Here is a 56,104-nt window from a genome sequence, read left to right as displayed (position 1 = left end):
ATTTAGAAGAGCTTTTAGAAGCTTAAAAAGTAGAAAAAAATAGAATTTGCAGTTGCTAACCATTCATGCGTTTGTCGTGTAAAAGTTTCCCGCAAAGGTTGACGGGTTGTGATAATGATGTTAAAATCAGAACAAGAGGTTTTGAACTGAATACTTTTTGTTGCTGTTCACCGGTAATGAAGTGAACAGTAACTGCTTTTTTGGAAATCCTTATAGGAGACAGGCGGAATTCCTGTACAGGTAGATGCACTTTCGTATAGTCGAAACGCGGGGGATTTTTGCAGAAGGTAGATTTTGTTTTTGCATATCGGACGTCTATCAGGTAACAGCATATTTACTGTTCGGACATGAATTGTTTTTAAGACAGCAATTTATGGCCAGAGGGGAGATTTGCTGTTGCCTTTTTTGTGTACTTTTTTAGAAAAAAAGGACCGTGAAGACCATTTTTTCAGTGATTCAGGGCAATGAAAAAAGGTCATTCAGTCGGACCTCGAAAAAGGAAAAGGAGGAAAGATATGAAAGCAAACAAGAATCTACAGAGACTTCTCAGTATTCTTCTCAGTGGTGCGATGATCGCTTCTGCTCCGATGTCAGCATGGGCAGACGATTTCACAGACGCTGCCGCACAGGTTGAGTCTGTACAGACAGAAGAGAATACGCAGGATGAAGTACAGCAGGATGCAGCAGATGCAGACGCAGCAGATGCGGTTGCTGATACTGCAGAAGATGCCGCATTGCAGGAAGACACGCAGGACGATTTACAGGAGGAGACTCCGGAAGAACTGGAGACTCCGGAGGATCAGAGCCAGGCAGAGGAACCTGGAGATGATTCCGCAGCTGGATTTACAGATGGAGACCAGGCAGCCCTGAGTGCCGGTGATACCACAGAAGGAACAACAGATAGCAGTGAGAAACCGGCGTTTAAGACTATAAAATTCGCATGGAAGAATGATGATGGTGAGTATGTTCCAATCGAGCCGGTTGTAGACGGTGACAAAGAATATACGATCATTGTGCCGGATACAGAATATAGCTATTATGTTTATGTAGAGCTTGCAAATTCAAATGATGTAGCCAAATATAACACCAAGTATTGGGGCAATATGACAGCACGGCCACTGACTAATGGTGACTGGACAGGTATCAGTGCACCGGGTGGTGGTGTTTCAACCGGTGAAGATAAGGTATTCGTTGCCGGAAAAAACATGGATTATCTGGATGAGAATGATGTCAACTATACAGTACATATCCGTCGTTCTACATCCCTTGATACTATCAGTGCTGTGGTAGATGGAGAAGCGAACGATACTTTACGTCCGGTGTTTACACCTACAACACATGATTACAGAATGTCCATTCCATACGATGCCAAGACAATCGCTGTTACAACTGGCCCAAGTTCTATCCATAAGACTTATGAGGTAGAGATAAACGGGACAAAGGTAGAGACAAAGTATGAGAATCGTAAGTACCGCGCAACAACAGAACTTCCGATCGAATGGGATTCTAATGATCAGATGAAGATCACATTAAAATCCATTGAGCCGGATGAATCTAAAAATGCGGTAAGTGAAGAGTATACTTTGACATTGCTTTGTCAGACTAAGGGTGATACTCCACGAATCGGACTGCAGCCGGATAATGTTACTGCTTACGATACAGAGACAAGAACATTATCTGTCCGCGCAACAGCAAGCGGAACCCTCAGCTATCAGTGGTATAAGAATACAGAGAATAAGAATGAAGGCGGAACTCCGGTAGAGAACGGTACAGGAGCTACACTGGAGATGAACGGCCTGGTAGATAAGACGGATGTATCTTATTACTACTGTGTTGTTACCAATACTACAGCAGATGGACAGACATATTCCACAACAAGTGATACTGCGAAAGTAACTATAAATTTAGATCCAACACCGACAACTGTAAAGGTATCGGTTGCAGATGGATCCGCAGTTCCGGAAGGTGGTTACAAATACGATTCTGATTCAACAGATATCGTTACATTTAAAGCAGAAGCTGTCAGCAGAGCAGAAGATGCTGAGATCACTTACAGATGGAAGTACGCAGAGTCGGATGATCCTGAGGATACAAAATACTATACTATGCCAGGCACAAATACAGGAGAAACATTTACTCCGGTCTTAAGAGATGGTGTATATTATGTTACCTGTGAAGCATCCTGCAAGACACCGGCAGATAAATATAAAGAATTTAAAAAAGTAGCATCAGAGCGATTTCTGGTAACTGTTACAGCAACAAAAGCTGTACCGATCAAAATTGTCACACAGCCTGTAAACAGGGAATACAGTCTGGGATCTACCGTTTATTATGGAGATTTAAGTGTAACGCCGGATTATAGCGACCCGCTGCTTGGAAAAATGACCGGACAGTGGTATGTGAGTGATCAGAAAGACGGCCCATTTACCGCTATTGAAGGCGCAACAGATTATACAAACTATTCCAGATATAAGACAGATGAAGTCGGCGTTAAGTGGTATTATTGTGAACTTACGAACACAATAACAACCAGAGCCGGAGAGACTTTAACAGCTACTACAAAGAGTGATGTTGTTTCCGTAACTGTTTACGAAGGCAAAAAGATGGATGGTCTGGAAGGAATGGGAACCGAGAGTGATCCATACCTTCTTGGAACAACAGAGGATATTTCCACATTAGCGGATTATGTAAACAATCAGAAAGTAGATTTCACAGACAGATTCTTTAAAATCACAGCAGACATTACACTTCCGGAAAACTGGACACCAATCGGTACCTCAACAACCGGATTTAACGGAACCATTGACGGAGATGGACATCTCCTTACTGTTCCGAAAGGTGAGAAGTGCCTCTTTGGTATTACTCACGGAGCAACTCTGAAGAACCTGGATATTTATGGAGAGCAGATCGCATCTGCAGGTGTTGTAGAGCATTATAACATCGGAACAACCATCAACTGTGACCGTGTAACACTGAAGAGCGGAACACAGACACTGGAATCCGGATTCCTTGGCGGATATGCATCCGGAAGCAATGCAGTCAACCTGACCAACTGTACCGTAGAGGCTGGAGTTATCATCGGATATGATAAGAAACAGTCACACATTGGTTCCTTTGGCGGTGAGTACAACGGATATATGCTGAACTGCGTAAGCCATGCAACCGTTTACGGTGTGGATTATGTAGGTGGTATCTGCGGTAATAAGGGCCAGACTATGGGATCTTACAGCCTTCAGTACTGTATCTTCGACGGAACTGTTGAGGCAAGCGGAAACTATGCAGGCGGTATTTCCGGCGGTGGTTATGGTGGAACCAGATTTGGTCTGGATAGTGCACCGAATACACCGGCAGTAACTATTAAGAACTGTTATGCATCCGGAACAGTTACCGGTAAGAATTATGTAGGCGGTATCCTTGGAGCAGAGCCTGGTATCGTACAGTGCTGGTCAAACGGTATCGGATACATCCAGTATAACAAGTTTACAGGAACTGTAACAGCAACAGATGGTACTTATGTAGGCGGCATCGTAGGTTATATCCACGGCCTGGACAAGTACATGTACATTAACGATAACCTTTATGACTGCAACGCTGCAAAGGGAATCGGATTTATCAAGTATATCGACACAAGCTGCGAGAACCCGACAGAGATCGAAGGAATCGGATACTACAGCACAAAGGGTGGCATTCCGGAAAAACTGCCGCAGGGCATTGCAGGTGTTGAGCGTGCAGACCACAACCGTACAGATGACCCGATGGGTGCAGATGCAGACAAGCTTGCGAAATCTGCAACAAAAGATGAGATCGGTGAGGCTCCGATCGGCCAGAGAGTGATCATGGATCTGGAGCTTTCCGGCGATTACAAGACAACCTTCTATCTTGGACATGACCTGGATCTTACAGGAATGAAGATCACTGCGAAATACAATGACGGTACAACAGAAGATGTTCCACTTGATAAAGTAGAGATCACAGGATATGACAAGAACGTTCGTGGAACACAGGAGCTGAAGCTCGAGTACAACAAATTTGTCAAGACTCTTAATGTAAAAGTTCTTAAGAGAACAGATGGAAAGATCAGCGTTACTTTCTCATTACTTGGAGACAGTATCCATGACAGTGATGAGGATAACACCTATCATACACTTCATGCAGGAAACCTGGATACCTGGATCGAAGCAAAAACTTATGAAGTAGATGCAAACGCAACAGTTTATGATGTATTCCGCCAGGTTCTGACAGAGAATGAATACACCTGGAGAAACACAGCTGGAAACTATGTTGAGGGAATCACTCCTAAGGGATCTGATAAAGAGCTTGCAGAGTTTACAAACGGTAAGTTCAGTGGCTGGATGTACACTCTGAATGGCGTTCATCCGGATCTCAGTGTAATTCAGCAGTATCTGGAAGATAACGATGTGATCGTATTCCACTATACAGATTATTATCCGGCAGAGCATGAGCATAAACCGGCAGCTGCCTGGTCCAGCGATGCGACTGGCCACTGGCATGAGTGCCTGGACAACTGGTGCCCGGCAGTAGACAACACAGAGAAAGACAGCTATGCAGAGCATACTTTCGATGAAGGAAAGATCACCAAGAAAGCTACTTACAAAGCAGATGGTGTTAAGACTTACACATGTACAGTATGCGGTTATGAGAAGACAGAGTCTGTTCCGAAACTGAAATGCACAAAACATACTTACACATGGAAGACAACAACCAAAGCGACAGTATTTAAGCCGGCAGTACAGACAGGAACCTGCTCCAAGTGCGGTGCCAAGACAACAAGAAGCTACGGCAAGAAACTGACACCAACCCTGAAGCTGAACACAACTAAATTTACTCTCAAAGTAAAACAGTCCACTTCAAAGGTGAAAGTAACCGGCCTTGCAAATGGTGATTCCGTAAAATCCTGGACATCCAGCAACAAGAGCGTAGCAGCAGTCAACAGTAAGGGCGTGATCACAGCTGGTTCCAGGACAGGAAAAGCAAAGATCACTGTAACTCTGAAGAGCGGAAAGAAAGGCTACATCACAGTAACCGTTCAGAAATCTGTCGTAAAGACTGTTAAGATCACAGGAGTAAAATCCGCACTTACCCTTACAAAAGGTAAGAGCACAACCCTGAAACCTGTACTCAGCCCGTTCACAGCAGGAGAGAAGATCACTTACGCTTCTTCCAACAAGAACGTAGCAGCAGTCAACAGCAAAGGTGTGATCACAGCAAAGAAAAAAGGAACCGCAGTCATCACAGTTAAGAGCGGAACCAAGAAAGTAACCTGCAAAGTTACTGTAAAATAAAACTTACAAAAAACTTTACAGAAAAACTTACACAAAAAAACAGGGTCTGTCAGGAATGACAGCCCTGTTTTTTTGTGCCATGAAAATTACTTCGTAATGTTTCAATGACATAAAAGTGTGATCAGAGGATACGGAAGGTATACTCTGAGACGTCCGCATAAAGCGGAGATCATGCCGGATTGATGACAATCCGGTTTCGTCTGGCCAGTGCAATGGCGATATGGAAGCCCTCCGCTATGGCGCAGGCTTTATCGGCAATGCTGATGATCCAGGCTTCTTTGTTACGTGGAAGAGGCCCCAGAGGGAACATATGTGAGAGGATTGCATCCAGTTCTCTGTCCGTCATGTCAAAGTGAGTGGCACTGTTTTCTGCGGCAGCCTTCGGGTGATAAAACGCCTGATGCTCACCGGTTGGTGTCTCTGCCTTGAAATCATAAGGGCAGAAATCATGAAGAAGTCCTGCCCTTGCGGCAGCCTTCTCATCACACCCCAGTTTCCTGGCAATAAACCAGGAAAGATAGGAAACATTAATACTGTGCATGAGCCGTGTGGTCCACTGGTGGTGGGTGTACAGGCTCAGCTTCAGGAACTCTCTGTTGCAGAGGATGTTCTTCACAAGCTCATGATATTCCCGTGAGACCTCATCCGACACTGTGATATCCATCGGCAATCACCTTCTTTCTTCTGTTTATAATTTCATTATGACGCTTATGGCGAAAAATGCAATAAAATTTATAGTTTTTTTAGAAATTAGTTGGAACAAATTTTTTTAGACTTTGCTGTGGGGTGTCGATCAGAATGTGAATGCCAGTCGCATTGGAGGTTTTGTCCGGAAGGGATGTATGGTATAGTTTAATCAAATCAAGTAAGTCCCCTGCTTAAATTGCGAAAAGTAATAAGCAGTGGGTGGGGACTTGCTTGTATCAGGAGGAGTGAAAGCTCCTCCTGATAAACTGCGGAGCAGTTATTTGGTGTAGAGCTACGTAGCGAAGCGGATTGCGAATATCCGCTTGACTCAGCGAAAAAAATATTGTCGAGAGACATTCTTAAAAGACTGAGGAGAGTGAATGGATATGAAACCTGAAAAACTGATCGAAGTACTTTCCGTTGCAGAGAGATTAAAAGATGCGGTGCGTCATTGCTACACATCCGGTGGAAGGCGGGAGAGTGTTGCGGAGCATTCCTGGAGAATTACACTGATGGCTTATTTTGTCAGCGATGAGTTTCCGGATGCGGATCTTCTGAAAATTATGAAAATGTGTCTGATCCATGACCTGGGGGAAGCTTTTACCGGGGATATCCCAGCTTTTGAAAAAACGGATAAAGATTCGGAAAAAGAAGCGGATGTACTGGGCGAGTGGGTAAAAACCCTTCCGGAGCCATTTGATAAAGAGATGGCAGAACTATATCAGGAAATGGAAGCACAGCAGACTCTGGAATCCAGGATTTACAAAGCTCTGGACAAGCTGGAAGCTCTGATCCAGCACAATGAATCCGATATTAAAACCTGGATCCCGCTGGAATATGATCTGCAGATGACTTACGGAGATGAGCAGGTGAAATTCTCAGATTATCTGACAGAGCTTCGTGATCAGGTACGCGAGGACAGTGTGCGGAAGATTGAATGCAACAGAAAAGAGGGAACCATATAATCTGGCTCCCTCTTTTAAAAATCTTTATTTTATGATTTTATGCGGATTTCTTATTTACCGAAGTATCTCTTAAGCAGACCGGCGAATGCTTTTCCGTGTCTAGCTTCGTCTTTAGCCATTTCATAAGTCACTTCGCTTCGCTCGTGACTTCAAAACCTCTGTATTATAAAGGATTTCTTATCTTTTATAAGAAACACAGGTGTCTCCAAAAGTAAAAGAAAAATCCTAAAAAATGTGTCCCCAGAACACAGGAAAGGGCGACAAAAATGACAAAAACACAGGATTTAGGAATATCTCAATTACCAAACGGAAACTGGTGCTATCGTTTCACAAAAACAGTAGATGGGAAAAGAGTAAACCGCAAAGGCTCAAAAGATGAAGCGGGAAACCCTTTGAAAACAAAGCGGGCAGCAGCACAGGCAAAAGCGATTGCAGAAATGCGTTTTGAAGCAAGTCTGAACCAGAAGCCAGAACACCGCATGACTTTTGGAGAGGTTTACATGGAATATTGCGAACAGGGGCGCAGCGGAAAAGCATATTCCACGATAAAGAAACAAAACAGCTTATGGAAAAATCATCTTGAAGAAAAATTTGGTTCGCGCTATGTTGACAGCATTTCTGTTGCGGAAGTAAATGACTATCTTTCTTTTCTGTATTACAACGAGGGACGCGCTTATAAGTATGTAGAGGGTTTTTTGAAAATGTTCTATCTGATATTCGGACAGGCGTATTCTCGCAATTATTTAGATGTAGATGTATATAACAAATTATGCGTAAACAAAGATGTTCGGATTCGTATGCCGAAAATGAAGATTGATGAAGATACCGAAATTGTAGCATTCAGCAAAGAAGAAACAGAACGCCTTGACACTTATTTTCAAGGCACAAATGCAGAAACCGCTTATCTGTTGGGAAAGTGCTGCGGCTTGCGTATCAATGAGTGTTACGGCTTAAAATGGGAAAATGTTGATATTGAGAACGGCAGAATAACTATAGACCGACAAATGCAGTATCAAGATGGCTTGATTAAACTTGTACCGCTGAAAACGCGCAACGCGCGGCGTGTAATCTATATGAGCCAGAAGCTAAAAGACTATTTTGTAAGACTTGCGGCAGAAACAAAAGCGCATGAGGTTGATTTAAAGGCGCAGCGGGCGCAAAATTGCACTTATATTTATGATGTTGACGGTAACAAAATTTCATCTTTAGAATTAGTAAACAGTTTATCGAACGGAAAAATACAGACTGTAAATTCTATGAAATATCACAGCCGAACAATCAAAACAGCATTAAAAATAGACTTTAAATATCACTATCTGCGCCATACATACGGCACGCGTCTTGCAGAGTTAAATACACCTACACACATTCTTTGTAATCAGATGGGACACGCAAGCGGAAAAGTCACAGAGCGTTATTATCTTGCAGTTTCAAAGTCTGGAATTGATATTCTTGTAAGAAATTTAAACGCTATATAAAATAAGCGTGTGACGCATGAAACGGCTATTTACGGCACGCGGCAGCAGCAGACGGATATTTTATCTATACAAAAGAAAAGCGGGACGCGCAAGGCTTCCCGCTTATTTTAAAGCTATTAGAAATCAAATACTCCACCCTCATTTATCTCATATTTACGCACAGGATAAGGACACTGTAAATCATCATGCAAAAGATGATACATATTATCCAGAAGTACAAGCATTTCCCCGCATACTTCTCTATCTTGCATTTGTAAGCCCATATTATCCCAAACAAGTTGTAAAGTTCCTAACATTTCTTTTTCTGTCATAGTGAGTTCTCCCCTTTAAAAATTGAATTGCATCGGCGTAGGAGAAACTTGTTTCTCCACGCCGCTAATATTTATAGTATCTGTTTTATTTATATTTATTTCTATATCCTTTCCCGCTTCGTTATTTACGGTTTGCGGCGTTCCATAAGCGTCAGCCGTAAAGTCTAAGCCGTCAATCGTTTCTATTGGCTCTGTATGCGTGACGCGTTGTGGTATTTCATAGAAATCATAGATATTGCTTTCCTTGCGCTGCACAAGATACCCTTTATCTACCAGTTTTACAAATTGGTCGCGATAGGTGGACACAGGCATTCCTATTGCCTGCCTTATGGCAGCAGGTGAGAGCGCAAGCTCAAAATTATTAGCATTAGACGCAAGGTATAAATAAAGCATGAGCGCGTGTGCGCCTAAGTCGCGCGCCGCAGCTTGCCAGTTCGCGTTTTGTATTCCTAAGAAATCATTTAAAAGCAGGTTTCTATGAATGAATACGGTACGCTGATTAGGTACTGTATAAGGCATATATAAACCTCTTTTCTATTGGAATGGCAGGGCGGTAGAACCGCCCGCCAGTGTGTTCTTATTTACGTTCTAAACTGTCTATTTTGTCGTTTAGTCCATCTATTTTGTTAAATATCTCTTGCGTGTCAACTGTTGTATTTAAACGTGATAAAACTTTTTCGGTTACTTCGTGGACAATTTGTTCATGCTCTAATTGTTTATAAAGTTGCTGATTCATCATTTCCTTTTGGAATGTATATGATAAATTTACATCTCCTGCTTTTCTCAGAAATTCAGCAAATTGATAAGTAAATCCATTGTCATCAAACATACGGTATCCCCCTTTCTTTTAGATTTAAGAAATTTCTTTTTCTTATGAACATATTATAACAAAATTTTTTATTTGAATAAAATAAAGGGCGTTTTAACTTGGCAGGAGAATACAATAAACCTGCTGCCACCCCCGCCCCTATTTCGGGAAAAATATTATTTTTACGCGTGGCGCGGTTTATGCGTGGACAATTTCGACACGAAATCACTTTTTTATTTACCGTTATCGTTGAAATAAGGATTATTATAGCTTAATTAGCTGAAATAGAGCAGAATATGTTGTTTTAAGTATTATTTCATTAAAATAAGACTATATTTCAATAAAATAAGATAAAACAAAGTGCATTAAGCTAAAATAGGATAATTTCAACACAGAAAAAATAATAATCAAACAGACTATTGACAGAATGTATATATATATATAATTAAAAGTACAAATTTTGTGAAAATTAAACAAAATCTTACATCTTTTAATTCTAAGGAGGAAATAAAAATGCGTGTGACTATTGACCTTGACAGAGACATTATCATCATTCCAGACAATTTTTTCAAAAGAATTGCTGAGGAAAATGAAAAGTTGCAGAAATACGGCGCAGAGCCTGTAAAACCTATTGACCGTATCAAACAGTCCTATGAAAAAGCTATGGAAGATACCGACAATCGTTTATTAACACAGAGCAATGCAAAGACTTCTACACGTAGCAAAAAAGCTATGACCCCAGAAGAAGCGAGGAAAGTGTTAGAAGCAGAAGCGGCAAAAGAAACAAAGGAAACTAAATAATGGCGACACGGGTAACTCAGGTCGAAAAAGATTTAATGTGGAAGCTTTACCAAAAAAGTGGCAGTTTCAAAGAGGTTGCAAGAATTATGGGGCGTAGTTGCGGAACAGTTTCACGCTATGTTCACGAACGGGAAGCCGCTGTAAACGCAGTGCGCGTTGTAATCGACGCACAGAATACATAAAATAAGTTAACCACTGTAAAAATACTAAAAAAGGAAAGTACTTTTAATATTATTACATATCTTTAAAGAAATTGTGTGAAAGGGAAAAAGTAGAAATTTATGAAAAAGATATTTACGTTTTTAACAATATTTACATTAGCCATCAGTATGCTTACTGCATGTGGTTCTAATGAAAAAGAAATTAAAGAAGCATTACGCGGAACATGGGGTTACGACGTATATGCTACTGCGCTTGGTGAAAAATGTCATCAAATTTATAAATTTAGTAATGATGACACTGTTGAAGCTGCCTGGATTAATGATGATGCTTCCTCAAAAAACTCATTCCATATGGGTACATATAAAATTGAAAAAGATAAAATTGTGATTACATATCCTGATAGGGAAGATACCACTATTGAATATTCTTATAATAATGGTAATCTTAAATTATTCGATAAGGGTGATGGCAGTCTTGATAACGAACTGCATAAAGATTAATAAAGAGCGGGGCGCGTGCCCTGCTCTTTATTATATCTGTTCGTAAGAGTACACCTTTACAAACACGCAAAATAGCGTGTATTTTTATGTTCGAGAAAGTTATTTTTATATTTACAAACATATTCGCAAAATATATTGACATTTACGAACACTTTTGATATAATACGAACATAAGGAAATGGGAGGGCGCAAACATGAACAGCCGCACATACTATTATGCAAGAGTATCAAGTAAAGAGCAGAACCTTGACCGTCAGATAGCAGCTTTCAAGGCTCTTGGAGCAGATGAAAGAGATATTATCACAGATAAGGAAAGCGGAAAGGATTTAGACAGAAAAGGTTATCAAGCATTAAAAAATGCCATGCTGCGCCGCGGCGATACACTTGTTGTAAAATCCCTTGACAGATTGAGCAGAAACAAAAGCGACATTCACAACGAATTGCAGTATTTCAAAGACAACGGCATTCGTTTGAAAGTGATTGACTTGCCAACTACTATGATGGACTTACCAGAGGGGCAAGAGTGGGTTTTTGAGATGGTAAACAATATTCTGATTGAAGTATTAGGAACAATCGCAGAACAAGAACGCACAACAATCAAACAGCGTCAAGCAGAGGGGATTGCAGCAGCCAAACAGAACGGAAAACGTCTTGGACGTCCCGCACTCACATTTCCCGAAAACTGGAATGAAGTCTATTCCTCTTGGAAAGCGGGAGAGATTACTGCAAAGACCGCAATGGAACAGACAAATACCAAAAGAACAAGCTTTTATAAACTTGTAAACATGACTGAAAACAATTAAATTTCGTGACACATTTTTAAAGGACACATTTTCTTACTTTTGGACTTTTCAAAAGGCAGTGGGACACGCAAGGGACACTTTTACAGCCTGTAAATATGACAGAGAATAACTAAAATGCGGGACACATTTTTTAAAGACACATTTTCTTGCATTTAGGATTTTCAAAAAGGCAGCAGGACACGCAAAGGACACAGGAAATATAAAAAATCAGCAGAAGCAGCAAAAAAAGAGGAAACCACTTTCGTGATTCCCTCTTGTAAAAAGACTTATTTTATGCGAGGTTGTGTTAGAAATTATTCTCCGAAGTATCTCTTAAGAAGACCTGCGAATGCTTTTCCGTGTCTAGCTTCGTCCTTAGCCATCTCATGTACTGTGTCATGGATTGCGTCAAGGTTAGCAGCTTTCGCACGTTTAGCAAGGTCAAATTTACCAGCTGTAGCGCCGTTCTCAGCCTCTACACGCATCTGAAGGTTCTTCTCTGTGCTGTCTGTTACAACTTCACCAAGGAGCTCTGCGAATTTAGCTGCATGCTCTGCTTCCTCGTAAGCTGCTTTCTCATAGTAGAGACCTACTTCCGGATATCCTTCTCTGTGAGCAACTCTTGCCATTGCAAGATACATACCAACCTCAGAGCACTCACCCTCGAAGTTTGCTCTTAAGTCTGCAAGAATGTCTTCGCTGACACCCTTAGCTACGCCTACAACATGCTCAGCTGCCCATGTGAGCTCGCCTTCCTGTTTCTGGAATTTGGAAGCTGGTGCTTTACATACTGGACAGGCTTCCGGTGCCTGCTCGCCTTCATAAACATAACCGCATACTGTACATACCCATTTAGCCATAGTGATAATCTCCTTTTCTTATTGAAATTTATTGTTTAGTTGTGTTTCTTCTTAATTAATAATAGTAATTATTACTGTTTTATAGTAACATGTGATCTTTATTTTGTCAAGACTGTTTTTCTTCTTTTTTAAGGCATTCCTTGCAGATTCCATAGAAGCTTGCATCTACGTCAAAAACCTTGCCATGGACAAATTCTGCGGCTGCCTGCTCCAAAATTCCATTGAGACTGTCTGACTGCATATCGATCACCCGGTTGCACTTCGTACACATGAAATGTGAGTGCGGTGCGACGCGTCCATCATAGCGGTCCGCGCTTCCGAAATTGGTCAGCTTCCGGATCTCGCCGATGTCACTGAGAAGAGAAAGATTACGGTAGACAGTTCCGAGACTGATATTCGGATAAATCTGCCGAAGATTCTCGTATACTGTATCTGCCGTTGGATGATCTGTTCTGGATCTCAGAAATTCCTTGATCGATTCTCTCTGACGGCTGTATTTAAGTGCTGCCATAATATTTCCTCCATATCAGTAATAGTAATTATTACTGATATTATAATATACGACAGGACTTATTTTGTCAAGAGTTTTTGCGATAAAATTCTATACTAATTTTCTATTATATATTTGTGTATATTTGCTTTACATGGTCAGATGAAGTAAGGATATTTTTATTTGTCTGCTCTGATCGGAAATAAAAAAAGTATCTGTCAGACTGTTTTATCAGGTATATTTTGCCCATAATGATGGGATTTTATCAGTAAAAAATTCTTATTGAAAATTTTTAAAAAATAAGTTGACAGAGACTAACTTTAGTAGTATATTTACAATAGTTAGAGAAATCTAACTAAAGCGTAAAGGAGAATGCAAATGACTTGTGAAAAATTTGAATCTGTCATAGGTTATCATTGTTCCCCTGTTTTAATGGGAATGAAACCGGCGAATCTTGTTTCTTTTTCCAAAGAGAGGATGCCGGAGCTGCCGGAGATCATTTCGGATTATAAGGAGGGTCTTGAACGGGAGGGTATCCGTATGGAGATCATCTGTGGATGCAGGAAGCATTATCTACTTCTGGTGTACCGGCCGGATATGCTGCAGGAATATCTGGCGCAGGATGAGGCCAGGAATCTTTTGCTTCAGGATGGCTATAATATAGATGGTTCTCTGGATGAGATGATTGTCCGTTTGAAGGAGAGATTTTTTCATAAGACGGAGTTTCCTCATGAGATCGGGCTTTTTCTGGGGTATCCTATTGAGGATGTGAAGGGCTTTCGGAAGTTCGGGGGCAGTGGCTGCAAGATGTGTGGTTACTGGAAGGTTTATGATAACGTGGAGCAGGCTCGCAGGGTTTTTGACAGTTATGATAAGTGCCGGGAGTTTACTGCGGCACAGATCCGTGCGGGGTATTCGATTTTGCAGGTTGTTGGTATGAAGCATCTCTGTACATCTCAGATGTGCGTATAATATAAAGTTTAAAACAGGAGGTTTTTGAGATGAGCAAGGTAGGAATTATTTACTGGTCTTCTACAGGTAACACAGAGGCTATGGCGCAGGCTGTTGAGGAAGGTGCCAAGGCTGCTGGTGCAGATGTTGAGATTATGGAAGTGGCTGATGCTGATGTGGATAAAGCGCTTTCTTTTGATGTTCTGGCTCTTGGTTGTCCGGCTATGGGGGATGAGGAGCTTGAGGATGGTGAGTTTGAGCCGTTTTTCTCTGATCTTGAGGGTAAACTGTCTGGTAAGAAGGTTGCGCTGTTTGGTTCCTATGACTGGGGCGATGGTGAATGGATGAGAACCTGGTGCGACAGAGCTAAGGATGCTGGGGCTGAGCTTGTTGAGGATGAGGGGCTTATCTGCAATAATACTCCTGATGATGAGGGATTGGCTGCCTGCCGTGAGCTTGGTGGCAAGCTGGCTTAAGATGTGATTAATTGAATATAGAGCTGAGCATTGGATTTTGGGAGTCGCCTGGATTGTTTGTCTGGGCGGCTTTTTTCTTTGATAATAAGGTACGGACGCCTTGCCAGCTGGTGTTTCAAGACGGAGAGTATGAGGCGGCTGCTCGGGAGGTTGGATTAGGGTGTGAGGTTGAGTGGTTTCCCGGAGGTTGGATGAGCCGTCAGCGCTTCGCTGGACGGCTGGGAGGAAAGGCTGAGTTTCCTTGTGGTCTGACGGGAGGTGGTGGGGGCCGAGGCGCTTCGCTGTCGGCTTAGAGGTATTGGGTGTTTTGCTGTTGGCTTAGAGGTATTGGGTGTTTCGTTGTCGGCTTGATGGGCGTTGGGAGTTTGTTGCTTTGAGGAAATATAGAAGAAATGAATATTTAAACGTGGGGAACTTGGTTGCTTTTGATATTTAGCTGTCCTAAAATAGATGGGGATGAAATAGTTGTACAGGGAGGTGTGCCGGATGACGAGGGATGAGGCGGAGCAGTATTTGTATTATGCGATGACGATTGGGGAGCAGCTTCTTTGCTGTGGTGCTGAAGTTGGGCGTGTTGAGGATACGATCCGTCGTATCTGCCTGGCTTATGGTGCTTCCCGGGCGGATGTTTTTTCCATTACTTCCAGTATTGTGACGACGATTTATGGTGAGGATTTCGGGATTTGTACGCAGACGCGGCGGGTGCCGGGGATGGCGAATGATCTGGGGAGGCTGGATGATCTGAATCAGCTTTCCAGATTTATCTGTGAGTTTCGACCGAAGCCGGAGGAGATTCAGAGGCGGCTGGATGTGATCCGGAATAAAAAGGGATATTCTTTTCGGACGCAGATTTTGATCTATGCGGTGATCTCCGGGTCGTTTTCTGTTTTTTTTGGCGGGGATCTTAATGATATGATCGCTTCGGCGTTGATCGGTATTGCGTTGAAGTTGTTTGAGGCTTTTGTGAAAAGGGGGGCGCTGAATTCGCTGCTTACGGTGCTTTTGTGTTGTGGAGCGGGTGGTGTCCTTTCCAATCTTACTGTGCTGATCGGGCTGGGGCATCATGCGGATCTGATCAGTATTGGTAATATTATGTTGCTGATTCCGGGTATTGCGTTTACTAATTCGCTGCGTGATATGTTTTCCGGGGATACGATCACGGGTTTGATCCGGTGTATGGAGTCGATTTTGCTGGCGCTGGTTGTGGGGCTTGGTTTTACAGCGGCGAATCTGTTGTTCTGAGGGGGTTCAGGCAGAAATGTGATCATGGCGAAGAACGGTAACAGAGACAACGGTGTGTCCATGAATATGGAGGAAAAATATGAGAGAGATCATACAGCTGATTGTATCCTTTACAGGGTCGCTTGGTTTTGCGGCGTTGTTTAATATACATGGTAAAAAATTGTGGTTTGCGGCTCTGGGGGGCTGTTTGTCCTGGGCGGTTTATCTGGCGGTGGAGTTTGTGACTCCCAGTCCATATGTCTGTGGTTTCTGGTCAACGGTGGCGATTACTTTGTATGCGGAGTGTATGGCGAGGGTTCACAAGACGCCGGTTACGGTTTTTCTGGTTTCTGCTACGATTCCGTTGATTCCGGGGGCGGCATTGTATCGTACTATGAACTGGATGATGATGAAGGACTGGGCGAATTTTCAGAAGGACGGGATTTATACGATCCTTTTTGCGGCGAGCATGGCTGCAGGTATGACGTTGACGACCATTGCTTTTCGGATGGTTTGGCGGTGGATGTACAGGCAGAGACGGATGTGAGTGTATGAAACGCATGATAAGGTGGAATTTGGATGGCGATATCTATCTGATCTGGATGTAGATGTGGAATGATAGTTAATGACACATGGCAGGAATGAAAACTGCTGTGTGTTTTTTTTATGCCGAATGTGTAGTATGAATATTTGATTAACTTATAAGAGATTATTTGGGAATGTTCCAGGGATATGGAACTGGCTTCCGGACAGGATCAACTTACGTCGGAAGGGATTTACACTGTTGAAAAAAATAGACAAATTCTTGCAGAAACAATCAGCAGTAGTGCCAAATCTGCCGGAAATGCCTGGTTTGGCTTTGCTTTATTTGGGGATGTAGGGTAGAATTGTGATATAGAGTGTGAACGTAAGTTATGAAGTGTTTGCGTTCATATACATGTAGCAGAGCGGAATGTGAATGTCCGCTTTATTGGACAAAAGACAGGAGGATGGGGAATGAAATTGAAACAGGTTCTGGCAGTTATGCTGTCATCTGTGATGGTCTTGTCTGCGGCTCCGACAGAGGTTTTTGCTTTTGATGATCCGGGATTTCTGACGGACAGTTCCGGAGGGACAGCAGATGAAGGATCAGAACAACTGGAGGCTGGAAATGCCAGTGCGGCATCTGCAGAAGCAGATGGGAATTTTGACGAAGGTGCGGCGCAAGAGGATATTGCAGAGAGGACATCTGATGTAAGTATGGCGCAGGGTGATACTGCGGATGCAGCGTCTGGTGGGAATGCAGTGCAGGGAGATATCTCAGAGGCGGCATCTGATGGAAATGCAGAACAGAATAATATTGCGGATGTAGCTCCTGATGGAAGCTCAGGACAGAATGATATCTCAGATGAGATATCCAATGAAGAAGAACTTCAGCAGGATATGCAGGGAGGTGACTCTCTGGAAAAAGAGGAAACGGATGCAGCTGCGATTGATGTGTTTTCGGATGGGGAGAGTGCAGATTCTGTAGATACGCAGACTGCGAAGAGTGTTACGGCCAGTGGAGCTGTAAATGATAATGTTACATGGACTTTATATGAGGACGGAGAGCTGGTAATTTCAGGAAATGGTCTGGTACCTCCATATTATAGTGAAACATCGGTACCATGGAACAGTTACAAGAGCCAGATAACAAGTCTGACAGTGGAAGATGGAATTACATATATTGGCGATTATGCTTTTTTCGGATGTGGCATTCTTGAAAACGTTACAATTGCAGACAGCGTTGTAGAAGTTGGAAGAAAACTGTTTGAGGAATGTACAAGTCTGGAGCATGTAACATTATCGAAAAATCTTAAAGCAATTCCGGAATGCATGTTTACAAAATGTGTGAGTCTTACCAGCATTGATCTGCCGGACAGTATTATAACAATTGGGGAGCAGGCTTTTGCATATTGTACGAAACTGTAGAGCGTTAAAATCCCGGATAAAGTTGCGACAATGGACTGGGGCGTTTTCTGGGAATGCAGCGGTCTGACAAGTGTAACACTTCCAGAGGGACTGGCAAGTATTGGAAATGGTGAGTTTGAGAATTGCGAAAATCTTACAGAAGTTGTGTTGCCGGAAAGTCTGTCAAGTATGGGGACAAACGTTTTTTACGGATGCAAAAAACTTACGAAAGTAAATATTCCTGAAAAAATATATACAATTCCAGGCTATACATTTGAGGACTGTATCAGTCTGGAAAGTGTTAATATTCCGAATACAGTAACGAGAATCGGAGAAAGAGCATTTTGGGGCTGTAAAAAAATATCAGAACTTGTTCTTCCGGAAAACATTACCAATATAGAACAATATACATTTTATGGCTGCATCAGCCTGAGATCTGTTAATATTCCGAATAATGTAAGGAATATTGACCAGTATGCTTTTTATCAATGTCAGTCTCTGGAAGAAATAACAATACCAGATAAAGTAAAAAGTATTGGAACAGAAGCGTTTGGTAATTGCAGCAGTTTGTCGGAGGTTGTACTGTCAGCTGAAGTTACGGATATACCGGTAGGGTTATTTGATGGTTGTACAAATCTTCAGAAAGTTACGTTGTCAGACAGCATAGAGAATATTGGAAATGGTGCATTTTCCCACTGTAGCAGTCTTCAGTCCATTAATATTCCGGACAATGTAAAAACGATCGGAGACAATGTATTTGGTAATTGCAGCAGTCTTCAGTCCATTAATATTCCAGGCAGTGTAAAAAGTATTGGTGCAGAAGCTTTTGATGGGTGCGTAGCGCTGGAAACTGCGACAATTTCGGACGGTGTAGAGAGCCTTGGAGATATGGCATTTTATTATTGTGAAGAACTGAAAGAAATTGTGCTGCCAGACAGCATTAAAAATATTGGGGAAAAAATATTCGGTCAGTGCCATAAACTCAGAAAAGTAACATTATCAAAAAACATTTCCGGTATTACAGAGGGCATGTTTATGGGATGCCATCACCTTGAAGAAGTTACAATACCGGAAGGAATTACAAGTATAGGAAAAGACAGTTTTTCGGAAGCTGGAAACAGTATTCTTCTTATACCGAATACTGTAACAAGTATCAGTAAAGAGGCTCTTAATTCCAGCTGGGGTCTTTCAGTTATCAGATTTACCGGTTCAAAAGAAGAATGGGATAAGCTTGGTTTAACGAGCAGCAATATTCACAACGCAACTGTTTATTATAATTACGATCCAAACCATGAACATTCTTATGAACCACATGTCATAGAAGCAAGCACATGTACAGAAAAAGGCCTCCAGAAGATGGTATGCAGTCTTTGCGGAGATTCCTATAAAGAGGAAATTCCGGCTGCCGGACATAAAGAGGTTATTGACGAGGCAGTAGCACCGACCTGTGAAGAAAGTGGAAAGACAGAAGGAAGTCACTGTTCTGTATGTAATGAGATCCTGAAAGAACAGGAAGAAGTTCCACCTGCCGGACACACAGTGGTAAAAGACGAAGCGATAGAGGCGACCTGTGAAGAAAATGGAAAGACTGAAGGAAGTCATTGTTCTGTATGTGGAAAAATCCTTCAGGAACAGCTGGAACTTTTCCCGGCGCTGGGACATGACTGGGAAGAGAGTGAAGTCACTCCTGCAACCTGTACAGAGAAAGGTGAGAAAAAATACACCTGTAAAAGATGCCAGAAAACAAAAACCGAAGAAATTCCGGCAACAGGCCATACGAAAGTCATTGACGAAGCAGTAGCACCAACTTGTGAAAAACCGGGAAAAACCGAAGGAAGCCATTGTTCCGGATGTGGTGAGGTTTATCAGAAACAGGAAGAAATTCCGGCAACCGGACACAGTTGGGACGAAGGAAAAATAACCAAATATCCTACGGCAACAGAAGCAGGAGAAAGGACATATACCTGTAAATCCTGCGGATCTACCAGAACAGAGGCAATTGACAAAGATAACAGTGTCCGTGCATCAGGCTATAATGGCTCGATCAGCTGGATTCTGTATAAAGACGGGAAACTGGTATTTAAAGGCGATGGAGCAATATTGAATCAAAGTGATACTCTGGAGCCATGGAACAGTTATAAAAATTACATATTTGAAGTAAGTGTAGAAGATGGGATCACGGAGATAGGAGAATCTGCTTTTTCAGGATGGAATAATATTGAAAAAGTTACAATTTCTACAAATGTTACAGATATTGGTTCAAATGCATTTTATAGCTGCATAAGTCTTGAAGAAATAAGTTTGCCGGAAGGACTTAAAAGTATTTCCAGCCAGGCGTTCCGGAATTGCAGTAACCTTATAGAGGTTATATTTCCTGAAAGCCTTACAAAAATTGGAGAAAGAACTTTTGCAGAATGCAGTAAACTAAAAAAAGCGGAACTTCCGGAGGGAATCAGTGAAATTCAGGAAGGTACTTTTGACGGATGCCGGAACTTAAAGCGTGTAACGCTTCCGGATAATGTAAAGTACATAAGAAGGCAAGCGTTTTATGGCTGTGAAAATCTTGTTGAACTGACACTGCCAAAAGATCTGAAGGAACTTGGAGCAGAGACTTTTGGGGATTGCAAAAAAATCACTTCGATCACAATTCCGGAAGGTGTTACAACTCTTCCAGAATATCTGTTTAATACCTGCGAAAGTCTTAAAACTGTTACAATCCCTGAAACAGTAACAGAGATTGATCAGAGAGCATTTCAGAACTGCAGCAGCCTGACAGGTATTGAATTACCAAGCGGTATTATCAATATAAAGGAAGGGACATTTTTCAGCTGTGCGGCGTTAAAAGAAATTGTGATACCGGAAAATGTAAGAAATATTGGAGATAATGCGTTTAGCGGCTGTTATTCACTGGAAAAAGTAACATTTCCATCTGTGCTGAAAAATATTGGAAGTGGAGCATTTGCTTCCTGTGGCAGCTTAAAAAAAATTGCAGTTCCAGACAGAGTCGGCAGCATTGGAAGCAGTGCATTTTCCGGTTGTTTCAATCTTGAAACTGTGAAACTTTCAAAGAATCTAACGGAGATCAGTGATAGTACATTTGAGTATTGCTACAATATCAGAAGAATTGAAATACCGGAAAGCGTAACTGATATCAACCAGAAAGCGTTTTGTTCTTGCGAGAATTTGAGCATTATCACGATCCCGAATACGGTAACAGAAATTGCAAACACAGCTTTTTCAGAGCGCATTGGCCTTTCCGTGATTCGATACACTGGCTCAAAGGCAGAATGGGATAAATATGGTTTAACAGAAGATGATATTAACCATGCAACGGTGTACTATAATTATGATCCGAACCACGACCATTCTTATGAAGAAACGATCATACATCCGGCATCCTGCACAGAAACCGGCCTGAAAAAGATGATCTGCAGTCTTTGCGGAGAGTTTTATGAAGAAGAGATTCCGCTTCAGGAACATAATGTGGTGATTGATGAAGGTGTAGCAGCGACCTGTGAAACAGCAGGAAAAACCGAGGGAAGCCATTGCTCTGTCTGTGGTACTGTGCTCAAAGCCCAGGAAGAAATTCCGGCTACCGGACATACGATAGTTGAAGATGCATATGTAGCACCGACCTGCGAGACGCCGGGAAAAACCGAAGGAAGCCATTGTTCTGAATGTGGATTTGTTTTTCAGACGCAGCAGGAAATTCCTCCGACAGGACATAGCTGGACAGAAAAAGAAATTACAAAAGAAGCAACCTGTACCGAAGATGGCGAGCGTACACTGATCTGTATGAACTGTGGAAACACCATGACAGAAAGTATTTCCGCTTTAGGCCATGAGAAAGTAAAGGATGAAGCCATAGACCCGACCTGTGAAACACCTGGAAAGACCGAGGGAAGCCACTGCTCCAGATGCGATTTCGTATTCCAGGCACAGGAAGAGATCCCGGCTCGTGGACATGCCGAGGTAACAGATGAAAGAATAGAAGCGACCTGCGAAACAGCAGGAAAAACCGAAGGAACCCACTGCGAGATCTGTGGAAAGATCTTAAAAGAACAGGAAGAGATTCCAGCAACTGGTCACACAGAAGTAGAATTGGTAACCAGGGCAGCAACCTGTGAAGAATCAGGAAACGCAATGGTATACTGCAGCACCTGCCATAAGATTCTTACTGATAAAAAGGAAATCCCGGCAACAGGCCATACCGAGGTAGCAGATAAGGCCGTAGAGCCAACCTGTACCGAAGATGGAAAAACAGAAGGAAAACACTGTTCTGTCTGCGGAAAGATCCTTGAGTTCCAGAAAGTGATCCCTGCAACCGGCCATGACTGGAAAGAGGGAGAAATCCTTCGAGATCCAACCTGCACAGAGGAAGGCGAGAAGGGTTACACCTGTACAAAATGCCAGGGAACCAAAACAGAAAAAATCCCTGCCCTGGGTCATACAGAGGTGATCGATGAAGCTATAGCACCGACCTGTGAGGAAGCAGGAAAAACAGCAGGAATCCGCTGTTCTGTATGCAACGAAATTATAAAAGCGCAGGAAGAAGTTCCGGCAACCGGTCATAAAGAAGTAATCGACGAGGCCGTAGACCCGACTTGTGAGAAAACAGGAAAAACAGAGGGAAGCCACTGTAAGACCTGCGAGAAAGTTTTAAAGGCCCAGAAAGAGATTCCGGTACTGGGTCATAAAGAAGCTGAGATCATAACAAAAGAAGCGACCTGCGAAGAGGCAGGAAACATTCTTGTATATTGCAGCACCTGCGAGAAAGTTTTAAATTATCACAAAAAGATTCCGGCAACCGGCCACAGAAAAGTAGCCGATGCAGAGATCGCACCAACCTGTGAATCCATGGGATGGACAGGCGGAAGCTACTGTTCTGTATGCCAGAAAGTCCTGGAACCACGAAAGGGAATTCCACGTCTTGCTCATACAGAAGTAGAAGTAGTAACCAAAGTAGCGACCTGTGAAGAACCGGGAAATGCCCTGGTATACTGCAGCAGCTGTAAGAGAATCCTGACGGATGAAAAAGAAATTCCGGCAACCGGCCATACGATCGTGGACGATAAAGCAGAAGATGCAACCTGTGAGAAACCAGGAAAAACAGCAGGAAGCCATTGTTCTGTCTGCGGTAAAGTGTTTGAATCCCAGGAGGAGATTGAGGCATCTCCACATACAGAAGTCGAAGTAGTAACCAAAGCCGCAACCTGTACAGAGCCAGGAAATGCGATGGTATTTTGCAGCACCTGTCATAAGATCCTGACCGATAAGAAAGAAATTCCGGCGACAGGCCATGATCCGATAACGGTTGATCCTGTAGTACCAACCTGTACCGAAGATGGAAAAACTGAGGGAATCCATTGCTCCGTCTGCGGTGAAGTATTAGAAGAGCAGAAAATAATCCCGGCAACCGGTCATAACTGGGAAGCAGGAGAAACCGTCAAAGAAGCAACCTGTACCGAAGAAGGTGAGCAGAGCTACACCTGTACAAACTGCAAAGAAACAAAAACAGAAAAACTTCCGATGATCGAGCATCAGGAAGTGACCGATGAGGCAGTAGCAGCAACTTGCGAAGAACCAGGAAAAACCGAAGGAATCCACTGTTCAGTATGTGGTAAAATATTGAAGGAACAGGAAGAAATTCCAGCCATCGGACATAACTGGGAGGCAGGAGAAATCATTAAAGAGGCAACCTGCACTGAAGAAGGTGAGCAGAGCTACACCTGTACAAACTGCGAGAAAACCAGAACAGAAAAACTTCCGATGATCGAGCATCAGGAAGTAACCGATGAGGCAGTAGCAGCAACCTGTGAAGAATCAGGAAAGACGGAAGGAAGCCATTGCTCCGTCTGCGGTAAAGTACTGAGAACTCAGAAAGAAATACCGGCTCTTGGACATAAAGAAGTCATTGATAAGGCCATAGAAGCCACCTGTGAAACAGCAGGAAAAACTGAGGGAAGTCATTGTAAGATCTGCGATAAGATCCTGAAAGCCCAGAAGGAAATTCCGGCACAGGGACACAAAGAAGCGGAAATGGTAACAAAAGCAGCGACCTGTCAGGAACCGGGAAATGCCCTGGTATACTGCAGCACCTGCCACAAAATTCTGAACAGCCATAAAGAGCTTCCGGTAACATATCATAAAGCAGTGATCGATAAAGCCGTAGCTCCAACCTGCGAAGAATCCGGAAAGACCGAAGGCAGCCATTGCCAGACCTGCGGCAAAGTACTGAAAGAACAGGAAAAAATTGCGCCAACCGGACACACAGAAGAAGTAACCGATGAGGCAACAGCCGCCACCTGTGAAACACCAGGAAAAACGGAAGGAAGTCATTGTTCCGTCTGCGGCAAAATACTGAAAGAGCAGAAAGAAATTCCGGCTCTTGGCCATACAGAAACCATTGATCCGGCAGTAGCAGCGACCTGCGAGGAGTCAGGAAAAACGGCAGGAAGTCATTGTTTTATCTGCGGTAAAATACTGAAGGAACAGAAAGAAGTTCCGGCAACCGGTCATAAAGAAGCGGTTACAGATAAGGCAGTAGAGCCAACCTGTGAAACACCAGGAAAAACGGAAGGAAGCCATTGTACAGCCTGCGGAAAAACTCTGAAAGAGCAGCAGGAGATTCCGGCATTGGGTCATACAGAAACAATGCTTGTGATAAAAGCAGCTACCTGTGAAAAAGAAGGAATGGAAATTCCGTACTGCAGTGTCTGCAAAAAGATCCTTGGCGAGCAGAAAGAAATTCCTGCAATTGGTCACAGCTTTACAGCATGGACTACAAAAACAGCAGCAACAGTATTCAAACCGGAAGTTCAGACACGTATCTGCGATACCTGTCAGAAAACAGAGACCAGAGATTATGGAAAGAAATTAACACCATATATGAAAACTTCCGTAACTTCACTTCTCTTAAAGACAAAACAGAAAACGACAGTGCTGAAAGTTTCCGGCCTGAAAAGCGGTGACTCCATCGTTTCCTGGAAATCCAGTAATACAAAGGTTGTCACAGTATCCGGAAAAACGAATGGAACCAGCACAGTTACAGCCGGTGCATTGAAGGGAACTGCAACGATCACGATCACATTAAAGAGTGGTCTTAAGAAAACAGTGAAAGTTACTGTTCAGCCGACAACTGTAAAAACAACAAAAATCTCCGGAATCCCGGCAGGAGTAACTTTAAAGAAAGGCCAGAGCAGGGTATTACAGCCAGTTCTCGCTCCGGTAACAAGCCAGGAAAAAGTAACTTATACATCCAGCAAAACATCCGTAGCAGTTGTAGCTTCCAACGGCAAGATCACCGCAAAAGCAAAAGGAACTGCAGTGATCACCGTGAAATCCGGAACCAAAACTGTGAAATGTAAAGTAACCGTAAATTAATATTTCCCCGTTTACAAACCACTGGAAATGTGTTACGATTTTCCCATATGGAAAACTCGTGGAAGAAGAGAGTACATGTGTACACCACACTACAGGGAAATCCCCGGAGGACTTTTTTGAACGCATATTATGAAGCGATTGCGTTTATGGATATGTAGCAGAGTGAAATGTGAAGATTCATTTTGTGCAAGAGTTCCGAGACTGAGAGGGATGTGCAGGCGCAGATGGAAGATGGCTTCAGAGAGGCATTGCTGACCCGGTTTGAATGCGATAAGCGGAATGCGAATGTCCCGTTTAATGGACACCGGCAGGCAGTGACAGGATCGCCTGTTATAGCGGAAGGGTATAGAGTTTGCTGTACCTGATGAGGTTTTTGCCGCGAGGCAGGAACGAACAGAAGTGGTAACACGGGTAATAACTCGTCTTCTCATATCGCAAGTGGTATGAGAAGACGTTTTTTTATGTCACAGGAAATTACATTGTAATCTTCCAATGGCATCGACAGGATTTTTCCTGTTTTGGCTGAATATACTTTCAGTCAGTTATGAGTAAGCATACAATTATTTTTTATATTATGGAGGAAAGAAAAATGGAAAAGCAGAGATATTATATCAGCACTGCCATTGCGTACACATCCGGTAAACCGCATATCGGAAATACTTATGAGGTTGTTCTTGCAGATGCCATCGCACGTTTTAAGAGACAGCAGGGATATGACGTATATTTTCAGACAGGAACAGATGAGCATGGCCAGAAGATCGAGCTGAAGGCAGAAGAAGCAGGCGTTACACCGAAGGAATTCGTAGATAACGTGTCCGGTGAGATCAAACGGATCTGGGATCTGATGAACACTTCTTATGATAAATTTATCCGTACAACAGATAAAGATCATGAGGAGCAGGTGAAAAAGATCTTCAAAAAAATGTATGCAAAGGGAGATATCTACAAGGGACATTATGAAGGAATGTACTGTACACCTTGTGAATCCTTCTTCACAGAGTCTCAGCTTGTAGACGGTAAATGCCCGGACTGCGGACGTCCATGCGTACCGGCTAAAGAAGAGGCATATTTCTTCAAAATGAGCAAATATGCAGATAAACTTATTGACTATATCAACACACATCCGGATTTCATCCAGCCGGAGTCCCGTAAAAACGAGATGATGAACAACTTCCTTCTTCCGGGTCTTCAGGATCTCTGTGTATCCAGAACATCCTTTAAATGGGGAATTCCGGTAGATTTTGATCCGAAGCACGTTGTATATGTATGGCTGGATGCCCTGACAAACTATATCACAGGTATCGGCTATGACTGTGACGGAAACAGCAGCGAGAAATTCAACAAATACTGGCCTGCAGATCTTCACCTTATCGGTAAAGATATCATCCGTTTCCATACTATTTACTGGCCGATCTTCCTGATGTCTCTGGATCTTCCGCTTCCGAAACAGGTATTCGGACATCCGTGGCTTCTTCAGGGCGATGGAAAAATGAGTAAATCCAAAGGAAATGTAATTTACGCAGATGAGCTTGTTGAGTTCTTCGGTGTAGATGCTGTCCGTTATTTCGTACTCCACGAGATGCCGTTTGAGAATGATGGTGTCATCACATGGGAGCTGATGGTTGAGAGACTGAATTCCGATCTTGCAAATACACTTGGAAACCTTGTAAATCGTACAATCTCCATGTCCAATAAATATTTCAACGGAATCGTTGAGAACAAGAACGTTACTGAGCCGGTTGATGAGGATCTTAAGAATTTCATCCTTCAGGTTCCGAAGAACGTTTCCGCAAAAATGGACAAACTTCGTGTTGCAGATGCCATTACAGAGGTATTCTCCCTGTTCAAACGTTGCAACAAATATATCGATGAGACAATGCCGTGGGCACTTGCAAAGGATGAGACAAAACAGGATCGTCTTGCAACGGTTCTCTACAACCTGGTTGAGGGAATCTGCATCGGCGCATCTCTTCTGAAATCTTTTATGCCGCGTACAACAGAGCGCATTCTTGTACAGCTCAACGCAAACGAGAGAACTCTTGAGGATATGGAGCAGTTTGGTCTTTATCCGTCAGGAAACCGTGTAACTGACAAACCGGAGATCCTTTTTGCAAGACTTGACCTGAAAGAGGTTCTTGAGAAAGTTGAGAAACTTCATCCGAAGAAAGAAGAGAAAAAGGAAGAAGTAAAAGAGGAGAAAGAGGAAGCCAAAGATGTGATCGACATCGAGGCAAAACCGGAGATCACTTTTGATGATTTTGAAAAACTTCAGTTCCAGGTTGGTGAGATCATTGCCTGCGAGGAAGTTAAGAAATCCAGAAAACTTCTCTGCTCCCAGGTTAAGATCGGAAGCCAGGTTCGTCAGATCGTATCCGGAATCAAGGCTCACTATTCCGCAGAGGAAATGGTTGGCAAAAAAGTTATGGTTGTTACAAACCTGAAACCTGCCAAACTTGCAGGAATCCTCAGCGAGGGTATGATCCTCTGTGCAGAGGATGCAGATGGAAATCTTTCCCTGATGGTACCGGAGAAAGAGATGCCTGCAGGCGCTGAGATCTGTTAAATATGAAACTGAATCATTTTGATGAAAATGGCAATGCTGTTATGGTGGATGTGTCCAATAAACCGGACACTCACCGTACGGCGACAGCTACCGGTTCCATTCAGGTAAGCCCGGAGATCATGGACGCGGTAAAAAGCGGAAATGTGAAAAAGGGTGATGTGCTTGGGGTGGCCCGTGTGGCGGGTATCATGGGTGTGAAGCGTACTTCTGACCTGATCCCCATGTGCCATCCACTTCCCATCCAGAAGTGTTCTGTGGATTTTGAGACGGATGAGGATGCGGGAGTGATCCGTGTGTTCTGTACGGTAAAAACAGAGGGGAAAACAGGCGTGGAGATGGAGGCGCTGACAGGTGTTCAGGTGGCGCTTCTGACCATTTATGATATGTGTAAGGCAATCGATAAACGCATGGTCATGTCTGATATCCATCTGGAAGAGAAAACAGGAGGCAAAAGCGGAGATTTCCGTTTTGAGGAAAAATAATGATAGACAGGTGCGGAAGAAATATTGATTATCTCAGGATTTCCGTAACTGACAGATGTAATTTGCGGTGTATTTATTGTATGCCGGAGGAGGGAGTGCAGCATGTGGAGCGCTCCCTCATTTTGCAGGAAGAGGAAATTTTGAGGATCTGCCGGGTGATGGCAGAGTTGGGGATCCGAAAGATCAAGCTCACCGGTGGGGAACCGCTGGTGAGACCTCGGATGCCCAAGCTTGTGGAAAAACTGAAAAAGATGCCGGGGATCGAGAAAGTGACTCTGACTACAAATGGTGTGCTTTTGAAGGATCAGATGAGGGATTTTGCCCGGGCGGGACTGGACGGACTGAATATCAGTCTGGATACGCTAGATGAGGTCTGCAGCAGGCAGATCACCAGGCGGGATGAACTGGGACGGACGCTTGAGGGGATTTCAGAGGCGCTGAAGTATCCGGAAATTTCATTGAAGATCAACTGTGTGCCTCTTGGGATTCCGGAGCAGGATCTCTGCCGGGTGGCGTTTCTTGCAAAAGACCATAAGGTGCATGTGCGGTTTATTGAGATGATGCCTATTGGAATGGGAAAAGAATTTCATGGGGTGTCGGAGGAGGAACTGCTTGGGATCCTTGGGGAAAAACTTCCGCGGTTTTCGCCGTATGTTGGGGAGCCGCTTGGAAATGGTCCCTGCCATTATTATGATGTGGATGGCTTTTCCGGGAAGATCGGATTTATCAGTGCGGTGAGTCATAAGTTCTGCGGGGAGTGCAACCGGATCCGGCTGACTTCCCAGGGGTTTTTGAAGACTTGTCTGCAGTATGCGGCGGGGCGGGATCTTCGAGGGGTGATCCGCAGTGGTGGTTCGGATGAAGAGCTGAAAGCTGTGATCCTGGAGGCTCTGGCGGAGAAACCGGACGGGCATGCTTTTGGCGGAGGGTTGGAGAAACAGAAGGATGATAAGACGGAGAAGCTTTGTATGGCTCAGATCGGAGGTTGAGTGATGAAGAGAGTTGCGGTGATCACTTCTAGTGATAAGGGTTACAGAGGGGAACGTGAGGATCTTAGCGGGCCGGCTGCGAAAGAGATTGTGGAAGCGGCAGGGTATGTGGTTGTTTCTATGGATGTTTTGCCGGATGACCGTGGGTTGCTGAGTGCACGGATGGCTGAGATTGCGGATCAGGGTCTGGCGGAGCTGATCCTGACTACGGGTGGTACCGGGTTTTCTCAGAGGGATGTGACACCGGAGGCTACGGAGGATGTGATCGAGCGGCGTGTGCCGGGGATCCCGGAGGCGATGCGGGCGTTTAGTCTGACGATCACGAAGCGGGCGATGTTGAGCCGGGCTACGGCTGGGATCCGGAAGGGAACGCTGATCGTTAATCTGCCAGGGAGTCCTAAGGCTGTCAGGGAGTGCCTGGAGGTTATTATTGAGGCGTTGGGGCATGGGATTGAGATTTTGACCGGCGATGCTGGAGAATGCGGACGGTAGTGTGTGGTGTATACTTAGACTAACGAACGGACGCCCAACGGAGGCAGGGCCAGTACGGTGACACGCTGCGCGGCCTGTTCGGCTGCGTCGCTGATTTGCTGCCATTCGCGCCAACTCGCCTGCGGCTCAAACAGGGCGCTCGGTGGCAGCAGCTATACTCGCCTCTCGACGGCCGCTCCGCTAACGTCACCGTACTGGCCCTGCCTCCGTTGGGCTGGCTGTTGGATGTGGTAGGTTTTATGATTAAAATTCATCTCCAGCGATTCATAATTCCTGAGGCTTGAGAGTTACATGTGGTAGGTTTTGGAAATCAATATTGCTGGTGTGATATAGGAATAAATTTGGTAATGATGTGTGATTAATAGGAGTTTGCTATGGGAAAAGTACTTGCGGTTTGTATCAGTGAGAAGAAAGGAACACAGAAGAAGAATGTCGGGTCTGCGGTTTTTGTGGAGGACTGGGGACTTGAGGGGGATGCTCATGCCGGGAAGTGGCACCGGCAGGTGAGTCTTCTTTCCAGTGAAAAGATCAATGCGTTCCGTGCAAAGGGTGCAGAGGTTGAGGATGGTGCTTTTGGTGAGAATCTGGTTGTGGAGGGGATTGATTTTGCGAAGCTTCCGGTTGGTACCAGATTTCGCTGTGGCGAAGTTGTGCTGGAGCTGACTCAGATCGGAAAGGAGTGCCACAATGGCTGTGCCATTTTCCAGAAGATGGGTGAGTGCATCATGCCACGGGAAGGTGTGTTTACAAGAGTGCTGAAAGGTGGAAAAGTTTCTGTCGGTGACGAGATGTCTGTGGATAAGGCTATGATTTTTGATACCCATGCCCATTATGACGATGAGGCTTTTGACGAGGATCGGTTTGAGATGCTTGAGAGTATGCAGGAGAACGGGATTGGGCATATTGTGGATGTGTGTGCTTCCGTGGGACATTTTGACCGGGTTTATGATTTGGTGGAAAAGTATCCGTTTGTTTATGGTGCAGTGGGGGTTCATCCGGATGATGCGGATAAGGTAGATGCAGCTGTTCTGGATGAGATCCGAAAATATTGCGACATGGAAAAGACAGTAGCCGTAGGCGAGATCGGCCTGGATTATTACTGGCATAAGGAGAGGGAAGAGCACCTTCTTCAGCAGAAAGTATTCCGCCAGCAGATGGACATCGCCCGTGAAAAGAAGCTCCCATTTATGATCCATAGTCGGGATGCAGCGGAGGATACGCTGAATATTGTGAGAGAGTATATGAGGGATGGAATGTATGGAGGGATCATCCATTGCTTTTCCTATAGTAAGGAGATCGCAAGGGAATACCTGAATATGGGACTCTACCTGGGAATCGGTGGAGTGGTTACTTTTAAGAATTCACGGAAGCTGAAAGAAGTGGTGGAGTATGCACCACTGAACCAGATTCTGCTGGAAACCGACTGCCCGTATATGGCCCCTGTCCCAAACCGTGGGAAACGAAACAGCTCGCTGTATCTGCCGGAGGTTGTGAAGACGATCGCGGAGTTGAAAGGTGTCAGCTGCGAGGAGGTTGTGGCTGTGACGGAGAGTAATGCGTTGCGGGTGTTTGGGTTGGTTTGAAATGAATAGAAAATACTGAAAATATATCAAGAGACTTCTCAAAAGATAAAAGATATTTTATAATTAGTAAAATAAATATGAATTTATTACTTTTCAAGGTTTGAATATCATACGATAAGCGCAGATGAGGCGCTTCATTTTTGGATTTGAGGTTTGAGAATGATGTAAAAACGTATGGTATTTAAACAGAAATTTCATCAGCCGCTGTGCTTGCAGAGTTTGAGAACGATGTAAAACATATAATATAAAAAGGTAAGATAAGGATGAAGAATAAAAAAATATCTGGAAGCATTTTGTAAGTATAGGACTTGTTATTGCACTTGCTCTTGTTTGCAATATTACAGAATATACAATAGCATTTGCCGAACCGACAACAGCTAAGGTTTCTTATAAAATTGAGAAAAAGCAACAAATTAAACGCTGCAAGAAATTGACGGCACAATATTTTTATGAATTACCCCAGATAAAAGGAAACAGTTCTGCAATAAAAAAAATAAACAAATCCTTAGCAGCGGATTATAAAGCATCTCTACAATACAGAAACAATTTATTTGAGTATTATGAGCTTTTAAAAAAATTTATTACATTAATAAATGCAACGTAACGTATAATCAGAATGGTTATATAAGCTTTAGGTTTGTTTCCAAATGGTATGCAGGGGGAATTGGAGAAAATAGGGAGTATGGCTTAACATATCGTCTTAAAGACGGAAAGAAGTTGGCAGTTCAAGATGTTGCATCTGGGAAGAAAAGTAATGTAAAGAAAAATATAGCAACCGCATATTCGAAAAAATTTTCCGGTCAGGGGTATTCTTATGTTATGAAAATGAAGTATTCAGATTTTCAGTTTTATATTAAACCTGGAAAAAAAGTCTTTGTATGTTTTGACCCATATGGAGCATTAGGAGCACACGGAAAAGTTGTGGTTGAAATAAAGGGTAGATTGTGAGAGTATACTATATATCTGCTTTTTTTCGCTGTCCGGCCTGTTGAGTTCTTAACAGGCCGGACGTTTTTTTACATCAATTTTCCTTTTCCTGTGTTTTCCCGGCAATCATCTTATGCCCGGAATAAATAGACATAATCATGCAGATCAAAGAAGCGCATGCAAAATACCTGTGTGCGGTTTTCATGCTTTTGCAGCCGGTGTAAAAGGCTGCGATCATGGTGATAAGGGCGCCCAGTGACCAGTATTTGTGAGATTTCATTTTGGTATCCTCCGTAAGATTTATTTTTTTACAGGTTTTTCAACACTTCAACAAGGCGGGAATTGTCCTCCGGCATCATGATGCAGAACCGTACAAATTCTCCATCCAGGCACTGGAAGGAGGAACAGTCACGGATTATCAGGCCCTGGCGGATGCAGGCTTCAAAAACATCATAAGAGGTAAGGCCTGGTTTCAGGATCTTAAGAAGAATGAAGTTTGCATAGGCGGGATAGACCTTATAAGTTGGAACGGACTTCAGTTCTTTGATCATTCTTGTGCGCTCAGAAAGGATCAGTTCACGGGTCTGGCGGATATAGTCTTCATCCTGGAGCATGATCTCGCCGGCAAAGGCGCCCATGCTGTTAAGAGACCATGGAGTTTGTTTCTCCCGCATTTTGGAAAGGAAATCCATGTTTCCGGTGATGCCGTAACCCAGACGCATTCCCGGGGCTGCGAAAAATTTTGATACGCCTCGGAGAACCATAAGGTTGGTGAATTCCCGGGTCAGAGGAACGGCAGTGATGGCATTGATATCCGGAGCAAACTCAACATAAGTTTCATCGATCATTACGAAGATATTTTTTTCCGCGCAGAAACTGATCAGCTGGCGGAGATCCTTCTGTGAGATGGCAGAGGAGGTGGGATTGTTAGGGTTGCAGAGAATGAGAAAATCGTATCCCTGTTCCAGCTTTTTGCAAAGATCGGGAATGTCCGGCTCGAAGTTTTTGCTTTCCTGAAGGTGGTAATATTCCTGGGTGCTTCCGGAAAAAGAAAGCTCTCTGGAGTATTCGGAATAGGTAGGTCCCAGGATCAGGGTGTGCTTTGGAGCTTTTTCCTGAATGAGGAGGGAGATCAGTTCGCTGGAGCCGTTTCCGGGAAGAATAAAATCTGCCGGAATATTGCAATATTCGGAAATAGTATTGCGAAGGGTCGCGTATTCTCTGTCCGGATAGGAGGAAAAAATGTCAACATGTGCGGCAATGGCGGCACTGGCTTTGGGCGAGAGCCCCAGTGGATTAACATTGGCGCCGAATTTGACAATGTCTTCTTTTTTTAATCCGTAATAGCTGCAGATCTTTTCTATATCACTTCCGTGAAAAACGGGTTTCGTGTCCATTTTTGTCACCTCGTATTTTTATTTTTTCTACAAAAAATTTATATCCAGTATACATCAGAATCCATGGCATTTCCAGAAATTATAGCATAGAGACGGAAAGTTTTTTCGCTGGCGTGTTTTGTGTACGGATTTTACAGCAGATATGGAAATGCGGATGGCTGTCTGATAAAATAGAGCTATAAGCAGGAAGCAAGTGCAGACTGCAGACATCTGCCTGTAGCGATGCAATAATTTGTTGGAGAGCTATAATCTGGGACGGAAATAAGAAAAAGAGGATAAGATATCATGAAAACAGAAGATAAAAAGATTGCAGTGATCGGAATCGGCGGTGTTGGTGGCTATGTTGCGGGAATGTTGGCGAAGGCCTATCCTCATGTGACAATGGTGGCCCGTGGAGCCAGAGGGGAGAGCATCCGTGAGAACGGACTGGTGCTGCACAGTGATTATAAGGGAGAGATCGTTGCGAAGCCGGAGCGTGTAGTTCCAGTCCGGGAAATGGGACAGCAGGATTATATTTTTATCTGTGTAAAAAATTACTCTCTGGAGGATGTATGTGAAAATATCCGGGATATGGTCACAGATGATACGGTGATCATTCCGGTGATGAACGGGGTGGATCCGGGGGAAAAGATCCGCAGCCTGATCGGAAGGGGAACGGTTGTGGATTCTCTGATCTATACGGTAGCTTTTGCAAACGCGGATTTTTCCATTTCCCAGCAGGATACTTTTACCTGGCTGTGCATCGGGATCAAAAACGCAGATCAGGGGCAGAAGGAGAAAGTGGCCCAGGTAGCCGAGATCCTGAAGGGCGCAGATATTGATTATAAGGATGACGGGGATATTGAGGTGGAGATCTGGAGAAAGTATATCCTGAACTGTGCGTTTAACGTGATGACGGCTTTTTATGATAATACCATCGGGGAGCTTCGCAGGGATCCGGTGAAGGCGCAGCAGTACGAAACTCTTGTGTGGGAGGCTGCCAGTGTAGGCCGTGCAAAGGGTGTGGCACTGACAGATGAACACATACAGGAGGTGATTCACAAGTTCCGTCATGTTCATGCAGATAACGCCACCAGTTCCCTTCAGAGAGATTTTCAGATCTGCAAAAAGCAGACGGAGCTGGAAACTTTCAGTGGTTATATCGTGCAGGAGGCGAAACGTCTGGGTGTTTCCATTCCTCTTTCTGAAGAGATGTATCAGGGGCTGAAGGCTAAGGCTGAGAAATTCTGATAAAAAGACGGGAGCTGCTTTTCACACTGCTATTGACAAAGTTTCTCAACTTTGCTACAATGACGAAAATCAATTCCGTGAGGGAGTAATTCGCGTGTAAACGTGGTTTGTCAACATACTGGTGCATGCACCTGGCAAATCTTAAAGAATGAGACTCATGTATATTTTATTTCTGTTATGGAGATAAAGTATGCGTGGGTCTTTTTTTATGGCTCCGGACCGGACACATATGCAAAGGAGAAGAAAGATGCTGCTATTTATGAAAGTGCTTTTTACCCAGTTCATTGCGGAAATGGGCGACAAAACACAGCTGATGCTGGTGGCAATGACTTCCAAGTTCAAGCTGAAGGATATCCTGCTTGGAACCGGTGTTGCGATCCTGGTGCTGAACGGACTGGCGGTTCTTGCCGGAGGCCTTGTCAGTACGGTAGTTCCTACGTGGCTGATCCGTCTGATTGCCGGTGCGGCGTTCCTGTTTTTTGCGGCAACAACGCTTAAGGGAGACGATGATGAGGAAGAGAATGTAAAGGACCGGAAAATTAAGTTTGCGCCGTTGTCTGTATTCTGTACATTTTTTGTTGCGGAGCTTGGTGATAAGACACAGCTTACTGCCATTACATTTGGAGCAAACGAGGGCTTAAGTGCTGCAGTTGTTGTATGGCTTGCCTGTTCACTTGGACTTTTTGCAGCGGATGTGATCGGTCTTCTGGTCGGTTATCTTCTGAAAAGCAAAGCACCGGAGGGAATTCTCAATACAGTTGCGTTTTTTATTTTTTCCATTTTTGGAATTCTGACACTGAGACAGGGATTCGGGCTTCTGCTTGGAGCAGAATCTGCTATGATTCTTCCGCTGACAGTTGTGGTTACAGTAGCATTTGTGATCGTCTGTCTTGTGCTTTATAAGCAGTCAAAAAAATCTAAAGCATAAAATAAAATCTATTTACGGATGTTTTCCCGGTACTGTGTAGGGGTAGTTCCGGTAAGGAGCCGGAAATGCCGGGTAAAGTAGGAGGGGCTTGCGAAACCGCAGTTTAACGCAATGTCCGTCACTGGTGTGTCCGTGAGAGTAAGCTGCCTGGCGGCCAGAAGAAGGCGTCTCTGGCGTACATATGCCATAGGTGTGGTGCTCAGATATCTTTGAAAAATACGCTGGCATTCTCTGGCACAGATGCTGGCAACTGCCGCAATATCTTTTACGGAGATATTTTTTTCCAGATTCTGATCGATCCATGCCAGCATTTGCTTCAGGCGTAGTTCCTGGATTTCGGGAAGCTGTGGGGCAGAAAGGCCGCGGTTCTTTTCCAGAATGATCAGAAGTATTTCGGAGAGGGCGTTGCGTACCTGAAATTCATAGCCGGGCAATTCATCGGCGCAGGCAGAAAAGGCGTTGTCAAATGCCTGAAAAAAATGTTTATCACAAGATCCCGGGACGATATCTCCCGGGATTTTTATGAAAGCGGCGCCTTTTTCCATAAGGGGACGGATATAGCGGATATCAAAAACACTGCCCGGGGCGCCGCTTATGATCGATGGATCAAACACAAAAGAACGGTACAGGCACGGGGAAGGGACAAGACCGATAAAAGAATGAAGAATGCCAGTATTGATAAAACAGCCTTCCCCTGCATGGACATCGTAAAAAGTATCACCGATCCCGATTCTGACGCTGCCTTCCATCAGCATAAAAATCTCCAGTTCATTATGCCAGTGTGCGGGAATATTTCCGGTAATGAATTTATGGATATCGCCTCTGTTTGCAACCAGATCGAAGAGATATCTTTCCTGTTCCGGGAATTCCTGTTGGTGGATATCGGTTTCCACCCAGTTTGCATTACGTATCATAAAAAATCTCCCTGTCGTTTTTGTTATAGTATACACCGCTATTTTTACAGCAGCAACTGTGTGTCGGATTGTATAATAAAAGAAAATACTGATGTCTGTTTTACAGACGGTGATTAAGAAGGATGTCAGTTGCCATATGGATCAGGGAGGAAAGTTATTATGGATCTGAAAAAGAAAAGTCAAACGATGGACATGACGAAGGGAAGTCCGACCTCGCTTTTGCTGCGTTTTGCCATGCCGCTTTTTCTTGGAAATCTGCTTCAGCAGTTTTATAATCTTGTAGATACCTCGATTGCGGGAAATCTGCTGGGGGATGGAGCGCTTGCACAGATTGGTGCTACTGCGGCGTTATATAGTCTGATCACGAATTTTGCGTTTGGAATGAATAATGGACTGGCTCTTAGAGTGAGCCGGAACTTCGGAGCAGGAGACCAGCAGGGAGTGAAGAAGTCGGTGTGCTGGATGACGTGTTTGTCCTGCTTTTGCTCAGTTGTGCTGACTGTCGCTTTTTTGATATTTCGAAAAGGACTGCTTCAGGTGATGCAGATCCCAGATGATGTGATGGACGGAGCTTTGCGCTATCTGACGATCATTCTGGCGGGAATTCCGCTGACTATGCTGTATAATCTGGAGGCGAGTCTTTTACAGGCTGTAGGAAACAGTGTGATGCCCCTTGTTTTTCTGCTTTTCAGCAGTGTCCTGAATGTGGGACTGGATTTCTGGTTTATGGGACCGTTGGGACTGGGAGTACAAGGTGCTGCGTCTGCGACAGTTCTGGCTCAGGGAATCAGCGCCGGGATCGGTTTGGGGTATATTGTGCGCTATTATCCGGAACTGAGATTTTCGAAAAATGAATTCAAAGTGAAGAAGAATTTTGTAATAGAGATGTTTTTCTCCGGTTTAAGTATGGGGATGATGAATGCTATTTATTGTATTGGCAGTGTGATCCTTCAGAGCAGTATCAATGCACTTGGAAGTGTTTATATTGCGGCGCAGGTTGGAGGCAGGAGGCTTGCGGAACTGTTTTATATTCCAGGACTGGCACTTGGAACCAGCACGGCGATCTATGCCAGCCAGAACTATGGGGCGGGCCTGGGAAAAAGAATCCGCAGAGGCTGTCGGACAGCAATTCTTCTGTATGGGATCTGGTGGATCATTGCACTTATGTTTACTTTTACCCTGGCACCGGCAGCAATCCGGCTTCTTACCGGAAGCAGCAACCCGGAGGTGATCTCTAACGGACTGCTTTATCTTCGGGTCAGCATCCCCATGATTCCGCCAATGGCAGTGCTGGTAATCTTACGAAACGCACTGCAGGGAATGCAGCACCTGAAAGCACCTTTGATATGCAGTACGTTGGAACTGATCGGTAAAGTTATCTTTGCCATCTGGCTCGTCCCGGTCTGGGGCTATATCGCCGTATGCATCTGCGAACCTGTGACGTGGGTGATCTGCTGTGCGTTTATTGTCGGGGCTGCGGTGGTTTTCCGGAAGGAGTTTCAGACAGCAGAGTGACAGGGTACATACCTTTCAGATCTTTTGCATACACTGTAAAAAAGCGTCTTCGGGGGCTTGGCAGTGAAAGATTATATTGAGGAACGTGCAGTTGAGATCGCAGGATATATTGTGGAAACAAAGGCGACGGTGAGGCAGGCGGCGAAGAAGTTCGGGATCAGTAAGAGTACGGTACATATGGAAGTAACAATATAGAACGGTTCGTTTGGGTAATAGAATAAGAAAAACCGAGGAGGAACGAACCATGAAGGATTTGAAAACAAGAATTACGGAGAATGGCATTGATTATGTACTTGTCGGGGATTATTATATCCCAGACTTGAAGCTGCCGGAGGAAAAGTGATCTATCGGTAAGTGGGGACGAATGCACAGGGAGTATCTGAAAAAGCAGTGCTACGGTAGATATTCCAGTTTACTGCTGACCGGAAAACTTTGGAGCTATCTGGAGGATTTGGACGAACAAGCGGAGGAACGGTTTACGTGTATTGTTGATCAGATGAAAGCGGCTGAGGGAGTGACGGAGGAATTGAAGCGGAAAGATGCTATGCTTTGGGTACAACGGTGTAATAATATTAGAAACAGAGCAGAAGAAATTGTACTGAACGAAATGGTTTATATTTAGTATGGAGCAGTCAGCCGAAAGGCTGGCTGTTTTTCTTTTCCTAGCGACAGAAAATGATTGACAATGCTATAAGACTGTGGTAGTCTGAAAACAAGAACAGACTACTGTAGTCTTATAGGAGGCGAAACAAGTGACAGAGGAAAATATCAAACTTTTTGATTCGGAATTAAAGGTAATGGATGTTCTGTGGAAGGATGGTGACGTGCCAGCGAAATATGTTGCAGATACTTTAAACAGAGAAGTCGGCTGGAATAAAAACACAACGTATACATTGATTAAGCGGTGTATCAATAAAGGCGCGATTGAACGAACGGAACCGGGATTTATGTGCCATGCGCTTATAGCAAAAGAACAGGTACAGGATCTGGAAACAGATGAACTTATTGATAAGATATATGATGGATCTGTTGACAAGTTGTTTGCGGCACTTCTTGGCAGAAAAAAACTTTCTATGGAGCAGATTAAGAACCTGAAGCAGATCGTCAGTGAATTGGAATGAGGTGATGTATATGAGCCTGCTGCAAATGAGTTTTCTGGGAACGGTTATTATTTTACTTATTGTGGTATTAAGGGCTGTGCTTATCAACAGATTACCGAAGAAAACATTTTTGATTTTATGGTGGATTGCATTAATACGGTTATTAGTTCCATTTTCCATAAAATCAGTCACAAGTATTTATTCTCTGTTGCAGAGTATTTATTCTGATATAAACCCAGTGAGAACGGCGCAAACGACAACATTTTTACCCATTCATGGTAATATGCCTGAGATAGCAAATGGATTATCAGAGGCTATGGTGCAGAGAACAGAATCCATTTCGATTTTGAGTGTAATATGGCTGGCAGGTCTGTTACTTTGTTTTGGATTTTTTGCGGTTTCCTATATAAAATGTTATCGGGAATTTCGATTTTCGCTGCCTGTTGAAAATGATATTTTGGAAGCATGGAAGGAAAAACATCCACTAAAAAGGAGTCTATCCATCCGGCAGACAGAAACCATAGCTGCACCACTTTCTTATGGTGTGATTCGCCCAGTTATTTTAATGCCGAAAAATACAGAATGGAAAAATATTTATCAGCTTCGTTATGTGTTGGAACATGAATATGTGCATATCAGACGGCTTGATATGCTTACAAAGCTGATAATGATTGCTGCAGTATGCATTCATTGGTTTAATCCTCTTGTGTGGGTAATGTATATTCTTTTTAACAGAGATTTGGAATTATCCTGTGACGAAACCGTAGTCCGTAGATTTGGAATGGATATAAAGTCGGTATATGCAACTGCTTTAATATCTATGGAAGAAAAAAAGAGCGGACTGACACCATTATGTAACAGTTTCAGTAAAAATGCGATTGAAGAGAGGATAAGAGCAATTATGAAGATAAAGAAGACATCTAAGTTTGCAGTAATTATAAGTGCAGTATTGGTAATTTGCGTGACAGGTGGATTTGCAACTTCCGCATCATCCTTGGAGAAAAAGACAGAGACAGCGCAAGAAAACGGTGAAACAACAGTTGCTTTAAACGAAGTGAATATCCGGGAAGATGAATCACTTTCAAGTTCGGATGTGGAATGGTGGACAGCAGAAGAGTATGCGAAATGGCTGGACGAGGAAAAAGAAGTTCTGCAGTCTATGATTGGTGAAAAAGCTTATACAGGCGGCGACGGATGGTTTGTATGGACACAGGAAAAGGTAGATGAGACGATTGCACTTTATGAGGATAATCTTCAAAAAATAAAAGATGGGATGAAGTTGTCGAAATCATCTGATGATGCAGTGGGAATTACAATGGCATATTCTCCGGAAAATATAGAATATGCGAAGCAGGAAGCAGAAACGGTCACCGAAAATAAAGACAGTAATGAAAATGTATTCAGCGAAGAACAGCTTTCTGAATATGCAAAAGCGGGAATAACTTACCAGAAAGAAACAGGATTTCTGATGTATGATGGAAAGACCATTGGATATTTCCGGGATGAGTTTAAGCCGGGTACTTATACAATAAGTTCCAAACGTGGAGGTACGCTTCGAGTTGAAGTGCAAAGGGAAAACTATGGCACCATCACAGACGTAAAGGCAGAACCGTTATCAGATGATTTTTGGTCAGAACCGGCGGCATTGGTTGAAAGTTCCGGCGGAGAAGCTGTAACTGCAGATGAAATGAAAGGATCTGTTTTTGAAGAAGGAGGAAGTGAGAACATAGCGGCTGATGACATGGGCGAATATAGCAGTGAAGAGGGAAAAGGTCTTAATATTGCTGTTCCACAGGAGTATGCTGATTATGGAGTATCCTGTGATGCTCAAGGAAACTGGGTTTATAATGGTAAGATTATAGCAGATTTATATGATGAGGGAAGGGGAATCTTTTCTAACAGCAACGGCACTATGTACATTGAAGTAACGAGAGACAAAAGTGGAAAGATTAGCAGCTTTCAAAAAGTAAGCAAAAATAGAATGCAGGAATTATTTACTGAATTTAATCCGGAAACGGAAACATTTGCGGAATATAATTCAGAGGCGAAGCATTAAGTTAGTGCTAAATGAAACGAGGATGATTAAGTGGGAAAAATATTGCTGGTATCATTCGAGGGAGATGAGGAAGAGTTGGTAAATTCTGTTATTTCCGTGTTAGATTCCGGCAGAGAAAAATTCCTTTTTCAGGAAATACAACTTCAATCGAAAATAAGGCATAAGGGTATAGCGATTGATTTGAAACGGAGGGAAGTTGTTCGTGATAATAGAAAAATAGAATTAACTTACACCGAGTTTGAAATCCTGCAGTTATTAGCACAAAATCCAGGAAGGGTATTTAGTAAGGAGCAGATTTATGATGTAGTCTGGAAAGAAGCCTATTCTGGCGATTACAATATTGTCATGAGTCATATCAGCCATATTCGTGAGAAGATAGAAGATGATCCGGGCAACCCGGTATATATTCAAACCGTCTGGGGTGTAGGATACAAGTTTAATGAGAGGGCAGGCAGCGAGTAAATTCGCTGCCTTTCCTTTACAGGGATGGATTCAGATTTCGCTGAGTTTCAAGATAATATTGCTCTGCTGATACAGCCAGTCCGTGAATTCCGTTGGCTTGGTTGTTCCTGCCTTTACAGCTTTCTTACGCCGCAGAGCTTCTTTCTTAAAAAGGTCAAACGCAGTTTTCATTTCTTCCAGACGTTCAATCGGAAAATCAGCAGTTTTTTTGGATTTATTGATTTTATTACGCCAATTCTGGCATTCATTTTTATAAAGCAAATCATAGTTATTTTCTCTGGCTCGTTCATCAAATTCCCTTTTATTTTGAAGTGCCTGTGCTTTACGGCACTTATCACTGCATAGTTCATAACGCTGGTTTTTTGCCAGAAAATATTTTCCACAGACTTTGCACTGACGGAAACAAAGGCCCCAGTCATTCAGCCGATTCAAGTAATAAGTGATAAGCGGATAAAAAGAGCTGTAGGCAGCTACGCATTCTGTTCTGCGCCTATTATCCGGAAACCAAAGTTCAAGTCGAGTGATTTCAGCAGGAGTGTTGCGGAAATAAAGACTGCCAGTATGAAAGCGTTCTGGTTTTCCGGTATCAGAATTAAAATTCATGACATTTTCTGTTTGGAATGCCTGAGTCAAAATTTGGATTTTTTCTATAAAACGATCACAGGCAGTATTACGGTCACGATATTCCCTTGTAACAAGATATTCATTCCAAATACGGAATGTAGCATACATTCTCACCGGATCACCGGTGAGATATTTTTTTGCCAGAAAATCACCAGCAGTCTGTTCCAGTGCAGGCTGTTTCCAACGGTTAGTGTGCAATGCATCACGTAGGGGAGCAAGTCCATATATATTCCAGTTCTTTTCTTTATCATATTCAAAATCTATCAGAAAACGTCCTAGAGGACGTGTTATATCATATATGACATCGTTATCTTTATTTCCGTCCAGTCGAAAACGGATTTGCTGTTCCGTTCCGATTAAAATTCGCTCCTTCATTTTGTCTCTATCCAATGCCAGAACGAAGAGGATGTGGTCGTAGCAAGGTTCTTGCCTTATAAATTGATAAGTCATTTCTATTTGCTCCTGTTTTGTATGGTAATTTTAAAAAATATAATATTAGTTACATTTATGGTATCGCGAAAGTATTGAAAAGTCAAGATGAGATTGATAAGATACGATTGCATGGTAATTTCGTACTATGCAGTGTACTTTGACAACTTTATGACCGTCTAACCTGAGATAAACCGCCATGACCTTCGATAAAAGAAGTGAGCGCATCCGAATGGATGACGTGTTGTATGCCTTAACAGCAGTATGACTCAGGAAACAGGAAAGATAAAACGGCAATGAGAAGCTAAAAAAATGAGATCAAAAATGGAGGAACAACATGAGTGAAAATAAGAGATTAAACAATTATGATGAACTGCCTCTTGTACTGGATGTGGCTGATATTCAGCGGATTATGGGGATTTCCAGAGTAACGGCTTATGAACTGGTTCATACACCCGGTTTTCCGGCATTTCGAAGCGGCAGATTAATTAAGGTTAGTAAAATTGCTTTTTTCGAATGGATGGCAAAGGGGAATGGAAGGGTGCCGGAGAATAGTAACTAAATCTGGAGCAGAGCGGAGAGCGAAGTCTTTTGTGCAGGTTAAGGGCGGCAGCCATTGCCCAGTGAGTTGATGCGTGCGTCTACTCGTACTGGGTATTACCTGACGCAAATTCACGCAGGTTTGCAGCTTCGCTGCCTTATTTAATTTGGAAAAACGTGAAAAAGGAGGGCAAGAAAATTATTGAAAGCAACAAGACACAATGGACGCTCCGGGAAAAATGGCACTTATAATCCCAGGCATAATGATCGCCGTTTCGACTTGGAAAACAGTGAACATATTGATGCTGGAAGAGTCAGAGAAAATATTTACTGGGACTGTTACCGTGGCTATACCACAATGCAGAACAGGGAAGAAGATTCTCAGGATATCAGTTTTGAGAAAATTGAATGTACTTTTTATCAGGAACATTATGGAAAATATATAGAAGCGCAGAATGAAAGAAATGCAAGAACCCGTCATACAGAGCGTAACCGATCTGTGGAAGATTTACTAAAGAACAATAAAACCTGTCCAGAGGAAACTATTTTTCAAATAGGAACAGTAGAAGAATCTGTTTCCTATGAAATATTACTTGCGGTCGTACAGGACTTTACAAAGCAGTTCACAAATCGGTTCGGTTCTCATGTCCATATTCTGGACTGGGCACTGCATTTGGACGAAGGAACGCCGCACATTCATGAACGTCATGTTTTTGATTGTGAGAATAAGTACGGGGAAATCTGTCCCCAGCAGGAAAAAGCACTGGAAGAATTAGGGATTGCACTTCCAAAACCGGATAAACCTAAAGGCCGCAATAATAATCGAAAGCAGACTTTTGATGCTATTTGCCGGACAATGCTTTTTGATATAACTCGAAAATACGGGTTGCATCTGGAAGAAGAACCGTCTTATGGAGGGCGAGATTATCTTGAAAAGCAGGATTATATCCTGTTTAAGCAAAAGAAACAGATGAAAAACCAGACAGAAATACTGGATACACTTACTTTGAAAATTGAAGAAGTAGAAGCTTTGATCGATGAAGTTTCAGATATTGCTTACGACAAAGCTGTGGAGGTTGTGACGGATGAGGTCAGAGTGGAAACCCATAAAGAAGACATTCGTCTGGTAGAACAGTCAAAGGCGTGGGTGCTTTCCCCTGAGCGCAAGGCTTCCCAAAAAGAAAGAACTTATGCTGTAAGTCGATTGGACGGAGTAATTACCAAAATTACAAAAGCTATGCAGACAGCAGTTAAAACAATCCAGACCACGCTGATAAAACCGGAAGTCAAAAAGGTGAATACCGAACAGATTAAGAAAAAAGCCAGAAGTTCCATTCTGGATAGGCTGGCAAAAGCAAAAATTACTGCGGAACAGGAGAACCGAGAGCGATGGGAACACGAAGGAAGAACTAAATTGGGAAGGAACGATATGGAGTTGTGATGTAAAGAAAAGAGGAAAAGGATGAATATATTTGAAGCAGTTAAACAGTCTGTGACTACCCGGCAGGCTGCAGAAAGCTATGGAATACGGGTAAACAAGAATGGAATGGCGGTCTGTCCATTTCACCGTGACAAGAATCCAAGCATGAAAGTGGACAGGCGTTTTCATTGTTTCGGATGTCAGGCAGATGGGGATGTGATTGATTTTACGGCACACTTGTACAATTTAAAACCAAAAGAGGCGGCAGAGAAATTGGCAAGAGATTTTTCTATACATTATGAGAACATGGGGCACAGCCCGCCACAGAGAAAACAAATCAAACGACAGCTAACACAGGAACAGAGGTATCTGCAGGCAGAAAATAGATATTTCCGTGCACTGGCAGATTACCTGCATTTGTTGAAACAGTGGAAAGAAGAGTGTGCTCCGAAACAGGTGGAAGATGTCTGGCATCCGCTGTTTATGGAGGCATTGGAAAAAATATCAGAAACAGAGTACCTGTTGGATACATTATTATCAGGCACATTAGAAGAACGAGTTGCCGTAGTGGTGGCTCATGGGAAGGAGGTGACAGCGATTGAACAGAGAATTTCAGACTTTATCACCACAGACACGACAGGAATTGTGCGAAGTAATGGATATAATGGAAACGGAGTTGACAGTAGAGGAAATCAGAGAACAACTGGAAATGACACAGAAGGGTGCTGTGAAAAACAATCGGCATAACTGTAAGCTAATTTTAGAACATGATCCTCTGTTAAAAGGTGTATTCCGGCACAATATTTTGACTGAGCAGACAGACATTGTAAAACCCGTGTGGTGGGAACGGATAAGCCCGGCATTCACAGATATGGATTTGAACTATATTATGCTTTATTTGGAAGAGACTTACGGTTTGACGATGGATAAGATTGTGCAGAAAAGTATTGTCCATCAGGCAGATCGGAACAAATATCATCCTGTCCGGAATTATCTGAATAGTTTGCAATGGGATGGACAGGAGCGTATCCGCTATGTGCTGCATCATTTCTTGGGCGCACCTGTGGATGAGTTGACGTATGAAAGTATGAAAATGTTTTTGCTGGGAGCTATTGCCCGTGCGTTCCGCCCTGGAATTAAGTTTGAATATATGCTCTGTCTGGTCGGTGGTCAGGGCGTAGGAAAATCTACATTTTTTCGATTCATGGCAGTAAAGGATGATTGGTTCACCGATGACATCGGCAAACTGGATTCGGAAAAAGTTTATTGTCAGCTTCGTGGTCATTGGATGATTGAAATGTCTGAAATGGTCGCAACGGCACGCTCTAAGAGTATTGAGGAAACAAAGAGCTTTCTGAGCAGGCAGAAAGAGACTTATCGGGATTCTTATGCAGTATATGCTCTTGATCGTCCGAGGCAATGTGTATTTGGAGGAACATCCAATATAAAGCGATTCCTGCCTTTTGACCGTACCGGAAATCGAAGATTCGTTCCAGTTCAGACGAACCGGGCAGAGATGGAGGTTCATATCCTCGAAAATGAGAAGGAATCCAGGCAGTATATTGATCAGGTGTGGGCGGAAGCAATGATGTTGTACCGTAATGGGAATTTTAAATTGGCGTTTTCAAAGGAAACAGAAGCACAGCTTGATAAATTGCGGCAGGAGTTCATGGCGGATGATACGGAAGCCGGAATGATACAGGCATGGCTGGATGAACATGAGGATAGGAAAGTCTGTTCATTGATGCTGTTTAAGGAGGCACTGGACAATCCTTATATAAAGCCGAAGAAGGCGGAGACAGACCGCATCTGTGAAATCATGAATACAAGCATTGTGGGTTGGAAACAGGGTACGATGACAAGGTTCAAGGATTACGGTACACAGCGTTCATGGGTATGTGTAAACGAAAACTGTAAACGAGACACAAAAGACTTAAAAAATGAAAATGACTGGTACCCGGTTACTGAGGAGGAAGCCCGGCAGATGGAGTTACCCTTCCGGTAAAACGCCAGTCAGGTTTACGGTAGTTGGCGTGTTGTTTACGCTTTTATCTATGGTTATTGCTTTGACTTGTAGAATTTGTAAACAATAAACAGATATATAAGAGTAATTTGGTATTGAGGAAAGAAAACTGAAAAAACAAAAAGAATTAGATTTTTTGGAGTTTGTTTACAGCGGTGGTTTACAACAGGGATGCCCCTTTGACCGGCATCTATTTAAGTTGAACAGGAATAGCATTTGGCAGGACTATTTCAAAAAACATTTTCATAGTTATGGACAAAGACATACGGGAGGAGGTGGAAATTCCGCTATGAAAAAGAGAAAACTTAATTATCGATTCCATAATCCAAACACAGCGGAAGTGACCGCCGACTATCTGTTAAAGATATTGATTGAAGCAAATGCAAGTAAGGTGGAACAGGCAATACAAGAAGCAGCGGATGAGCTTCCCAATGAACCAAAACATGATGGAGGGTGTCCTGCGTAGCGCGTGGGATGCCTTTTATTTTTTTGCTATTGCTTGTGTTCTGTCTAAAAATCAGTTAAAATTAGTTCTAGAAAGTCATAGATTAGTCATAGAATTTAGTCATAGAAAATTTTGAAAGGCGGAAGAATATGATATATACGGATAGCCAATTAAAAGAAAAGATTGTTCGCATGATAGAATCCTTTGAAAATGAAGTTGTAGAATTTAAAGAAGCACGCACAAATTATTCGTTTAATGACATTGGTAAATATTTTTCTGCACTTAGCAATGAAGCAAATCTTCGGGGATTACAGGAGGCGTGGCTGATTTTCGGAATTTCGGATGATAAACGATATGTAGGAACGGAATTTCGGAAACAGGGAAGTCTGCAAAGTTTGAAAAAGGAAATCGTAAATGGAACCAATGAACGATTGACATTTCTGGAGATATACGAACTGACAATGGAAAAATGTCGAGTGATAGCATTTCAAATTCCTCCAGCTATTAGGGGGATTCCGACAACATGGCAAGGGGCAGCGTATGCCAGAGAGCATGAATCTATATCACCGCTTCCGATGAATAAAGTAGATCTACTTAGAAGTCAAATAGGAATGGATTGGTCAAAAGAAATTGTAGAAGATGCAACGATAGAAGACTTGGATGAAGAAGCGATTAAAAGAGCAAGAGAACTTTTCTCAAAACGTCAGAGTGATCGAAAAAAAGCACAGGAAGTTTTAAAGAAACTGTCTGATATTGAGGTTTTAAATAAAGCTGGTATTACAATAAAAGGAAAAATCACCAGAACGGCATTATTGTTATTAGGAAAAAGTGAGGCTAAATATTTCTTTGATGGCTTTATTCCTAGAATTACCTGGACACTTTATAATGCAGATAATTCGGTAAAAGCTTATGAACATTTTGATATACCGATGTTAATGGCAGTGGATAAGGTATATTCCAGGATCAGAAATGTAAAGTATCGTTATATTGCCGGACAGCAGACTTTGTTTCCGGATGAAGTAGATCAATATGAACCAGAGCTGATCAAAGAGATTATTAATAACTGTATTGCTCATCAGGACTATCGCTTGCGTGGAAAAATCAACGTAGAGGAATTTGAGGACAGACTGGTATTTATCAATGAGGGGGCTTTTATACCAGAAACTATTGAACAAGCACTGGAACCGGGATATAAACCACCGTATTATCGAAATGTGTTTTTGTGTAACGCAATGGTAAATCTGTATATGATTGATACAAATTCAATGGGAATACCAATGATGTATCAGATACAGCGTGATAAATGCTTCCCATTGCCGACATATGATTTGAACACAATTAATAGAGTTACAGTGACTGTGTACGGAAAGATATTGGATAAGAATTATACTCAGCTTTTATATTCCAATGAAGATTTAGATATGAGAACTGTATTTTTGTTGGATAAAGTTCAGAAACAGGAAGTAGTTTCTAAAGAAAGCTTTAAGGATTTGAAGAAAAAAGGTCTTGTGGAAGGACGTTATCCTAATGTTTTTGTATCTTTCAAGGTGGCAGATATTGTCGGACAGAAAGCTGCTTATGTTCGAAATAAAGGGTTAGATGATGATATTTGCAAGCAGTTAATTATAAAAGCACTTCAGTCAATGGGAGAAGCCAGCAAAAGAGATTTAATGGAAGTACTGGAAAAAGCATTGCCAGAAGTACTTAGCGATGAACAGAAATCGAAGAAGGTTTCTAATTTGTTACAGGCAATGAAAAAGGATGGAATTGTTGTTACAACAGGAACTAATAGGTATGCAAAGTGGTACTTGATAAAAAAATGATTGATTTACAAAAATGCGAGGGGGATGAAAAATGAAATATATTACACAAGATTGGACATCTACTAAGGATGGATATTTATTTTTTGTTCAAAGACTACAAGAAATGTTGTTTCATTATTCAGATGATATTGTTAAAGCGCCTGTTCATAATACACAAACATTATTAGAAGAATATGTTGATACTGAAAAAGATGTGGTGAAAGGGAGTATTAAGCAATATCAATTAGATATAATTGCAAAAGAGATTAAGTCGAGTTTAATGACAGACGTTATTGTTCGAGAGTTGTATAAATATGAAGTTATTGAAGAGATGGCAAAATTTTTAGATAAAGATCAAAGAACAGCGGTACATTATATATTCAATAAGATACCAAAGAAAAAGTACTATGAAATATGTTGTAAATACTTGAAAGAAAATTTGTCGGAATCAAACCGTAAAACAGAAATTGAAAAAGGACTTCGTGCTTGGCTTGCTTTTTTGCTATGGCATGGATATTCATCGGAATATATATATAGATTCCTGAGAAATATATTTGAGGAAAGTATAAATGATCCAGAAAAAAAAGCACAGATTTTTTTGAATAGGTTTGATTTTGAAATTGGTAAATACAAAGTGTACTTTGTTTTTTATGAAAAATTAAAGCCATATCAAAAGTTGTTAAATGAAAGATTGCATATTTCGTTTGAAGATGATGGTTGCTTTAAACAGATTAAAAGAAAGCAAAAGTCCTTTATAGGGGTTATGGAAACAAAGGCATATGATAATTATTCAGCAATGAAACGAGCGTATTCTGCATTAGAAATTTTTTTGAGATATTTAGAAGTTTTTTTGAATGATAATATCAGTGTAATAGGTAAAAACGGATTGGTAATTCGACAAGATACCCAAGAGGGAATAATTCTTCCCGTAAAAGCGTTTGGGTATAAAAGTATCAAGCCTGAGCCACGAGAAAATTTTAAAACTGAAATAGATACAATTGTTTTGGGATGCCAAGAAAAAGGAAAGGAAACTTATTCTCAGCTTAATAAGATTGTTGATTTGCATAATGCGGCATTAAATCAACAAGACTTAAATGATGCATTTCTTAATTTGTGGTCAGCGTTGGAGGTTGCAAGTGTTACAGATAGTTCAAAATCCAAAATTGAAAGCGTTACTGATAATATAGTTTCCATTCTACAAAATGACTATTTCGAATGCATATTTTCTAATATACTTGACGATTTGAAAAATAATTTAGGTAATCGAAAAGTAAGTTTGTTGCTTAAAGATATAACAGAATTCGATAAAGAGATTTGTAAAATCGCAGGCTTTATATTTCTTGAAAAATATGAGAAATATCGAGAAGATTATTTTGCGAATGAGCTTAAGTATTATCCCAATATACGTTATAAAATATATAACTTATATGAGCAAAGAGAAAATCGCGAAAAATTATGGCATCTTTCCGAAAAGTATTGTCAAAGAATTGAATGGCATCTTTATCGCTTATATAGGCTTAGAAATGCTATTGTTCATGCAGGGGAAAGCCATAAACGAATACAAATGTTAGGAGAACATTTGCATATCTATGTGGATCGTGTAATTCTTGAGTTGATGGTTAAATTAGCAAAAGATAAATGCCTTGGGACGATACAAGATGTTTTTACAGATACATATTTGTTATTGAATAAAAAGAAAAAAAATTTAAAAGAACCAGGTAATGTTGATGAACAATCCATTATGCTATTGTTAGAAAATTTTTTTATCGAAGAGTAATGCATATAAGGAATATTCTGAAGAAAGGGTATTCCTTATTTTGCTATTTACAATTATATTTTAGATGGTACAATAAAGTTGTAACAGAACGACTTAAATATAACAGAAAGGTATTAGATATGAATATAGCTGCTTATTGTCGTGTCTCCACTGATAAAGCTGATCAGCTCAACAGTCTGGAAGCTCAAAAGCAATTTTTCTCTGAGTACACCCAGCGTACTGGTGACAACTTAGTTAGATTATATGCAGATGAGGGTATTTCAGGCACGAAAATAAAAAATCGAAAAGAATTTTTACGCATGATGGCTGATGCTGAACATGGACTATTTGATATGGTAGTAGTAAAGGACATCTCTCGCTTTGCCAGAAATACTGTAGACCTTCTGCAGAATGTCCGCAAACTGAAAGCATTAGGAATCGAGACACAGTTTTTGACGGCCAACATGACCAGCATGGGAAACAGTGAATTTGTTCTGACAATCTTCGGTGCATTGGCGCAGGAAGAAAGTGCCAATACTTCAAAGCGTGTGAAATTCGGCAAGAAAATGAATGCTGAAAAAGGACGAGTTCCGAATATTGTGTACGGATATGATAAAACCATTGGAGATTACTTTAATTTGGCAATCAACGAGGAAGAAGCAGCTGTTATCAGGCAGATTTATAAATGGTATATCGAAGAAGGATATGGTGCCGCCAAGATTGCAAACATGCTGAATGCGAAAGGTATCCGAACAAAGCGTAATTGTCAGTGGAGCCAGAATGCGACGTGCCGGATTTTAACGAATGAACTTTATACCGGAAAAATTATCAACGGCAAGCAGGAAGTAGCTGACTTCCTGACTGGACAGAGAACGGAAAAAGACGAGACGGAGTGGATGGTAACAGAACGTCCGGAACTGCGGATTATTGAGCCGGAAATGTATGAAAAGGCACAGGAGATTTTGGAGTGCAGAAGCAAGACTTTTAAATTAACAAAGGAACGGCAGAGCAATAAGTATTTGTTTTCTACTCTGATTAAATGTAAGGAATGTGGCTGGTCATTTCGACGAACTGTTCGTACTTATAAGAATACTTATATTCGCTGGGTATGTTCCGGTCATAATGGACGTGGGGCGGATAGCTGCCCGAATGCTCAGACAGTGGACGAGGAAGAGTTGATTGAAGTTCTGTCCGAATACTTTTCCGAGCTGCTGAAAGCAAAGAAAAATGTAATTCGTCACGTAACAGGCGAATTCCAGAGGGTTTACAAAGCCAAGGATGAGAACCTGAATTACGAAAAGGAATTGAACGCACAGCTTCACAAGCTTCAAAAAATGCGTCAGAAATACATGGATATGTACACCGATGACCTCATTACACGTGAGGAACTGAATGAAAAAATCGGCGGCACAAAACAGGAAATCGAGCGTCTGGAGAATGAGTTGAAAATGGTTGCTTATCACCTGACAAAAGGTGAACAACTGGAAACAATCTTGAATCGCACGTTTAAAGAGATTGAAGATATTTCCGATGTTCACCAGATGACCAATGCACAGCTTAAACGGATTATCCAGAAAATTGAAGTAGACAAGGATGGTAACGTAGATATTTACTTACGAATCTTCGGTGATTTAGGCTTAGATGAAACCGTTCTAATTAGTGACAACCAAACATAAGGATTGCGTGGAACGGCTGAAAGTGATCAACCCGGCACTGGCCGTTGAGGTGAGGAAAGTTCTTGATGTGAACAAGCGGGAACGACATATCCGGGGTGGGCTTGCTACACGGGAAAAATATCTGCATGCACATATGCGGTGAAGTTTTTGACCGGGGGAATGTTGGTCATAAAGTACCTGTGTTTATGAACGTGAAGTAAAATGAAATGAAAATGTCCGGGCTCTTCCCTGAATTACTTCGGTTGACATACAAGGTGAGATGTGCGAAGATTTATCATATGATAAAACAGCAAAACACATTTCAGAGGAAAGAGAGGATTTTATTATGCTGAAACAGTTATCTATCTATGCAGAAAATAAAAAAGGTGTTATGCAGAACATTACCGGGATCCTGAAGAATGAGGACATCAACATTCTGGGATCAGTTACCAATGACAGTGCAGAGTACGGAATCGTGCGAATGGTAGTTTCTGATCCGGATAAGGCGAAGGAGGCACTGATCGCTGCCGGATATCTCTGTCACGTGATCGATGTGATCGGTGTGGAAGTTGAGGATAAAACCGGAAATCTGAATGATCTGCTTCTTACACTGAAGGACAGCAACGTGAGCGTGGATTATCTGTATCTCTCTTTTAATCGTGATTCCGGAAAACCGATCATGGTATTCCATACCGAGGACACCATGGAAGTAAGAGCCTGCCTGAAGTCCAGAGGATACACAGTTTTATAAAAGCAGAATTTTATCCGGACAGCAATGTTGTGCCCATCGGATCAATATTAAAAAGTTCTATATTATAAACATTAAATATTAATTTTACAAATGTATATGGTCATGCTATCATATAGCCATAATAGTTCTTAACCTGTAAACAGCCACCTCAGGATATGTGAATATCCTATATCATACAGGCCCGGAACTAAAAAAACTCATCACATAAAGTTAATAATTACACCCATGAAGGGATCTGTGGATCAGCGTACACAGATTCTTTCGAAGAAAGCTGTTACATCAGCGGAGTTTTCTGTGTCTCCAATGATGTGGCAGCTTTTTTCTTTGATCCTGAAAAAATTCGCAGTAATTTCACAAAAACATGATACATTATGAAGCGTGTTATAATCAGGTCTGTGAGAAATGACAGAATCATAAAAATATGGCAAATCGAAATACGAATATCTGCTTCAGCGAAAAAGCCGAAACTGTTTATTTCTGGCAGAACTCAAAATCCGACGGAAAAGAATCAGACAGAAGAGGAAAAAATGATGAGATTGATAAAAAAACAAAGTGTGGGAAAAAACATCAGGCGAAAGAACAGCAGTTGGGTCTATATCCTGGCCTTTCTGTTTCCTGTGATGATATTTGCGGCAGGTTTTGCAATGAAAGGAGTTTATCCTTTTGGGGAAAATTCGGCGCTTGTTGTTGATGGTGTTCATCAGTATACAGCCTTTTATAAGGAACTTTTAAGCCAGCTGGAAAAAGGCGCAGGGTGGACGTATTCCACACATTCCATGGGTTATGATTTTTACGGCCTGTTCTGTTATTATCTCAGCAGTCCGTTCAGCCTTCTTGTGCTGCTGTTTATGAAATTCATGTATGTAAATGATGCAGTAACAGCTGTGATCCTGATCAAGGTTGGGCTTTGCAGCGTGTCCATGGCCTGGTATTCCGGGAAAAAATATCCAGGCAGAGGGAGTATGGCGGTTTCTCTTGGATGCATGTATGCGTTGTCAAATTTTCTTATGGGATACTACAGTAACGTAATGTGGCTGGACTGTATCATGCTTCTTCCGGTATTGGCATACTTTATCGAGCAGCTGGTATATACCGGAAAATGGTACGGGTATTGCCTGGTGCTTGGGTGCTGTATTTTAACCAGTTATTATATGGGATTTATGTTATGTACCTTTTCGGCTCTCTATTATCTGGCAAATCTGGCTATCATAAAATCTGACCAGCGGCCGGAGAAAATATTGCATTCTCTGCTGAAATTTGCCGGGTCTTCCATTGCCAGTGCATGTCTTGCGGGAATTACTCTGATTCCTGGCATTGTGGCTGTATCCAGGACTGCAGCAGCAGAGGAAGCTGGAACAGGGCTTGCCGGTGTTTACGGAGATATCTGGAAGCAGCTGGGAGCGCTGATGGAGGATTCCCTGTCTTTTGTGAAATCCAGCGAACAGGGAGATGTGAATCTTTACTGTGGCTGTGCAGTGCTGCTTTTTGCAGGAATGTATTTTCTGAACAAAGAAATCCGTACCGTGGAAAAGATCATGACGGGAGCGTTGGTCATTTTTTACTTTGCGGGTTTTCATATCACAGCGTTAAATCTTCTGCTTCATGGAATGCATAAACCGGTGGGAATCCCCAACCGTTTTGCTTTTATCCTGATCTTTCTGCTTCTGCGGATGTCCTGCGATGCGTGGGGGAAAACAGAGAAGGTGAGTGAAAAGCGGCTGTTCGCGGGATTTGCTGCGGTGGAAATATTCTGCATGGTTGTGGGGATTAAAAGTGGAAAAGCAGGAGAGGTTCTGCTTACAGAAGGGATTCTTGCGGGAATGTTTCTTACAGTGTGGACGGGAAATTATTTTTGTGGAAAACTTTCAAGACATCCGTTTGGCTGTGTGGAAATCCGAAAAATCTGTGGAGGGGTACTGGCTGTTTTGATCTTGGCTGAGACAGGAATTCACGGAATTGTCAGCATTACAGATAACGGAACTGCAAATCGCGATATTTATGTGGAAAGTGAGCAGGAGATTGGTGGATTACTGGAGTCTGCCGGCGTGGATCAGGTGGATTACCGCACTGCGATCGTAAATCCCCTTGTGAGAAATGAAGAAATACTGTATCAGCTGAACGGGATGTCCATGTATTCTTCCACCAATACAGAGGAAATGTGGAATTTTGTGAAGAACATGGGGTTTGAAAATCTGGAAAATCGTTTTCAGTATGCAGGATCTACGGAAGTGATGGATATGCTTCTGGGGATACGATATCTGTTTTGCAGGAATACAAGAACCCTTCATACTGCTTATAAAAAGATTGCAGAAAGCCAGTCATTTGACCTGTATGAAAATCCACGGGCTCTGCGATCCGGATATATGGTCAGCGATTCTGTGCTGGATTATGCAATGGAAGGAACAGACCCGCTTGAAGTTCAGAACCGTCTGCTCAGTGGTATTGTAGGAAAAAGACTGTACAAAATGCAGACAGTCAATTCTGATACTGCCCTGATTGGAAACACAACTTTTAATATCCATCTGAAAAAAGGAGAACATGGATATCTTTATATTCCGGGAACAGAACCGGATACAGTGACGATTAATGGACAGGAGCAGAAGTCTGATTATTGGAATAATAATTTTCTGGATCTGGGAACTTATAATGTGGATACCATTGTGCAGGTAACTACGGGTACCGGTATGCACGAGGCTGTTCTGGGAACATACCAGGAATCTGAACTGGATTCCATTTATGAAGAACTTTCTTCTCAGCAAATGGATCTGAAGGATGGAAAAGGCAGTATATCTGTAAAAAAAGACGGAATTCTTATGCTCAGCGTATTCTATGACCCGGATATGAAGGTTTATGTGGACGGAGAAAAAGCCGATGTAAAAAGTATTCAGGGACTTACCGGCGTGAAACTTTCACA

The 56,104-nt window shown here is 42.4% G+C and carries 44 protein-coding genes and 5 pseudogenes (1 of these 49 running past the window's edge); 38 read left to right on the top strand and 11 right to left on the bottom strand.

All coding sequences use genetic code 11. From position 1 onward, the window contains the following. Window positions 1-515: 515 nt before the first annotated feature. Window positions 516-5,303 (top strand): bacterial Ig-like domain-containing protein, encoded by a 4,788-nt coding sequence (locus GPK81_RS06050; RefSeq protein ID WP_215706708.1) that lies wholly within the window; start codon window positions 516-518, stop codon window positions 5,301-5,303. Window positions 5,304-5,472: 169 nt separating this feature from the next. On the opposite strand, the gene GPK81_RS06045 is transcribed toward GPK81_RS06050, so the two are convergent. After that, window positions 5,473-5,967 carry an HD domain-containing protein gene (locus GPK81_RS06045; RefSeq protein WP_178745726.1) on the bottom strand — a complete coding sequence of 165 codons (495 nt, stop codon included), beginning with the start codon at window positions 5,965-5,967 and terminating at the stop codon, window positions 5,473-5,475. 409 nt (window positions 5,968-6,376) lie between these two features. Here GPK81_RS06045 and GPK81_RS06040 point away from each other — a divergent pair, with 409 nt between their 5' ends. Then, window positions 6,377-6,955: an HD domain-containing protein gene (locus GPK81_RS06040; RefSeq protein ID WP_118070919.1), complete on the top strand. Its 579-nt coding sequence runs from the start codon at window positions 6,377-6,379 to the stop codon at window positions 6,953-6,955. A gap of 50 nt (window positions 6,956-7,005) precedes the next feature. Here the strand turns inward: GPK81_RS06040 and GPK81_RS18525 are convergent. Continuing rightward, window positions 7,006-7,089 (bottom strand): annotated as a pseudogene (locus GPK81_RS18525) (NADH peroxidase); the annotation flags it as partial. A 132-nt stretch (window positions 7,090-7,221) separates the two neighbouring features. Here GPK81_RS18525 and GPK81_RS06030 point away from each other — a divergent pair. Then, the gene (locus GPK81_RS06030) at window positions 7,222-8,433 is read left to right on the top strand and encodes a tyrosine-type recombinase/integrase (RefSeq protein ID WP_215706707.1); all 1,212 of its coding nucleotides are present in this window, start codon (window positions 7,222-7,224) and stop codon (window positions 8,431-8,433) included. A gap of 116 nt (window positions 8,434-8,549) precedes the next feature. Here GPK81_RS06030 and GPK81_RS06025 read toward each other — a convergent pair whose 3' ends face one another. From GPK81_RS06025 to GPK81_RS06015, 3 genes are read right to left on the bottom strand one after another with little or no spacing between them, the layout of a single operon-like run. Beyond that, entirely contained in the window at window positions 8,550-8,744 is a 195-nt protein-coding gene (locus GPK81_RS06025) for a hypothetical protein (RefSeq protein WP_215706706.1), read from the bottom strand. Window positions 8,745-8,759: 15 nt separating this feature from the next. Next, on the bottom strand, window positions 8,760-9,263 hold the full coding sequence (locus GPK81_RS06020; RefSeq protein WP_215706705.1) for a hypothetical protein: 504 nt from the start codon (window positions 9,261-9,263) through the stop codon (window positions 8,760-8,762). A gap of 58 nt (window positions 9,264-9,321) precedes the next feature. Beyond that, the gene (locus GPK81_RS06015; protein WP_215706704.1) at window positions 9,322-9,573 is read right to left on the bottom strand and encodes a hypothetical protein; all 252 of its coding nucleotides are present in this window, start codon (window positions 9,571-9,573) and stop codon (window positions 9,322-9,324) included. A 492-nt stretch (window positions 9,574-10,065) separates the two neighbouring features. Between GPK81_RS06015 and GPK81_RS06010 the strand changes: the two genes are divergently transcribed. The 3 genes from GPK81_RS06010 to GPK81_RS05995 all read left to right on the top strand — a co-directional run bounded on the left by GPK81_RS06010 (window position 10,066) and on the right by GPK81_RS05995 (window position 11,818). Then, window positions 10,066-10,353 carry a hypothetical protein gene (locus GPK81_RS06010; RefSeq protein ID WP_215706703.1) on the top strand — a complete coding sequence of 96 codons (288 nt, stop codon included), beginning with the start codon at window positions 10,066-10,068 and terminating at the stop codon, window positions 10,351-10,353. Window positions 10,354-10,634: 281 nt separating this feature from the next. Next, a complete protein-coding gene (locus GPK81_RS06000) occupies window positions 10,635-11,015 on the top strand; it encodes a DUF5640 domain-containing protein (protein WP_215706701.1) in 381 nt (126 codons plus the stop codon). A gap of 194 nt (window positions 11,016-11,209) precedes the next feature. Then, window positions 11,210-11,818, top strand: coding sequence for a recombinase family protein (locus GPK81_RS05995; protein WP_118050044.1), 609 nt, complete (start codon window positions 11,210-11,212; stop codon window positions 11,816-11,818). Between the two features lie 293 nt (window positions 11,819-12,111). On the opposite strand, the gene GPK81_RS05990 is transcribed toward GPK81_RS05995, so the two are convergent. Further along, window positions 12,112-12,657: an NADH peroxidase gene (locus GPK81_RS05990; RefSeq protein ID WP_215706700.1), complete on the bottom strand. Its 546-nt coding sequence runs from the start codon at window positions 12,655-12,657 to the stop codon at window positions 12,112-12,114. 106 nt (window positions 12,658-12,763) lie between these two features. Then, complete coding sequence (locus tag GPK81_RS05985) at window positions 12,764-13,168, bottom strand: Fur family transcriptional regulator (protein WP_021975926.1); 405 nt, start codon at window positions 13,166-13,168, stop codon at window positions 12,764-12,766. 357 nt (window positions 13,169-13,525) lie between these two features. Here GPK81_RS05985 and GPK81_RS05980 point away from each other — a divergent pair, with 357 nt between their 5' ends. The 13 genes and pseudogenes from GPK81_RS05980 (at window position 13,526) to GPK81_RS05925 (ending at window position 32,164) form a co-directional block, all read left to right on the top strand. Next, the gene (locus GPK81_RS05980; RefSeq protein ID WP_021975925.1) at window positions 13,526-14,119 is read left to right on the top strand and encodes a DUF3793 family protein; all 594 of its coding nucleotides are present in this window, start codon (window positions 13,526-13,528) and stop codon (window positions 14,117-14,119) included. Window positions 14,120-14,148: 29 nt separating this feature from the next. Continuing rightward, complete coding sequence (locus tag GPK81_RS05975) at window positions 14,149-14,574, top strand: flavodoxin (protein WP_215706699.1); 426 nt, start codon at window positions 14,149-14,151, stop codon at window positions 14,572-14,574. Between the two features lie 486 nt (window positions 14,575-15,060). Beyond that, the gene (locus tag GPK81_RS05970; protein WP_118062203.1) at window positions 15,061-15,816 is read left to right on the top strand and encodes a threonine/serine exporter family protein; all 756 of its coding nucleotides are present in this window, start codon (window positions 15,061-15,063) and stop codon (window positions 15,814-15,816) included. A 79-nt stretch (window positions 15,817-15,895) separates the two neighbouring features. Further along, entirely contained in the window at window positions 15,896-16,342 is a 447-nt protein-coding gene (locus tag GPK81_RS05965) for a threonine/serine exporter family protein (protein WP_021975922.1), read from the top strand. Between the two features lie 449 nt (window positions 16,343-16,791). Further along, complete coding sequence (locus GPK81_RS05960) at window positions 16,792-17,745, top strand: leucine-rich repeat domain-containing protein (protein WP_215706698.1); 954 nt, start codon at window positions 16,792-16,794, stop codon at window positions 17,743-17,745. A 9-nt stretch (window positions 17,746-17,754) separates the two neighbouring features. Beyond that, the gene (locus GPK81_RS05955) at window positions 17,755-25,107 is read left to right on the top strand and encodes a leucine-rich repeat protein (RefSeq protein WP_330627583.1); all 7,353 of its coding nucleotides are present in this window, start codon (window positions 17,755-17,757) and stop codon (window positions 25,105-25,107) included. A gap of 589 nt (window positions 25,108-25,696) precedes the next feature. Next, window positions 25,697-27,670, top strand: coding sequence for a methionine--tRNA ligase (gene metG, locus GPK81_RS05950; RefSeq protein ID WP_244096087.1), 1,974 nt, complete (start codon window positions 25,697-25,699; stop codon window positions 27,668-27,670). 2 nt (window positions 27,671-27,672) lie between these two features. Next, complete coding sequence (moaC, locus tag GPK81_RS05945; RefSeq protein WP_021975919.1) at window positions 27,673-28,152, top strand: cyclic pyranopterin monophosphate synthase MoaC; 480 nt, start codon at window positions 27,673-27,675, stop codon at window positions 28,150-28,152. Continuing rightward, window positions 28,152-29,141 (top strand): GTP 3',8-cyclase MoaA, encoded by a 990-nt coding sequence (moaA, locus tag GPK81_RS05940; protein ID WP_215706696.1) that lies wholly within the window; start codon window positions 28,152-28,154, stop codon window positions 29,139-29,141. The genes moaC and moaA overlap by 1 nt, the downstream gene beginning before the upstream one ends. Before the next feature lie 3 nt (window positions 29,142-29,144). Beyond that, window positions 29,145-29,633, top strand: a complete 489-nt coding sequence (locus GPK81_RS05935) for a MogA/MoaB family molybdenum cofactor biosynthesis protein (RefSeq protein WP_021975917.1) — start codon at window positions 29,145-29,147, stop codon at window positions 29,631-29,633. A gap of 374 nt (window positions 29,634-30,007) precedes the next feature. Further along, a pseudogene (locus GPK81_RS18520) lies at window positions 30,008-30,412 on the top strand (MOSC domain-containing protein); the annotation flags it as partial. 27 nt (window positions 30,413-30,439) lie between these two features. After that, on the top strand, window positions 30,440-31,216 hold the full coding sequence (locus GPK81_RS18515) for a TatD family hydrolase (protein ID WP_252196613.1): 777 nt from the start codon (window positions 30,440-30,442) through the stop codon (window positions 31,214-31,216). 717 nt (window positions 31,217-31,933) lie between these two features. Then, window positions 31,934-32,164: a hypothetical protein gene (locus GPK81_RS05925; protein ID WP_174088313.1), complete on the top strand. Its 231-nt coding sequence runs from the start codon at window positions 31,934-31,936 to the stop codon at window positions 32,162-32,164. A gap of 73 nt (window positions 32,165-32,237) precedes the next feature. On the opposite strand, the gene GPK81_RS05920 is transcribed toward GPK81_RS05925, so the two are convergent. After that, window positions 32,238-32,423, bottom strand: a complete 186-nt coding sequence (locus GPK81_RS05920) for a DUF6219 family protein (RefSeq protein ID WP_021976030.1) — start codon at window positions 32,421-32,423, stop codon at window positions 32,238-32,240. Between the two features lie 28 nt (window positions 32,424-32,451). Beyond that, window positions 32,452-33,540, bottom strand: a complete 1,089-nt coding sequence (locus GPK81_RS05915; RefSeq protein ID WP_215706694.1) for a pyridoxal phosphate-dependent aminotransferase — start codon at window positions 33,538-33,540, stop codon at window positions 32,452-32,454. A 285-nt stretch (window positions 33,541-33,825) separates the two neighbouring features. Between GPK81_RS05915 and GPK81_RS05910 the strand changes: the two genes are divergently transcribed. Together GPK81_RS05910 and GPK81_RS05905 are read left to right on the top strand one after the other, a co-directional pair. Next, window positions 33,826-34,770: a ketopantoate reductase family protein gene (locus GPK81_RS05910; protein WP_021976032.1), complete on the top strand. Its 945-nt coding sequence runs from the start codon at window positions 33,826-33,828 to the stop codon at window positions 34,768-34,770. 247 nt (window positions 34,771-35,017) lie between these two features. Further along, the gene (locus tag GPK81_RS05905) at window positions 35,018-35,698 is read left to right on the top strand and encodes a TMEM165/GDT1 family protein (protein WP_215706693.1); all 681 of its coding nucleotides are present in this window, start codon (window positions 35,018-35,020) and stop codon (window positions 35,696-35,698) included. A gap of 8 nt (window positions 35,699-35,706) precedes the next feature. On the opposite strand, the gene GPK81_RS05900 is transcribed toward GPK81_RS05905, so the two are convergent. After that, window positions 35,707-36,612, bottom strand: coding sequence for an AraC family transcriptional regulator (locus tag GPK81_RS05900; RefSeq protein WP_215706692.1), 906 nt, complete (start codon window positions 36,610-36,612; stop codon window positions 35,707-35,709). A 159-nt stretch (window positions 36,613-36,771) separates the two neighbouring features. Here GPK81_RS05900 and GPK81_RS05895 point away from each other — a divergent pair, with 159 nt between their 5' ends. The 6 genes and pseudogenes from GPK81_RS05895 to GPK81_RS05870 all read left to right on the top strand — a co-directional run bounded on the left by GPK81_RS05895 (window position 36,772) and on the right by GPK81_RS05870 (window position 41,745). Further along, window positions 36,772-38,127, top strand: a complete 1,356-nt coding sequence (locus GPK81_RS05895) for an MATE family efflux transporter (RefSeq protein ID WP_215706691.1) — start codon at window positions 36,772-36,774, stop codon at window positions 38,125-38,127. 63 nt (window positions 38,128-38,190) lie between these two features. Further along, window positions 38,191-38,316, top strand: a pseudogene (locus GPK81_RS05890) (sporulation transcriptional regulator SpoIIID); the annotation flags it as partial. Between the two features lie 55 nt (window positions 38,317-38,371). Further along, window positions 38,372-38,749: pseudogene (locus GPK81_RS05885) on the top strand (TnpV protein). 130 nt (window positions 38,750-38,879) lie between these two features. Further along, window positions 38,880-39,248, top strand: a complete 369-nt coding sequence (locus GPK81_RS05880) for a BlaI/MecI/CopY family transcriptional regulator (RefSeq protein WP_008707144.1) — start codon at window positions 38,880-38,882, stop codon at window positions 39,246-39,248. A gap of 4 nt (window positions 39,249-39,252) precedes the next feature. Then, window positions 39,253-41,283 carry a M56 family metallopeptidase gene (locus tag GPK81_RS05875; protein WP_330611203.1) on the top strand — a complete coding sequence of 677 codons (2,031 nt, stop codon included), beginning with the start codon at window positions 39,253-39,255 and terminating at the stop codon, window positions 41,281-41,283. 30 nt (window positions 41,284-41,313) lie between these two features. Beyond that, complete coding sequence (locus GPK81_RS05870) at window positions 41,314-41,745, top strand: winged helix-turn-helix domain-containing protein (RefSeq protein ID WP_022388636.1); 432 nt, start codon at window positions 41,314-41,316, stop codon at window positions 41,743-41,745. A gap of 30 nt (window positions 41,746-41,775) precedes the next feature. Here GPK81_RS05870 and GPK81_RS05865 read toward each other — a convergent pair whose 3' ends face one another. Beyond that, window positions 41,776-42,819 carry a DUF6076 domain-containing protein gene (locus GPK81_RS05865; protein WP_195979371.1) on the bottom strand — a complete coding sequence of 348 codons (1,044 nt, stop codon included), beginning with the start codon at window positions 42,817-42,819 and terminating at the stop codon, window positions 41,776-41,778. 316 nt (window positions 42,820-43,135) lie between these two features. Between GPK81_RS05865 and GPK81_RS05860 the strand changes: the two genes are divergently transcribed. From GPK81_RS05860 to GPK81_RS05810, 11 genes and pseudogenes are all read left to right on the top strand, one after another. Beyond that, window positions 43,136-43,360 carry a helix-turn-helix domain-containing protein gene (locus GPK81_RS05860; RefSeq protein WP_008707138.1) on the top strand — a complete coding sequence of 75 codons (225 nt, stop codon included), beginning with the start codon at window positions 43,136-43,138 and terminating at the stop codon, window positions 43,358-43,360. 180 nt (window positions 43,361-43,540) lie between these two features. Beyond that, complete coding sequence (locus tag GPK81_RS05855) at window positions 43,541-44,779, top strand: hypothetical protein (RefSeq protein WP_195979370.1); 1,239 nt, start codon at window positions 43,541-43,543, stop codon at window positions 44,777-44,779. Window positions 44,780-44,800: 21 nt separating this feature from the next. Then, complete coding sequence (locus GPK81_RS05850) at window positions 44,801-45,505, top strand: CHC2 zinc finger domain-containing protein (RefSeq protein WP_008707134.1); 705 nt, start codon at window positions 44,801-44,803, stop codon at window positions 45,503-45,505. Further along, window positions 45,414-46,763, top strand: a complete 1,350-nt coding sequence (locus GPK81_RS05845) for a virulence-associated E family protein (RefSeq protein ID WP_215706690.1) — start codon at window positions 45,414-45,416, stop codon at window positions 46,761-46,763. Before GPK81_RS05850 ends, GPK81_RS05845 begins: the two co-directional genes overlap by 92 nt. A 307-nt stretch (window positions 46,764-47,070) precedes the next feature. Then, a complete protein-coding gene (locus GPK81_RS05840) occupies window positions 47,071-47,247 on the top strand; it encodes a hypothetical protein (protein ID WP_171030313.1) in 177 nt (58 codons plus the stop codon). A 128-nt stretch (window positions 47,248-47,375) separates the two neighbouring features. Continuing rightward, complete coding sequence (locus tag GPK81_RS05835; RefSeq protein WP_215706689.1) at window positions 47,376-49,049, top strand: RNA-binding domain-containing protein; 1,674 nt, start codon at window positions 47,376-47,378, stop codon at window positions 49,047-49,049. Window positions 49,050-49,080: 31 nt separating this feature from the next. Beyond that, complete coding sequence (locus GPK81_RS05830) at window positions 49,081-50,805, top strand: hypothetical protein (protein WP_015541718.1); 1,725 nt, start codon at window positions 49,081-49,083, stop codon at window positions 50,803-50,805. Between the two features lie 119 nt (window positions 50,806-50,924). Beyond that, window positions 50,925-52,460 (top strand): recombinase family protein, encoded by a 1,536-nt coding sequence (locus GPK81_RS05825; RefSeq protein ID WP_161233946.1) that lies wholly within the window; start codon window positions 50,925-50,927, stop codon window positions 52,458-52,460. Continuing rightward, window positions 52,447-52,602 (top strand): annotated as a pseudogene (locus GPK81_RS05820) (sporulation transcriptional regulator SpoIIID); the annotation flags it as partial. The gene GPK81_RS05825 and the pseudogene GPK81_RS05820, both read left to right, overlap by 14 nt. A 183-nt stretch (window positions 52,603-52,785) precedes the next feature. After that, entirely contained in the window at window positions 52,786-53,190 is a 405-nt protein-coding gene (locus GPK81_RS05815; RefSeq protein ID WP_021976037.1) for an ACT domain-containing protein, read from the top strand. A 527-nt stretch (window positions 53,191-53,717) separates the two neighbouring features. Further along, a protein-coding gene (locus GPK81_RS05810; RefSeq protein ID WP_215706688.1) for a YfhO family protein crosses the window boundary here: on the top strand, window positions 53,718-56,104 show its 5' portion. The gene runs 124 nt beyond the window's last position; only the first 2,387 of its 2,511 coding nucleotides appear in the window; it begins with the start codon at window positions 53,718-53,720; its stop codon lies beyond the right edge, outside the window.

The sequence above is a fragment of the Blautia sp. MCC283 genome (assembly GCF_018785565.1).
In the GTDB taxonomy this organism is placed as follows: domain Bacteria; phylum Bacillota; class Clostridia; order Lachnospirales; family Lachnospiraceae; genus Blautia_A.
Note: the sequence above shows the minus strand (reverse complement) of the source record. Positions and strands in the feature narration are given on the sequence as shown.

Excerpts from the sequence above, each read along its gene's own strand:
- GPK81_RS06050 (WP_215706708.1), top strand. The coding sequence starts at position 516 with ATGAAAGCAAACAAGAATCTACAGAGACTTCTCAGTATTCTTCTCAGT.
- GPK81_RS06045 (WP_178745726.1), bottom strand. The coding sequence starts at position 5,967 with ATGGATATCACAGTGTCGGATGAGGTCTCACGGGAATATCATGAGCTT.
- GPK81_RS06040 (WP_118070919.1), top strand. The coding sequence starts at position 6,377 with ATGAAACCTGAAAAACTGATCGAAGTACTTTCCGTTGCAGAGAGATTA.
- GPK81_RS06030 (WP_215706707.1), top strand. The coding sequence starts at position 7,222 with ATGACAAAAACACAGGATTTAGGAATATCTCAATTACCAAACGGAAAC.
- GPK81_RS06025 (WP_215706706.1), bottom strand. The coding sequence starts at position 8,744 with ATGACAGAAAAAGAAATGTTAGGAACTTTACAACTTGTTTGGGATAAT.
- GPK81_RS06020 (WP_215706705.1), bottom strand. The coding sequence starts at position 9,263 with ATGCCTTATACAGTACCTAATCAGCGTACCGTATTCATTCATAGAAAC.
- GPK81_RS06015 (WP_215706704.1), bottom strand. The coding sequence starts at position 9,573 with ATGTTTGATGACAATGGATTTACTTATCAATTTGCTGAATTTCTGAGA.
- GPK81_RS06010 (WP_215706703.1), top strand. The coding sequence starts at position 10,066 with ATGCGTGTGACTATTGACCTTGACAGAGACATTATCATCATTCCAGAC.
- GPK81_RS06000 (WP_215706701.1), top strand. The coding sequence starts at position 10,635 with ATGAAAAAGATATTTACGTTTTTAACAATATTTACATTAGCCATCAGT.
- GPK81_RS05995 (WP_118050044.1), top strand. The coding sequence starts at position 11,210 with ATGAACAGCCGCACATACTATTATGCAAGAGTATCAAGTAAAGAGCAG.
- GPK81_RS05990 (WP_215706700.1), bottom strand. The coding sequence starts at position 12,657 with ATGGCTAAATGGGTATGTACAGTATGCGGTTATGTTTATGAAGGCGAG.
- GPK81_RS05985 (WP_021975926.1), bottom strand. The coding sequence starts at position 13,168 with ATGGCAGCACTTAAATACAGCCGTCAGAGAGAATCGATCAAGGAATTT.
- GPK81_RS05980 (WP_021975925.1), top strand. The coding sequence starts at position 13,526 with ATGACTTGTGAAAAATTTGAATCTGTCATAGGTTATCATTGTTCCCCT.
- GPK81_RS05975 (WP_215706699.1), top strand. The coding sequence starts at position 14,149 with ATGAGCAAGGTAGGAATTATTTACTGGTCTTCTACAGGTAACACAGAG.
- GPK81_RS05970 (WP_118062203.1), top strand. The coding sequence starts at position 15,061 with ATGACGAGGGATGAGGCGGAGCAGTATTTGTATTATGCGATGACGATT.
- GPK81_RS05965 (WP_021975922.1), top strand. The coding sequence starts at position 15,896 with ATGAGAGAGATCATACAGCTGATTGTATCCTTTACAGGGTCGCTTGGT.
- GPK81_RS05960 (WP_215706698.1), top strand. The coding sequence starts at position 16,792 with ATGAAATTGAAACAGGTTCTGGCAGTTATGCTGTCATCTGTGATGGTC.
- metG (WP_244096087.1), top strand. The coding sequence starts at position 25,697 with ATGGAAAAGCAGAGATATTATATCAGCACTGCCATTGCGTACACATCC.
- moaC (WP_021975919.1), top strand. The coding sequence starts at position 27,673 with ATGAAACTGAATCATTTTGATGAAAATGGCAATGCTGTTATGGTGGAT.
- moaA (WP_215706696.1), top strand. The coding sequence starts at position 28,152 with ATGATAGACAGGTGCGGAAGAAATATTGATTATCTCAGGATTTCCGTA.
- GPK81_RS05935 (WP_021975917.1), top strand. The coding sequence starts at position 29,145 with ATGAAGAGAGTTGCGGTGATCACTTCTAGTGATAAGGGTTACAGAGGG.
- GPK81_RS18515 (WP_252196613.1), top strand. The coding sequence starts at position 30,440 with ATGATTTTTGATACCCATGCCCATTATGACGATGAGGCTTTTGACGAG.
- GPK81_RS05920 (WP_021976030.1), bottom strand. The coding sequence starts at position 32,423 with ATGAAATCTCACAAATACTGGTCACTGGGCGCCCTTATCACCATGATC.
- GPK81_RS05915 (WP_215706694.1), bottom strand. The coding sequence starts at position 33,540 with ATGGACACGAAACCCGTTTTTCACGGAAGTGATATAGAAAAGATCTGC.
- GPK81_RS05910 (WP_021976032.1), top strand. The coding sequence starts at position 33,826 with ATGAAAACAGAAGATAAAAAGATTGCAGTGATCGGAATCGGCGGTGTT.
- GPK81_RS05905 (WP_215706693.1), top strand. The coding sequence starts at position 35,018 with ATGCTGCTATTTATGAAAGTGCTTTTTACCCAGTTCATTGCGGAAATG.
- GPK81_RS05900 (WP_215706692.1), bottom strand. The coding sequence starts at position 36,612 with ATGATACGTAATGCAAACTGGGTGGAAACCGATATCCACCAACAGGAA.
- GPK81_RS05895 (WP_215706691.1), top strand. The coding sequence starts at position 36,772 with ATGGATCTGAAAAAGAAAAGTCAAACGATGGACATGACGAAGGGAAGT.
- GPK81_RS05875 (WP_330611203.1), top strand. The coding sequence starts at position 39,253 with ATGTATATGAGCCTGCTGCAAATGAGTTTTCTGGGAACGGTTATTATT.
- GPK81_RS05865 (WP_195979371.1), bottom strand. The coding sequence starts at position 42,819 with ATGACTTATCAATTTATAAGGCAAGAACCTTGCTACGACCACATCCTC.
- GPK81_RS05860 (WP_008707138.1), top strand. The coding sequence starts at position 43,136 with ATGAGTGAAAATAAGAGATTAAACAATTATGATGAACTGCCTCTTGTA.
- GPK81_RS05850 (WP_008707134.1), top strand. The coding sequence starts at position 44,801 with ATGAATATATTTGAAGCAGTTAAACAGTCTGTGACTACCCGGCAGGCT.
- GPK81_RS05845 (WP_215706690.1), top strand. The coding sequence starts at position 45,414 with ATGGATATAATGGAAACGGAGTTGACAGTAGAGGAAATCAGAGAACAA.
- GPK81_RS05840 (WP_171030313.1), top strand. The coding sequence starts at position 47,071 with ATGAAAAAGAGAAAACTTAATTATCGATTCCATAATCCAAACACAGCG.
- GPK81_RS05835 (WP_215706689.1), top strand. The coding sequence starts at position 47,376 with ATGATATATACGGATAGCCAATTAAAAGAAAAGATTGTTCGCATGATA.
- GPK81_RS05830 (WP_015541718.1), top strand. The coding sequence starts at position 49,081 with ATGAAATATATTACACAAGATTGGACATCTACTAAGGATGGATATTTA.
- GPK81_RS05825 (WP_161233946.1), top strand. The coding sequence starts at position 50,925 with ATGAATATAGCTGCTTATTGTCGTGTCTCCACTGATAAAGCTGATCAG.
- GPK81_RS05815 (WP_021976037.1), top strand. The coding sequence starts at position 52,786 with ATGCTGAAACAGTTATCTATCTATGCAGAAAATAAAAAAGGTGTTATG.